This is a genomic window from Noviherbaspirillum sp. (assembly GCF_035654295.1).
In the GTDB taxonomy this organism is placed as follows: Bacteria; Pseudomonadota; Gammaproteobacteria; order Burkholderiales; family Burkholderiaceae_D; genus Noviherbaspirillum.
The window spans coordinates 1-57,671 of the sequence record NZ_DASRXF010000125.1; the positions used below are offsets into that span (position 1 = coordinate 1).

Genomic DNA, 57,671 nt, shown 5'->3' on the forward strand with positions numbered 1-57,671 from the left:
TGCGGCGGATACATCCGCCCCGGCGTCGTGTGGTTCGGCGAATCGCTCCCTGCGGCCGCATGGACACGCGCCGCCGAGGTGCTTGAAACGTCCGACGTGTTTTTCTGCATCGGTACCTCGAGCCTGGTCGAGCCTGCCGCCAGCCTGCCGCGGTATGCGCGCTCGTGCGGACGCACTGTGATTCAAATCAATCCGGAAGCCACCGGTCATGATGAGATTGCGCATTATGTATTGCGCGGGAAGTCGGGCGAGGTGCTGCCCGCGCTGCTGAAGGCCGCGTGGCCGCGGGCCGGCCGAGCGCGTCTTCCTTCTTAAGGGGATTCTTCCATGCAAAACGATGAACAGGCGATCAGGGCGCTGGTCGATGAATGGCAGACCGCTTCAGCGGAAGGCAACCTGCAGCGTCTCGGCGAGCTTATGGCCGAGGATGTCGTCTTCCTCGCCCCGGGCCAGGCGCCGATACGCGGCCGGCAAGCTTTCATGGATGCATTTCGCGAAGGCATGAAGCATTACCGCATCGAGTCGCAAGGAGAGATCAAGGAATTGCAGATCACCGACGACCTCGCCTATTGCTGGACCCACCTCACCGTCACCGTCACCCCGCATCGCGAAGGCCTGCCGATGCGCCGTTCGGGCAATGCACTGTCCATCCTGCGCAAGCGGCCCGAGGCAGGCTGGGTCATCGTGCGTGACGCCAACATGCTTTCACCCGAACCTGTCTCCATGCCCGCCTGAGCTGCGGAACTTTCCCGCATCCCGTTCCTCACTCCTGCTGTCATCTCCCAATTGATACAGGAGGCATCATGGACGTGCAGGAACAGGCTTTCGGCGAGCTGAAACAAGTCGCCGATCTCGTCGATGAAATCAAGTTCGCCATGCTGACCACGGAGGAGCCGGACGGCACCCTTCGCAGCCGGCCCATGGCCACCATGCAGATGGACGCCGCGGGCTGCCTGTGGTTCTTCACTGCATTCTCTTCGCCCAAGGTTGAAGAAACGGAACAGCACCACCAGGTCAACCTCAGCTATGCGCGCACCGACAAGCAGGATTACCTGTCGATTTCCGGCACCTGCGAGGTCGTGCGCGACAAGGACAAGATGCGCGCCCTGTGGTCGCCGTGGATCAAGCCCTGGTTCCCGCAGGGGCTGGACGATCCCGATCTTGTGCTCCTGAAAGTCACCGTCACCGAAGCGGAATACTGGCTTGCACCCGGCAGCGCCGCCGTCCGCCTGTACGGCCTCGCCAAGGGCATGTTGACCGGGAATACCGACGCGCTCGGCGAGCATCGGAAGATCGTCATGTGAGCTTGCGGACTGTAAGGCTTACCGTGGCAGTGTAAGAAAGTCCCGCCGGGCCGTGCAGGAGACATCCTCGCCTCCTGCTTGAGGTCGGCACGGAAGTTGCGACGCCTGCCCATTCTGTCCATTCGCGCGTTCCGCGAAGATCACGAAAGGAGTAAAGCATGTCCCTTAATCTATTTAGTGCAAAAGGATGTCCGCTCGAACAGCAGCGATTTACCTGGCGCGACATGGTAGGCAAGCCGATCAGCAAGCTCGATGACGACGCCTTCACGCGGGTCCGCATCATCCTCATGAACGGTATCGAACTCGAAGCCCTGCGCTTCCAGCACATGGCGGCGCGCATGAGCCGCGAATTGCGGCTGAAGCTGGCGCAAGTGCGCCGCACCGAACAGCACCAGGCCACCATGGTGAACTGGCTGCTCGGCCCCGATCATTCACCCTTGGAAACCACGATTGCCTATGAGCAGGTCGCCATTGAAGTGACCGCCTCCGTCGCACAGCGCGAGCCGGATCCTTATTTCGCACAGGCATACCGCTTCGGCCTGCTGGAGGATTTCGATCACCTGTATCGCTATTCCGCGCTGCTCGACCGCCTCGAAGGAAAGGATGCGAACAACATCCTGCAGAGCTACACGGACATCCTTCCCGGCCGTCCGACGGTCGACGAGCACCGGCACCCGCAGGACGATGTGCGCGATTCCTACGACCGCGCCACCGCGGCTCCGCTGACCAAGATCCACGCGCTGATGATCACGGCGGCCGAATTCCAGACCCATGACTACTACATGAACGTCGGTCCGCAGTTCGCCGATCCGGTGGCGCGCCAGCTGTATGCGGAGATCGCTTCCATCGAAGAGCAGCACGTGACGCAGTACGGCTCGCTGATCAGCCCCGACGAAACGCTGCTGGAGCAATGGCTGATGCACGAAGCGGTCGAGGTCTACAACTATTACAGCTGCGTGCAGCAGGAAACCAATCCGCGCATCAAGGCGATCTGGGAACGTTTCCTCGACTACGAGCTGGGTCACTTCAATACGGTGGCGGAACTCTTCAAGCAGCATGAAAAGCGCGACCCCGCCGAGCTGTTCCCGACCGATCTTCCCGAGCCGGTGCAGTTCGCCAGCCAGCGCGACTTCGTGCGGCAGGTGCTGGCGCAGGAAGTCGACATGCGCGCCCTGGGCACCCAGTTCGTCAACAAGTCGCAGGAAAGCCAGGCATCGATCGATTACCGCAACCACATCAACTCCGACGGCTCGCCGAGCGAATCCGTCGCCGGTGGCTACATCTGGTCGCCGGGCACCGAGCTGAACCGCAAGGTCGCGGTCGCCGTGTAACCCACGCATGAACACAAGGAGCAGCGATGAAAGAGCAAACCCCGATGGGCATGAACCGCACCGGCATGCAGATGTCTCCGTTGGATGCCAGTGCAATGACAGGCGCGCCGGCGTCGATGACGCCGGCCACGCCGGGTGACGACAGCGCGCTGGCCGAAATGCGTAGCGCCTATATCGCCGAGTCCGATCCGATCGGCTCGGTGCCCCTGCCAGGTACGGTGAAGGGCGCGATGACGACCGGTATCTCCATGCTGACCGGCGACCAGCCCCAGCTATTGCTGGACAAGCTGGGCGAGCGCCTCGCCTTCGAGCGCACCGGCACGCGGTTGTACGACGCCCTGATCACGAAGTTTGAAACCATGCAGGACCAGTCCACCAGCATGACCCTGGCCGACCTGCAGAAGATCCGGCAGGACGAGGCGCGCCACTTCGCCATCGTGGCCGGCGCGATCGAATCGCTGGGCGGCGATCCGACCTCGCAGACGCCGTGCGCCGACCTCGTGGGCGTGGAATCGATGGGCCTGATGCAGGTGGTAACCGATCCGCGCACGACGATCGCGCAGTGCCTGCACGCCGTCCTCGTAGCGGAGATGACGGACAACGCGGGCTGGGAATTGCTGATCGCCCTGGCCGAAGACCAGAACCAGAATTCGCTCATCAGCGACTTCTCGGTTGCGCTCGACGAAGAGCGCGTTCACTTGCAACAGGTGAACAGCTGGTTCCAGGAGGCGACGATAGGCGAGGTCATCTCCAGCGGTGCGCTGGTCGACGATGTCGGCGACGCCAGCACTTCGCAGCAATTGCACTGAGGGCAGTCACGCGCCCGTGAGGTAGGCCACCAGCTGCCTGCCTTGCGAGGAGAGCCCTTCCAGGCTGCGCACGCAGAGCCGCAGCTCGCGCGTTGCCCAACCGTCGTCGAGCGTCACGATGGCGGCGGGCAGCGTGCTGCTGTGGCGCTGCGCCGCCGCTTCCGGCAGCACCGCCACGCCGACGTTCTCGGCCACCAGCTGCGCAATGGCAAAGAAGCTCGGCGCGCGCACGCGCACCGTGAGCGGCTTGCCGAGCAGGGTGGCCATCTCTTCCACGAAGCGCTGCATCGCCCGTTCTTCCTGCATTCCGACGAAAGGAAAGCCGAGCGCGTCGCGAAACAGGCAATGGCCGCGGCCGGCGAGGACGTGGTCCCTGGGTACGAAAAGCACGAGCCGGTCCTGGCGGAACGGCAGCGATACCACGCCGTGCATCGGGATGTTGCCGTCCAGGACACCGATGTCGGCATCGCCCGCCTGCACCGCGTGCAATACCTCCTGGCTGGGCCGTTCCTCGACATGCAGGTCGACTTCCGGAAAGTCCTTGAGGAAGGGGCCGAGCGCCGGCGGCAGGAAAGTGCTGTTGGCCACCGTGTTCGCCGCCAGCCGCACGCTCACCCGCCGTCGTCCGGCCAGCCCCTCCAGCGCCTGCGCCAGGTGCTGCGCCTCGGCCAGCACCCGCCGCGCATGGTCGAGCGCGATGCGGCCGGCCGGGGTGGCCGCCATCCCGTCGGCTTGCCGCTCGAACAGCCGCATGCCCAGGCGTTGTTCGAGCAGGCGCAGCCGGTTGCTCGCGGCCGAGAGCGCAATCGGAAAGGCGGCGGCGGCGCGGCTCAGGCTGCCGGCGTCCGCAATGGCAACAATCAGGCGCAGGTCGGTCAGGTCGAAATGCAAGGTTTCTCCAGACGCGAAGGCTGAGTTCAGAAAATACGCATTTTAGCGGTTTTGACTACACGGCAGAATAAGGGGAGGCGCAGATTTCATTCACCCCATGACCCAGACCATCTCCCTCCATTTCAGCCGCTGGCTCCACGACGGCCGCCTGTTCGCGGTGCTTGCCGCCGCCGGCTTCTCCATGAAGGCGGTGTTCGTCAAGCTCGCCTATGCCGCCGCGCCGGTGGATGCCGTGACCCTGCTGGCGATGCGGATGGGATTTGCGCTACCGCTGTTCCTCTGGCTGATTCTGCGCACCAGCGAGGGGGCGTCGCGCCTAAGCGCGGGCGACAGCGTGCGGGTGCTGATGCTGGGCTGCGTCGGCTACTACCTGTCCAGCCTGTTCGATTTCTACGGCCTGACCTACATCACCGCCGGCCTGGAGCGCATGATCCTGTATCTCTACCCGACCCTGGTGCTGCTGTTGCAAGCCTGGATGTCGCGTCAGCCGCCCGGCAAGCAGGCCTGGCAGGCAATGGCAATCTGCTATGCCGGCCTGGCCATCGCCTTCGCCCACGACCTGCGGCAAAGCGGGCAGGGCGTCGACGTGATCACCGGCGCAGCCTGGGTGTTTGCCAGCGCGGTGACCTATGCCTTCTATTACCACGGCACCGGCAGCATGGTCGGGCGCATCGGATCCACCCGGCTGGCCGGCCTCGCCGGGAGCGCATCTTGCCTGCTCGTGCTCGGGCATTTCTTCCTGTTCGGACAGCCGCAGGCGCTGGCAACCCTGCCGGCCGCGGTGTGGGGGCATGCGCTGATGATGGCGGTGTTCTCGACCGTCCTCCCCGTCTGGTGGCTATCCCTGGCCATCCAGCGCCTGGGCGCCGGCCAGGCGGCGGCCATCGGCACGATGGGGCCGGTGATGACGGTGTTCGCCGCATGGCTGCTGCTTGGCGAATCGATGTCCCTGCTCCAGCTGGCGGGCCTCGCGCTGGTCATGTTCGGCATCACGCGCCTGAAGGCCAAACCGGCAGCCGGCCGGTAGCACCCGGCGTGCTGCTGCCAGAGTGTCTACTCTCTTTGCCAAGCGCGCCGTGCAACGGTTGCACCGGCGCGGCGGGCACGCAACACCTCGTCTAAAATAGATGATTCCATTCATTGTCGTACGGCAACTTATCCTCAACACTCCCTCTCATGATTTACGCGAAGTACACGCTTGACGATGTCGAGAAGCGGGCCCTGCTCGGCGTTGCCGAAAGTGGTTTCAGCGTTTCCACACTCGCCGATTTCAAGCAATGGATCTCCGGCCCGGTCAAGGCCTATTTCCCGCATGAGCGCATGGTTTGCGCCATCGGCCAGCTGTTCGGCGAGCAGATCCGTATCCAGCACCTGCTCGGCGTCAATTGTCCCGACGCCTGCATCGAGCGCTTCGACAGGATCACGAACTGCCGCGAGCGCAGCATCGTGCAGCGCTGGCTGACGCAATACCGGGCGCAGATCATCAACTCCGCCGACATGCAAAAGTGCCTGTCGCCGCAGGAGCGGGAGAATGCGCTGGCGGCCGGGGTGAGCAATCTCGCTGCTTTCGGCTGCCTCGACCTTGGCGGGCAGGGCGGCAGCTACTTCAGCTTCGGGCAGATGCCAGAACAACTCACCGCGCGGCACGCATTCAAGCTCGAACTGCTCATGCCCTACCTGCACCTGACGCTCTCGCGCGTCGTGCATCAGGGCGGCGCCGGGTTGCGCGAGGATGCGCATCGCGTGCAGGCCCTGACCCGGCGCGAGCAGGAAATCCTTGCCCTCATGTCCACCGGCATGTCCAACCGCGCGATCGCGGAAAAGCTGTCGCGCAGCGAACTGACGGTGCAGAACCACGTTCATGCGATTTTCAAGAAACTCGGCGTGCGCAACCGCGTCGCCGCGGTCGCGAATTATCGCGGCCATGTCCCTTCCGTTGCCGGCAGCCGAGGTACTTAAACAGTTTCATCACCACTACGGCGCAACAAACCAATAAATACCGCCGGTATTCACTCACGGGGAGACATTCGTGCTTAGCAATCTGACGATCAAAACGCGGCTGGTTTTCGTGATCGGCTTTCTATCGCTGCAACTGATCATCGGCGGCATCCTTGGCATATCGAACCTCGGCTTCGCCAACGGCGCGATGAAGTCGCTGTACGACGACCGGCTGGTCGCGCTCGGCCAGCTCGACGAGATCGTTCGGCTGCTCGACGCCAACCAGCTGCTGGTGGCCAAGGCGGTCACCGGCAAGGTGGACCAGATTCCGAAGTACGTCGGCGAGGTGGAGGCCAACATCCAGAAGGTCGGCAAGGTGTGGGATACCTATATGGCGACCAAGCTGACGACGGAAGAAAAGCAGCTCGCGGACCAGTTCGCCCAAAGCCGCGGCAAATTCGTGGCCGAGGGCCTGCAGCCCGCACTCGCCGCACTGCGCGGCCAGGACACGGGACAGGCGACCGAACTCCTGCATGGGCCGATGAACGACTTGTACCAGCCGGTGAAGCAGGGCATCGACAAGCTCATCGTCCTGCAGCTGGACGTGAGCAAGCGCGAGTATGAAAACTCGCAGGCGACCTATGCGATGGTGCGCAATATCGCCGTTGCCGGCGTGCTGCTCGGCCTTGTCCTGGCCATGCTTGTCGGCACCTGGCTGGTGCGCTCGATCACCCGTCCGCTCGAAAAAGCGGTCCGCATCGCCGGTGCCATTGCCGCCGGCGACCTGACGCAGCGCATCGAAGTGCAATCCAGGGATGAAACCGGCCGCCTGATGCAGGCGCTCAAGGAGATGAACGAAAGCCTGGAAAAGATCGTCGCCGAAGTGCGCAATGGCACGGAAACGATCGCAACCGCCTCCGGCGAGATCGCGGCTGGCAACCAGGACCTGTCCTCGCGTACCGAGCAGCAGGCCAGCTCGCTGGAGGAAACCGCTTCGTCGATGGAAGAGCTGACCTCCACCGTGAAGCAGAACGCCGACAATGCACGCCAGGCCAACCAGCTCGCCGCATCCGCATCGGAAGTGGCGGTGCGCGGCGGCACGGTGGTCGCGGAGGTGGTGGACACGATGAGCGCCATCAATGCGTCGTCGAGCAAGATTGTCGACATCATCGGCGTGATCGACGGCATCGCCTTCCAGACCAACATCCTTGCCTTGAATGCCGCCGTTGAGGCAGCGCGTGCCGGCGAGCAGGGCAAAGGCTTCGCGGTCGTCGCCGCCGAAGTGCGCAACCTCGCCCAGCGCTCCGCTGCCGCGGCCAAGGAGATCAAGTCGCTGATCGACGATTCCGTCGAAAAGGTGCACACCGGCGCCGAGCTCGTCAACCGTGCCGGTGCGACGATGGATGAGATCGTCGAGAGCGTCAAGCGCGTGACCGACATCATGGCCGAGATCTCCGCCGCCAGCGGCGAGCAGACCGCCGGCATCGAACAGATCAACCAGGCCATCGCGCAGATGGACCAGGTGACCCAGCAGAACGCCTCGCTGGTCGAGCAGGCGGCCGCCGCCTCCGAGGCGATGCAGGACCAGGCCGCCAAGCTGGCCGGTATGGTCGGGGTCTTCAAGATCGCCGGCACGCATGCCGTCGCGGCGCCCGCCAGGCCGGCTGCGAGGGCAGCCAAGACGAAGGTGGTCAGTGCACCTGCCGTACGCCGCGTGCCGCAAGTGCACGCTGCGGCGGGCAGCGAGTGGGAAGAGTTCTGATCTAGCCCGCCTAATAGGAGCGCCGGCCAGTCCGCGCCGGCGCCTCCAGCTTCAACTTGTTCCCGATCAAAGGCATTGCCAACCACGCCCCCTGATGCGGGCGTGGTGTTTGCTTATGAACAAGAACTCACCCATCCGCATCGGGGCGGGCTGCAAAAACAAGAGGTTATATTGCAGCGCACAGTAGAAAAAGCACGGTCAGACTATAAAATGGAGCTTGTTGCGCAAGTGTACAAATGAGCGATTCCGTCCGTATCGACAAATGGCTGTGGGCCGCCCGATTTTTCAAGACCCGTTCGATGGCGACCGACGCTGTGGATGGCGGAAAGGTGCGCCTGAACGGCGAGCGCACCAAACCGGCGCGCGGCGTGAAAACAGGCGACTTGCTGGAAATCGACAACGGCTCGACCGAGTGGGAAGTGGTGGTCGAGGGACTGTCCGACACGCGGGGCTCGGCCGCCGTCGCGCAGACGCTCTACACGGAGACTGAACGCAGCATTGCGGAGCGGCAGAAGAAGGCAGAACAACGAAAGCTGTTCCGGGAACCAGGCGAAGCGATCAAGGGGCGACCAACCAAACGCGACAGGCGGCAACTGGACAAGCTCTAGAGCGCATCATCCCCGTTTTCACAGGGGCAGAATCACTCTCCAGCCATTTCCAAAAGGCGACGTTTCCCTGCCGATTTTTACCGTAGAGGCCACTAGAATCGACCCTCTAAGTTCCCGTTTGACATTTATACTGCGGTAGATAATAGTACGAGCGTTCGCTTCAGTTCGACCGCGTTGTTTTTTTGATTCTTTGATAGGGCATTACCGTGGCAACTACCATGACTGATTCGACACCCAAATTGATGCGTAAAGGCGAACTCACCCGTGCCGCGATTCTTGACGTGGCACTCGACATCGCCAGCCGTAACGGGCTGGAGGGGCTCACCATCGGTCTGCTCGCAGACAAGATGAACATGAGCAAGTCGGGGGTGTTCGCACATTTCGGTTCACGCGAAGATTTGCAGATCGAAGTCGTCAAGTTGTACCACCATCACTTCGAACAGGAAGTGTTCTATCCGAGCATGAAAGAACCGCGCGGCTTGCCCCGCCTGCAGGCGATGTTCGCCCGCTGGGTCAAGCGCGTGTCGGTTGAAATTGCGTCCGGCTGCATTTACATCAGCGGTGCCGTCGAATACGACGACCGCCCCGGCGCCATCCGCGAGGAGCTCGCCGGCATGGTCCGCGCCTGGAAGAATGCGCTGCGCCGTTGCGTGGTACAGACAATCGAGATGGGACACCTTTCTTCCGAAACCGATCCCGACCAGCTCGTATTCGAAATGTACGGCCTGATCCTCGCCCTGCACCACGACGCACGTTTCCTGAAGTTGCCCGGCAGCGTGAACCGCGCCGAAGTCGGGTTCGAACGCCTCATCAAGAGTTATACGAATCCGCAGTCGGCCGACAAGCCGGCTGCAAAAACGAACCCCAAAACCGCTGTCAAGAAATCAGCCTAATCCGTTTTAGCCGTCAGGAGAAATAACATGGGTCAATACGTCGCTCCCTTGCGTGACATGCAGTTCGTGCTGCACGAGCTGCTCAAGGTTGAAGAAGAGTTCAAGCAATTGCCCGCGCATGCGGAAATTGACAAGGACACGATCAACCAGGTGCTGGAGGAGGGCGGCAAGTTTGCGTCCGAAGTCCTGTTCCCGCTGAATCATTCCGGCGACCGCGAAGGCTGCCACCTGGACAAGGAAACGCACACGGTCAAGACCCCGGCCGGCTTCAAGGAAGCCTACAAGCAGTACGTCGAAGCCGGCTGGCCCTCGCTCGCCGCCGACCCCGAGTACGGCGGCCAGGGCCTGCCGATCGTGGTCAACAACTGCTTCTACGAGATGCTGAACTCGTCCAACCAGGCATGGACGATGTACCCCGGCCTGTCGCACGGCGCCTACGAGTGCATCCACGAGCACGGCACTCCGGAACAGAAGGCGCTGTACCTGCCCAAGCTGGTCTCCGGCGAATGGACCGGCACCATGTGCCTGACCGAGCCGCATTGCGGCACCGACCTCGGCCTGCTGCGCACCAAGGCTGAACCGCAGGTCGACGGCACCTACAAGATCAGCGGCGGCAAGATCTTCATCTCCGCCGGCGAACACGAAATGTCCGACAACATCGTCCACCTGGTGCTGGCACGCCTGCCGGACGCACCGTCGGGCACCAAGGGCATCTCCCTGTTCATCGTGCCGAAGTTCATCCCGAACGCCGACGGCTCGCTGGGCAAGCGCAACCCGATCTTCTGCGGCGCCATCGAAGAGAAGATGGGCATTCACGGCAACTCCACCTGCCAGATGAACCTGGACGGCGCGATCGGCTGGCTGATCGGCGAACCGAACAAGGGCTTGAACGCGATGTTCGTGATGATGAACGCGGCCCGCCTCGGCGTCGGCATGCAGTCGCTCGGCCTGACCGAAGTCGCCTACCAGAACGCACTGGTGTACGCGAAGGACCGCCTGCAGATGCGCAGCCTGTCCGGCCCGAAGGCACCGGACAAGCCGGCCGACCCGATCATCGTGCACCCCGACGTGCGCCGCATGCTGCTGACCGCCAAGGCCTTTGCCGAAGCCGGCCGCGCGTTCAGCTCCTACGTCGCGCTGCAGATCGACCGCGAACTGAACCACCCGGACGAGCAGGTACGCAAGGACGCCGCCGACGAAGTCGCGCTGCTGACCCCGATCATCAAGGCCTTCCTGACCGACAACGGCTGGATCGCCACCTCCGAAGCGATGCAGGTGTACGGCGGCCACGGCTTCATCTCCGAGTGGGGCATGGAGCAGTATGTGCGCGACGCCCGCATCAACATGATCTACGAAGGCACCAACACCATCCAGTCGCTCGACCTGCTGGGCCGCAAGATCCTGATGGACAACGGTGCCAAGCTGCGCAAGTTCGGCGACAAGGTGAAGGCCTTCGTGGAAGCCAACGGCACCGATGAAAAGATGTCCGAGTTCATCACGCCGCTGGGCGACATCGGCGACAAGGTCGGCAAACTGACGATGGAAATCGGCATGAAGGCCTTCCAGAACCAGGACGAAGTCGGCGCCGCCGCCGTGCCGTACCTGCGCGTGGTCGGCCACATGGTGTTCGCCTACTTCTTCGCGCAGATGGCGAAGATCGCGCTGGAAAAGGAAAATTCCGGCGACAACTTCTACAAGGCAAAGCTGGCGACGGCACGCTTCTACTTCGCGCGCCTGCTGCCGGAAACCGCCATGCTGATCCGTCAGGCACGCTCCGGTGCATCCAACCTGATGGCGCTCGACGCAGACCTGTTCTAAGGATTCACCGCAGTTACTCCTCCCCCTTCAAGGGGGAGGTCGGGTGGGGGATGGGTTTCGACAGCACATCTTCGGAACCAAACCCCATCCCCACCCTAACCCTCCCCTTGAAGGGGAGGGAACTTCCGATACGAATTTTAAGGAACCCCCATGTCCAACTTCATCGTCAAGAAAGTCGCCGTTCTCGGCGCAGGCGTGATGGGCGCGCAGATCGCGGCCCACTGCGTCAATGCAAAAGTGCCCGTCGTGCTGTTCGACCTGCCGGCCAAGGAAGGCCCGAAGAACGGCATCGTGCTGCGCGCCATCGAAAACCTGAAGAAGCTGAGCCCGGCGCCGCTGGGCAACAAGGAAGACGCCGCGCTGATCCAGGCCGCCAACTATGAAGACAACCTCGACCTGCTCAAGGGCTGCGACCTGATCATCGAAGCCATCGCCGAGCGCATGGACTGGAAGCATGACCTGTACAAGAAGGTCGCTCCGCACATCGGCGCCAACGCCATCTTCGCCTCCAACACCTCCGGCCTGTCGATCACGGCGCTGTCCGAAGGTTTCGACGCCGAGCTGAAGGCGCGCTTCTGCGGCGTGCACTTCTTCAACCCGCCGCGCTACATGCACCTGGTGGAGCTGATTCCGACCGTCGCCACCCGTCCGGAAATCCTCGACCAGCTCGAAGGCTTCCTGACCACCACCCTGGGCAAGGGCGTGGTGCGTGCGAAGGACACGCCGAACTTCATCGCCAACCGCGTCGGCATCTTCGGCATGCTGGCCACCATCCATGAAGCCGAGCAGTTCGGCCTCGGCTTCGACGTGGTCGACGACCTGACCGGTTCCAAGCTGGGCCGCGCCAAGTCCGGCACCTTCCGCACCGCGGACGTGGTCGGCCTGGACACCATGGGCCACGTGATCAAGACCATGCAGGACAACCTGAAGGACGATCCCTTCGCCGCCGTGTACAAGACTCCGGCGGTGCTGGAGAAGCTGGTCGGCGCAGGCGCGCTCGGCCAGAAGACCGGCGGCGGCTTCTACAAGAAGGCAGGCAAGGAAATCCTGCGCTTCGATGCGGCCAAGGGCGACTACGTCCCCTCCGGCGCCAAGGCAGACGACCTGGTCGCCCGCATCCTCAAGGAAAAGGACCCTGCCAAGAAGATGAAGGCGCTGCGCGAGTCCACCCATCCGCAGGCGCAGTTCCTGTGGGCGATTTTCCGCGACACCTTCCATTACATCGCCGTGCACCTCGAATCCATCGCCGACAACGCGCGCGACGTCGACTTCGCGATGCGCTGGGGCTTCGGCCAGAAGAACGGCCCGTTCGAGACCTGGCAGGCCGCCGGCTGGCAGCAGATTGCCGAGTGGGTCAAGGAAGACATCGAAGCCGGCAAGGCGCTGTGCAATACGCCGCTGCCGCAGTGGGTGTTCGACGGCCGCAACGGCGTGCATACCGCCGAGGGTTCCTGGTCGCCGGCGAAGAAAACCTATGTGCCGCGTTCCAGCCTGCCGGTCTACCAGCGCCAGGCATTCCGCGCGACGCTCGCCGGTGAAGGCGTGCCCGACGGCAGCAACGGCGGCACTACTTTCTTCGAAGACGATTCCGTCCGCATCTGGCACCAGAACGACGATGTGCTGATCCTGTCGCTGAAGACCAAGATGCACGTCATCGGCCCCGGCGTCATCACCGGCCTGGCCAAGGCGATCGAAGAAGCAGAGAAGAACTTCAAGGGCCTCGTGATCTGGAACGCCGATGCGGCCGAAGGCGGTGCCTTCTCCGCCGGCGCTGACCTGCAGGCCATGCTGCCGGCATTCATGGCAGGCGGCGCCGCAGCCATCGGCCCGGAAGTCTCGAAGCTCCAGAACGCCCTGATGAACCTGAAATACGCCAATGTCCCGGTGGTGGCGGCAGTCGCCGGCCTGGCACTGGGCGGCGGTTGCGAACTGATGCTGCACGCCGCCAAGCGCGTGGCCTCGATCGAGTCCTACATCGGCCTGGTCGAAGTGGGCGTGGGCCTGGTGCCGGCAGGCGGCGGCCTGAAGGAAGCCGCGCTGCGCGCCGCCAACGACGCCAAGGGCAACGACATCCTGCAATTCCTGAAGGTGTATTTCACCAACGCGGCCACCGCCAACGTGTCGAAGTCCGCACTCGAGGCGCAGCAGATGGGTTACCTGAAGCAGACCGACACCATCGTGTTCAACCCGTATGAACTGCTGCACGTGGCGAAGGTGGAAGCGCGCGCGATGTTCGACGCAGGCTACCGCGCACCGGCGCAGAAGCTGGTCCCGGTCACCGGCCGCTACGGCATGAACACGATCAAGGCACAGCTGGTCAACATGCGTGACGGCGGTTTCATCTCCGCACACGACTTCAAGATCGGCTCGATGATCGCCGAGATCGTGTCCGGCGGCGACGTCGAGCAAGGCAGCCTGGTCAGCGAACAGTGGCTGCTTGACCTCGAGCGCAAGGCATTCGTGGAACTGCTGAACAATCCGAAGACGCAGGAACGCATCATGGGCATGATGCAGACCGGCAAACCCGTCCGCAACTAACCGGATCTGGAGTACAGAAAATGACGAAACAACTTCAAGACGCATACATTGTCGCCGCCACCCGCACGCCGATCGGCAAGGCGCCGCGCGGCATGTTCAAGAACGTCCGTCCGGACGACCTGCTGGTGCGCGCCATTCAGAACGCGGTTGCGCAAGTGCCGAACCTCGATCCGAAGCTGATCGAAGACGCCATCATCGGCTGCTCCTTCCCGGAAGCCGAGCAGGGCATGAACATGGCGCGTAACGCCGTCATCCTGGCCGGCCTGCCGAACACCATCGGCGGCGTGACCATCAACCGTTACTGCGCATCCGGCATCACCGCCGTGGCGATGGCCGCCGACCGCATCCGCGTCGGCGAAGCCGATGTGATGATCGCCGGCGGCGCCGAGTCGATGTCGATGGTGCCGATGATGGGTCACCATCCCTCGATCAACGGCGCGGTCTTCAAGGACGAGAACGTCGGCCTCGCCTACGGCATGGGCCTGACCGCCGAGAAGGTGGCTGCGCAGTGGAAGGTCACTCGCGAAGAGCAGGACGCCTTCTCGCTCGAATCGCACCGCCGCGCGATCGCCGCGCAGCAGGCCGGCGAATTCAGCGATGAAATGACTTCGGTCGAGATCATCGAGCGTTTCCCGAACCTGGCGACCGGCGAGATCGACGTCAAGACCCGCACCGTCAGCCTCGACGAAGGTCCGCGTCTCGACACCAGCATCGAAGGCCTGGCCAAGCTGAAGCCGGTGTTCGCCGCCAAGGGCTCGGTCACCGCGGGCAACAGCTCGCAGACCTCCGACGGCGCAGGCGCCCTGATCATCGTCAGCGAAAAGATCCTGAAGCAATTCAACCTGACCCCGCTGGCCCGCTTCGTGTCCTTCTCGGTGCGCGGCGTGCCGCCGGAAATCATGGGCATCGGTCCGAAGGAAGCGATCCCGGCCGCCTGCCGCGCCGCAGGCATCACCCAGGACCAGATCGATTGGTTCGAGCTGAACGAAGCGTTTGCCGCGCAATCGCTGGCCGTGGTGAAGGATCTCGGCCTGGATCCGGCCAAGGTCAACCCGATGGGCGGCGCGATCGCCCTCGGCCACCCGCTGGGTGCGACCGGTGCGATCCGCTCTGCCACCGTCATCCACGCACTGCGCCGCAAGAACCTGAAGTACGGCATGGTGACCATGTGCGTCGGCGCCGGCATGGGCGCGGCGGGCATCTTCGAACGCGTATAAGGTTCGCATCGAGCAGTGACTGACAGGCCGCGCAGCCAAAAGCTGTGCGGCTTTTTTTCATCGAACAAAGCATTACCTGGAGACTCCATGGATATTCTCACCAGCAAGGCAAACGGCATCCTGACGATCGAGTTCAATCGCCCGGAAAAGAAGAACGCGATCACCTCGGCCATGTACCAGTCGATGGCGGATGCGCTCAAGGACGCGGAAGGCGATAGCGCCGTGCGGGCCATCGTCATCCAGGGCAAGCCGGAAGTGTTCACTGCGGGCAATGACCTTGAGGACTTCCTGAAGCATTCGTCGGCCGAAGTGGGCGACCGCCCGGTCGCGCAATTCATGCGCGCGCTCAGCGGCGCGACCAAGCCGGTGATCGCGGGCGTGGCCGGCAACGCGGTCGGCATCGGCACCACGATGCTGATGCACTGCGACCTCGTGTACGCGGCCGACAACGCCAGGTTCACGATGCCCTTCACACAGCTTGGCTTGTGCCCGGAATTTGCATCCAGCATGCTGTTCCCGGCGATGGTCGGCTATCCCCGCGCTGCCGAAAAGCTGCTGCTGGGCGAGGCTTTCGGCGCGGAAGAGGCCTATGACATGGGGCTGATCAGCAAGGTCGTGCCGGTGGCCGAACTGGCGGACCTCGTGCACCTCCAGGCGGCCAAGCTGGTTGCCCTGCCGGCATCGTCGTTGCGCGTCACCAAGCGACTGATGAAGGGCGCGCAGGCCGAAGCGATCAACGCACGCATGATGGAAGAGAACAAGCATTTCGGTGAAATGCTGATGGCCAAGGAAGCGAAAGAAGCCTTCACCGCCTTCTTCGAGAAGCGCCGTCCCGACTTCACCAAGTTTTCCTGATCGAAAAAAAACGGAAGGGCGGGGAGCCCTTCCGCTTCATTCCGGCCGGAGCGCCCGGTGCACTCAGCGCATTCAGTGCGGACGTGCGCCCGTGCTGGTGTGCTGGGATGCCTTTTCCGTGATCGACGACAAGGCCTCGCCGGCGATGCCGGTATCGGCCGTATGGGTGATGTCGCCAAGCGACACAATGCCGACTAGCCGTTTGTCCTTGCTCAGGACCGGCAGGCGGCGGATCTGCAGATCGCCCATATTGTGCGCGACATCGTCGATGTCGTCGTCTTCAAAGCAGTATTTGATGTCCTGGCTCATGACATCGCGGATCGTGCAATCCGTCCTGCCCTGGGCAAGGGCGCGAATGACGATATCCCGATCCGTCACCATGCCTACCAGGCGATCGTTCTCTCCCACCGGCAGCGAACCGCAATCGCCGTCGGCCATCATCTTTGCCGCCTCGATGATGCTCTGGTCTGGACTGGCCAATTGGACATCGCGTGTCATCGCATCGGCTACTCGCATGATGTGCTCCTTTCAAGTCATTGAACGAGATTCCCCACGCTGCATGGGACAGTTTTTGGAGGAACGGGACGTGTTGAAGTTCCTGCATCGTGCGCCGTGGAGTGAGAGTGATGTCGACGCTCGACTGGAAGCTTGCCGCGGAACGAGGATTTACTTGCGCGAGGGTGTTTTCTTCCGCTTTTCGATGATCGCCTTCCACCAGCGCTGTTTCGGCCTCGCAGAAGAGGGCTCGCGCAAGGCGCTTTCCGGGGGCAGCTCGGCGTCCCCGGGATGTTCCTCCAACTGCTTGTCGTATTCGAGAAACAATACCTTGCTCTCGAGCACCTTGATCACGTTTTCCTTGTCCGCGATACGGGCGCGCAATTCGTTGGTGACCTGGTCCTTTACCTTGCGCAACTCGGCTTCGAGCTGCAGCGCGCGTTCCAGCGAACGGTTGCGCTCCTCGAGCAATGCGATCTTCAGCTTGTCGCGCGACTGTTCGTCCAGCGCATCGCCTTCCTCCGCCGTGTACAAGTTGCCGTAGGCGCGCAGCAATTCCGACGTATCGATCTGCGTCTCGCCGTCGGGCGTCACGGTCTTGCTGAGACGGCCTTTCTCGATGTCGCGGTAAATCGTCGAACGATTCCGGCGTACAAGTTTCGCAGCCTCGGTGATGGAGACGAGTGCCATAGGTCGTGGAGGAAATGTCGAGGTGGCGCCTCGGATGCTGCCATCGCATCCGATGTCCTGTTCTTGACATTCACGAAACGAAAAAATTCTATGCGTGAATCGAAATGTGGAATCGGCGCAAAGAATTTTCCTCGCCTAAACGGTTCGCGCCTTCTGTGCCGCCTCGCGTATCGATTGCAGCGTGGCATTTGGCGTGATGAGGTCCGAGTCGTAGCGCAATTCAATGAGCGCAGGCAAGCCGGTCTGCTCGAGATGGGCCTGTGCCTTTTTCAGGCTCTGGGCAAAGCCCTCGGTGTCGTCCACGCTTTCGCCGAAGGCGCCGAAGGCCCGTGCCAGCGCGCCGAAGTCGGGGTTCTGCAGGGAGGTACCGGAAACGCGGCCGGGATAATTCCGTTCCTGATGCATGCGGATCGTGCCGTAGGCGCCGTTGTTGAAGACGATGAACAGTACCGGGGCGCGGTACTGCACAGCCGTCGCCAGTTCCTGCCCGGTCATCAGGAAATCGCCGTCGCCGGCGACATTGAGCACGCTGCGCTTGCGCCCGCCATGCTGTTCGATGATGCTGGCCGCGACCGCCGCGGGAACGCCGCAGCCCATCGCGCCCGAGGTCGGCGCGAGCTGCGTGCGGAAGCCGCCATAGGGCCAGAAGCGGTGCGCCCAGGTGGCGAAATTGCCGGCGCCGTTGGTGACGATGGTGTCCGCCGGCAGCGACTGCTTCAGGATCTGCACGACCTGCCACAGGTTCAGCCGCGCCTCGCCGTTCCTGAACACCGGCGGTTCCGCCTGCCATGCATCAAGGTCCGCCCGGGCCTCGACGGCCGAGTGCTGCCACGCGGCAGGATCGACCGCCGGCATGGCTTGCAGCATCGCGGCGATCTGCGGCATGCCGCTGTTGATCATGAGGTCGGCCTGGTACACGCGCCCCAGTTCTTCCGCCGCGCTGTGCACATGCACCAGTTTCTGTTTCGGGCAGGGGGCCTCGAGCAGGGTATAGCCGCCCGTGGTCATCTCGCCCAGGCGCGGGCCGATGGCGATGAGCAGGTCCGCGTCGCGGATGCGCGCCGCCAGTTTCGGGTTGATGCCGATGCCGACGTCGCCGGCATAGTTCGGATGGCGATTGTCGAGCAAGTCCTGGAAGCGGAAGGCGCAGGCGACCGGCAGGGCATTCGCTTCGGCAAAGCCGCGGATGTCGTCGCATGCGGCTTGGTTCCAGCCGGCACCGCCGAGCAGGACCATCGGCTTTTTCGCTGCCGCAAGCATGTCGCGCAACCGGTCGATCTGTTCCTGCGCGGGCGCTGCCTGCACCGGGCAGTAGGGGCGCGCATCGGGGACGTCGGCGCTTGCCGTCAGCATGTCTTCCGGCAGCGCAAGCACGACCGGGCCGGGGCGTCCGCTGGTGGCGGTCTGGAAGGCGCGTGCGACAAACTCGGGGATGCGGTCGGCGCGGTCGATCTGCGCCACCCACTTGGTCATGGTGCCGAACATGCGGCGGTAGTCGACTTCCTGGAAGGCTTCGCGCTCGACGAAGTCGTTGCCCACCTGCCCGATGAAAAGAATCATCGGCGTCGAATCCTGGTGCGCGGTATGCACGCCGATCGCCGCGTTGGTCGCGCCCGGTCCGCGCGTGACGAAGCAGATGCCGGGGCGGCCGGTCAGCTTGCCGTAGGCCTCCGCCATGAATGCCGCGCCGCCTTCCTGGCGGTTGACGATGAAGCGGACCGGACCGTCATGCAGCGCATCGAGCACCGGCAGGTAGCTTTCACCCGGGACGCCGAAGACGATATCGGCGCCGTGGGTCTTGAGCGCATCGACCAGAATTTGTCCGCCGGTTCGTGTTGTCATGGTGGTCTCATGGAAAAATGATCACACCGCGTAGGATACCGCAGGCGCCCGGGTGGGCTACAATGGCGGCTGAAGCAAGCCAGACAGCCGCTGGCCGCCGCAAGGCGGCGGGAGGAAGGTCCGGACTCCATAGAGCAGGGTGACGGCTAACGGCCGTCCGCCGCGAGGCGCGGAATAGGGCCACAGAGACGAGTCTTTGCGACGTTCACGTCACAAAGGGTGAAACGCGGTAACCTCCACCCGGAGCAATTCCAAATAGGCACGCATTGATGCTGCTCGCGGAGCGTGCGGGTAGGAAGCTTGAGCCGTGGAGCAATTCACGGCCTAGAGGAATGGCTGTCATAGCGGACGGGTTCACGCCTGTCCGCCGTAACAGAATCCGGCCTATCGGCTTGCTTCATTCAGACACTTGCGGCGCCCGGTCAGTCGACCGGGCGCCGTTTTTTCTTATAGCGTGACCTGGTCTGTTCCCGTCGTGACGGAGGTGACGCCGATCAGCACGATGCCCGAGGTGCCGTTGCCCGACGTGGGGTCGTTGTCGTACAGGACGAGCGTGTCTGCGCCCGTCGTGCCATTGACAGTGAACGTACCGGCCGCCCACGTGCCACGCACGGTCATGTACTCGCCGTTACCCACCGAACTGGCGGCGGTCGCCTGGTGTGCCAGCGATTGCGCGCCGGTGAAGCCCAGGATATCGCCCGCGTTCATGCCGACAGTGGCGAGATTGATCGTTGCGCTTGCGGCAATGGCAAAGGTGTCGCCGTTGTTCAAGCTTCCATCGGTATTCACATCCGCATATCCAACGCCATTGGCCACTGCGCTGTCGCCGATCTCGACCGTGACCGTGGCGGCCGCGGCAATCGCCGTTGTCGCGCGCAGGTTTGCGAAACTGTCCGTCACTGCCGCATAGGTCAGGGTGCCAGCGCCGTTGGCCGTGTCGATCGCGGCAAGCGCGGCGAGGGTGGCAGCGGTGGTGACCGAGACATTCTTGCCTGCGCTGACATAGGCGTTCACCGTCCCCGTGTACAGGTTCGCGGCGGTATCCGACACACTGGTGTAACTCAGCGTCCCGGTCGTGTTGGCAGCATCGATCGCTGTCAGTTCAGCCACTGTGGCGGCGGTCGTTACCGTTACATTGGTCGCTGCCTTGACGTATGCGCCCGCATTGGCGGCGAGATTTGCCGCGGTGTCGGAAATGCCGGCCGTGTAGGTCAGGGTGCCTGTCGTATTGGCGGAGTCGATGGCTGTCAACTGCGCGATGCTGGCCGCATCGGTCACCGTCACATTGATGCCGGCCTTCACATATCCGCCGGTACTGGCGAAGAGGTTGGCCGCAGTATCCCTGACGGCGGTGTAGACGAGCGTTTCCGTGGTTGCCGTGTCGATGGCGGTGAGCTGTGCGATGGTCGCGGCGTCGGTGATGGTGACACCGTGGCCCGCGATGTAAGGCCGTCCGGCCGCGACACTGGTGGCGTCGGCATACACGTTGTCTGCCGTATCCTCGATGCCCAGAGCGTAGGTTATCGTCCCGGTGGTAGCGGCATCGACCGCACTTAACTGGGCGATCGTCGCGGCCGTCGTGAATTCCACGTTGTGCCCGGTGACATACCTCCCGGCGCCACCGTTGAGCATCGCGTCGGTGCGAAGGTTGGCGCCGGTGTCGGTGACGGTGCCCGCGTAGGTGAGCGTGCCGGTGGTGTTGGCGTTGTCGATCGCGGTCAGTTGCGCGATGCTTGGCGCGCCGGTCACCGTCACATTGGTTGCGGCCTTGACGTAACCGCCGCTGTTCGTCTGCAGGTTGGCAGCCGTGTCAGTCACGCCCGCGGAATAGGTGAGGGAACCGGTGGTGTTGGCAAGATCGATCGCCGCCAGTTGTGCAATGCTTGCCGCATCGGTCACGGTGACATTGATGCCGGCCTTGACGTAAGCACCGGTGTTGGTCGCGAGGTTCGCAGCCGTGTCGGTGACGGCCGTGTAGGTCAGCGTGCCGGTGGTGGCGGCGTCCACTGCAGTCAGTTGCGCGATGGTCGGCGTCGTGGTGAACACCACGGCGCGGTTCGTCGTGTAAGTCCCGGCGCCGCTGTTGGTTGCCGCGTCGGCGGCGAGGTTGGCGGCCGTATCGCTGAGCACGAACAGGGCGCCCGGATCGGCGGCCACGGCCGTTGCGGCCTGGGCCACGGTATAGCTCGGCAGTGCCGAGGTAGTGAAATTCAAGGCCGTGGCAGTGCTGATCCCCGCATAAGGATTGCCCGCGGTATCGGTGATCACGCCGCTCGCCATCTGGATGTTGTATCCCGTGCTGGCGAGCAGTTTGAGCGTCGGCTGGATGGTGACCGTCTTGCCTGCGATCGTGACCTGCGTGGTGTCGGTCACGGGGATGGTGCGCGTATCGCCCGCGCCATTGCTGATGACGATGTTGCCGCTGCCCGCCGCAACATTCTCGTTGAAGGTCAACACGATGCTCGCGGCGAGCGGGGCATTGGCCGAGTTGTCGGCAGGCGAGGCGCTGGCGAGCGTGGGCGCCGCCGAGTCGAGGGCGATGGTAAGCGCGCCGCCGGCGGTGCCGGCATTGCCGGCGGCGTCGGTCAGCCGTGCAGTCAGCGTCTTGCTGCCGTCGCTGCCCCACGCAGCCGCACCAGGGATGGTCACGGTGACCGAGCCGGCTGCGACGTCGGCCGCCGTCAGTACACGTGTGACCGGCGTGGTGAAGGATGCTCCGCCCAGCAGGATCTGGACCGTGTCGCCCGCCGCGGCATTCGTGCCCGACAGGTTGACCACGACGCCCACCCCGGCTGCCTTCTGCGCCGCGCCGATACCGTTGGTCGCCTGGGAGGCGATGGCCGTCGTCATGGCCTGGGCCGGGGCGTTCGGCGCGGTGGCGTCCACGATCAGCGTGACATGCCCGCCGGAGCCGCTGATTTTCCCGTTCGGGACATCGGCGACTTTCACGCTCAGAACCTTGGTGCCGTCGATACCCCAGTTGGCGGTGGCCGGCAGCTTGACCGTGACCTTGTTCGCCTTGACGTCGGCGGCCGTCAGTACATAGGTGATCGACGTGGGGAAGAGGGCGTCGTTCACGAGGAACAGCAAGGTATTGCCCGTCACCGCATTCGTTCCCGTCAGGTCGACCACCGCGGACAGGCCGGCTGCCTTGGCGGCAGCATTGACATACCCATTCGACGATCCCGTCACCGCGATCGGATTCAGCGGTCCGTCGAGTCCGCCGGTATTGATCGCGTCGACGATCCGGTTGGCGACCTGGATCGACGCGACGTCCGCGTTCACGTTCGACATCGCGGACTTCAGGGTATTGACGTTGTACGACGCATTCTGCTCGAGTTGCACATTCACCGCGTACTGCGCGGCAGTGAAGCGGTTGGCGATGAATGCCTTGCCCGGCGTCCCGTCCGGCACGCCGAGGCCGGCGTTGATCATGTCCATGACCAGCTGCGCGCGCTGCGCCCCAAGCGCCAGCTTGCCCATCCAGTAGGCGAGTCCGTCATCGTCGGGCAGCTTGTTGAAGATATTGATATAGATCTGCGTCAGGAAAGCATCGTCTGGCAGCACGTCCGGATAGATCGCCTTCACCACATCCAGGCTGAATACCGTGGAAACGATGCTCGAAAAGGATTTTCCGGACGCGAGCTGGGTCGACCAGTAATCGAGTCCGTTCTTTTCGGGCGCGCGGTTGAAACTCGCCAGATACAGCTTGATCAGGGCAAGTTGATTGTTGTTGAGAGCCATGCAGCTACCTGTCTAACACATTGAATTTCAGCGAACCCGCGCGAGGGCGCGGAGCCCAGCTTCCCTCCTAGGTTATCGGCACCGGGGACGGGATATTTAGCCATTGCTTATTCTGCATGCCGCTTCGACAAGATAAACCGCGGATAAGGCCGCGGAAGCGCCCGGAGTTCGCGGTTTCGCTGCGTCCATGCGCGCTTCGGTGCAACTTGAGCAAGGTCAACGCGGTATGGGGCTGCTCAGGTAAAGTCGATTCATCAACAGAGCCTGCCGGCCGTGGGACGGATAACCGGAACAGTGGAGGTACGCGATGCCGGATGCGCTCCAACATGGCGGCCGCCAAGCAGTATCAAAGCGCATCCCGGATCGCCGACCCGCTTCCGAACCTCCCTCCCACGACCAGCAGGCTTTCCTTCGCAGGCCATATAACTTCAATAACGAATAACTGCATGCGTACCTGGCTGGCCGCGCTGTCGTCGCTTTGCATCGCCGTGTTGTCCCCCTCGTCGCACGCGGCGCCTGTCGCTCTGCAAAACTACAATGCCGATCTCACGGAGACTTCCGTCTCCGGCCTGTCTTCGGGCGGCTTCATGGCGGTCCAGTTCGCCGTCGCCTTTTCCGCGCTGGTGAAGGGGGCGGGCATCGTCGCCGGCGGGCCTTACTATTGCGCGCAGGGTGATGCCGACATCGCGACCCGCAAGTGCAGTTGTACCGGCCTGCCTGTGATCTCGCGCTGCGAGGTCGCCCCGGGTTCCACGAATGTCGAGCAGCTGGTCGAGATCACTAATCAGCGCGCGCGCAACGGCGCCGTCGACCCGACCGCGAACATGGGCCGGCAGCGCATCTGGATGTTCTCCGGGACGCTCGACACCGTCGTGCCGCAGCCGGTGATGAACGACTTGTACACGTACTACCGCCACTACATCGGCGACGACAATATCCGCTTCCGCAAGGATGTCGCGGCCGAGCACACGATGCCGACCGACGGCGCCGGGAACGCTTGCGCAGAGCTGGGCAAGCCCTACATCGGGAACTGCGGTGTGGACGCGGCGGGCGAGATGCTGAAATGGATCTACGGCGACGGCCTGCGTCCGAAGAATACCAATGGCCTGGGCGGACGGCTGGTGGAATTCGACCAGTCCGAATTCTTCGACGACCGCTCGCCTGCGCGGCATGGCATGGCCGATCGCGGCTACGCCTACATTCCCGCCAACTGCGACAAGAACATCAATGGTTCCTGCCGCGTGCACGTGGCCTTCCACGGCTGCCGCCAGAACGCCGAAGAGGTGGATGACAAATTCATCCGGCAAGCGGGATACAACCAGTGGGCCGATACCAACAACATCATCGTGCTCTATCCGCAGACCACGTCGAACTTCATGCGCAACCCGAAGGCGTGCTGGAACTGGTTCGACTTCAACCGCGAGGATCCCGACTACGCCAGCAAGAACGGCCGGCAGATCCAGGCGGTGCGCGCCATGCTCGATCGCGTCGCCGGCGCGACCCTGCCGCCGGACCCGGCGCCGCGCTGCTTCACGGCGACCAATGCCGAACACGTCTTTGCCGGCCGCGCGCACGACTGGTTCTTCCTCGCGATGGCCAACGGCTCCAACAAGCTCATCGGCCTGAACAATTTCTTTTCTGTCACGACGCTCAAGCAGGTCGGGCCGAACCACTACGTCGTCGGCAAGTGCCTCTGATGCGCCGCTAACAGGCGCAACTTTTATTCCGTCCGGCAATCAAAAGAGCGCCTTGCCGGCGCGATCTGTTACTTCCCCGCCACCTTTTTCGCCGCTTTCCCAGCATCCATGCGGCTTTGCGCCGCGTCCGTCAGCACGCACCAAACACATGTGTAAAGCTGAGATGTCACATTCAGTGTCATCTATAAGTGCTTCATTTTTTTGAAGATTCACTCAACGGGTTGCTTGAATGAAACGCGCTAAGTCATTGACTTCATTGATAAAAATCGCATTTTGGAACCCGAATATTACTTGACCGCAAATAAAGCATCCTCTAAAGTGGGCAGCAGTGTGAAAAAGTGTATTTTTGTGGGGCGTTTTTCTGAAAATGCCCGCAGGACACCGATCACCGCCAAGTTCAAACAACGACAATCACGAGGGCAATCAGGGTGTTTCAAGGCGCGTCAGCGTTGAATCTCGATGCGAAAGGGCGGATGACGATCCCGTCCAAGCATCGCGACGCCTTGTCGCTTCAGTGCGAGGGACGCATCACGCTCACCCGTCACCCCCACGGTTGCCTGCTGCTCTTTCCGCGCCCGGTGTGGGAAAACCACCGCGAGCAGATCGCCGCCTGGCCGATGTCTGCGCGTGCCTGGCAGCGCGTCTTCCTCGGCAATGCCTCCGATGTCGAAATGGATACCGCCGGCCGCATCCTGATTGCGCCGGAACTGCGTTCGGCCGTCGGCATGACGCGTGACGTCATGTTGCTCGGCATGGGTAGTCATTTCGAGATCTGGGACGCTGAAAAGCTCGCCCAGGACGAGGCGCAGGCCGTGGCCAACGGCATGCCCGATGTACTGAGTAATTTTTCCTTCTGACGGCCCGTGATGATTGATCAAACGGTGCCCGGATTGCAGCACCGCACGGTGTTGCTGGAAGAAGCGGTCGATTCGCTGCAGATCGACGGCGATCGCGCCAATGGCGTGTACGTCGATGGCACCTTCGGCCGCGGCGGCCACAGCCGCCGGATCCTTGAGCGTCTCGGCCCCAGCGGCCGCCTGATCGCTTTCGACAAGGATCCGCAGGCGATTGCAGCCGCGCAGGCGGTTTCGGACAAGCGGTTCGAGATCGTGCATGACAGTTTTGCGACGATGGGGCAGGCGCTCACTTCGCGCGGTGTCATGCAGGTGGATGGAATTTTGCTGGACCTCGGAATCTCGTCGCCGCAAGTGGATGAAGCGGCGCGCGGTTTCAGTTTTCGACTGGACGGTCCGCTCGACATGCGCATGGACACCACGCGCGGGATGTCGGCGGCAGAGTGGCTCGCAACCGAGTCAGAACAGACGATAGGAAAGGTGATCAAAGATTATGGGGAAGAACGGTTTGCTTTTCAGATTGCAAAGGCGATTGTTGCTCGCCGGGCAATCCAGCCAATTTCAGGCACACGACAGCTTGCCGAGATCGTGGCACACGCCGTCAAAACCCGCGAGAAGGGTAAGGACCCGGCCACTCGGACATTTCAGGCTATCCGGATTTACATCAATCAAGAGCTTGAAGAACTTGAAGTAGGACTGAACGCCGCATTCGACAAACTGGCCCCGCGCGGGAGAATGGCTGTGATCAGCTTTCATTCATTGGAAGATCGCATCGTCAAGCGGTTCCTGGCCTCCAAGGCCAAGGTGCCGCAGCCCGACCGCCGCCTTCCGATCCGCGCCGCCGACCTCCCGCAGCCCGAACTCAAGCTGCTGGCCAAGATGAAGCCCTCCGATGCCGAAGTCGCCGCCAACCCGCGCGCGCGTTCGGCCATCATGCGCGTCGCCGAGCGGATTCCCGCGGGAGGCGCGGCATGAGCGGCAAGGTCAACGTACTCCTCACCGCGGCGCTGGTCATCTGCGCCCTTCTCGTCGTGAATTCGCAATACCAGTCCCGGCGCCTCTTCATCGAGCTCGAGCGCGCGCAGGCCGCCGCCAAGCAGCTCGAGATCGAATGGGCGCAGCTGCAGCTCGACCAGTCCACGCTGGCCAAGCACGCACGCATCGAAGCCAACGCCCGGCGCGACCTCGGCATGGTCCCCGTCACCCCTGACCGCACCCAGTACCTGACGCAGGGAGGCCAGTGATGCGCGCCGCCTCACGCACAGCGGCCGGCAAGGGTGTCCAGTTCAGCGCCAGCCCGGTGCTCGCGCTCAAGCTGCCGGTATGGCGCTCGCGCGTCGTGCTGTTTGCGCTGTTTGCCGGCTTCGCCGCGCTCGCCGGCCGCGCGCTTTGGCTGCAGGGTATCTCCACCGAATTCCTGCAGAAGCAGGGCGCCTCGCGCTATGCCCGAACACTGGAGCTGCCCGCCACCCGCGGCAAGATCACCGACCGCAATGGCCAGGTGCTGGCATCGTCCATGCCGGTCAAGGCGGTATGGGCGATCCCGGAAGACGTGCTCGAAGCGCCCGCCGACAAGATCCGCGAGCTCGCCAGGCTGCTCGACATGAGCGAGAAGGATTTGCGCAAGAAGCTCGATTCCGACCGCACCTTCGTCTACCTGAAGCGCCAGGTCGAGCAGGATGTTACCGACAAGGTCTCCGCGCTCAACGTTCCCGGCATCGGTATGCGCCGCGAGTACAAGCGCTACTACCCGGACGGCGACGTGATGGCGCACGTGGTCGGCTTCACCAATGTCGAGGACATCGGCCAGGAAGGCATGGAGCTCGCGTTCCAGAAGACGCTGGCCGGCGTCAACGGCAGCCGCCGCGTGATCAAGGACAGGCTGGGGCGCATCGTCGAGGACATCGAATCGGTGCGCCTGCCGCACGACGGCAAGGACCTCGCGCTGTCGATCGACCGCAAGCTGCAGTACATCGCCTATTCGCACCTGAAGGAAGCGGTCGAGAAGCACAAGGCCAAGGCCGCCGCGATGGTCATCCTCGACGTGAAAACCGGCGAGGTGCTGGCTCTGGTCAACCTGCCGACCTATAACCCGAACGACCGCGCCAAGCTCACCGGCGCCCAGCTGCGCAACCGGGTGATGACGGATACCTTCGAGCCGGGTTCGACGCTCAAGCCCTTCCCGATCGCACTGGCGCTGGAAAACCGGCTCGTCACACCGTTCTCCAATATCCAGACCGCGCCGGGCAAGCTCACGATCGGCAGGGCTACCATCGGCGACGCGCACCCTCACGGCGTGCTGACGGTGCAGGGCGTGCTGCAGAAATCGTCCAACGTCGGCACCGCCAAACTGGCGCTGCAGCTGCAGCCGCAGCAGATGTGGGACATGTTCACCACGGTCGGATTCGGCCAGCAGCCGAAGCTCGGCTTCCCCGGCGCCGTTGCCGGCCGCGTGCGCCCGCACAAGTCCTGGAAGCCGATCGAGCAGGCGACCATGAGCTATGGCCACGGCATTTCGACCTCGCTGATCCAGGTCGCGCACTCGTACATGATTTTTGCGCGCGACGGCGACATCATTCCGCTGACGCTGCAGAAGGCGGGCGACCAGCCGATCGGCCAGCGCGTGATTTCCGAGAAGACCGCGCGCGAACTGCGCATCATGCTCGAGATGGCCGCCGGTCCCGAAGGCACCGCGCCGAAGGCCCAGGTGCCTGGCTACCGAGTGGCCGGCAAGACCGGCACCGCGCACAAGCTGGTGGGCGGGCAGTACGCCAACAAATATGTGTCCTCCTTCGTCGGATTCGCCCCTGTTTCGGACCCGCGCATCGTCGTGGCGGTCATGGTCGACGAGCCGTCCAACGGCTTCCACTACGGCGGACAGGTCGCCGCGCCGGTGTTCTCCGCCGTGACCGCGAGCGCACTGCGCGCCCTGAACGTTCCGCCCGACTCCACCGTGACCGACATCATCGTGCCGGCCAATCCTGTCGAGGAGAGCATGTGATGAGTGCAACGCCGACCACTGCCATGGCCGATATCCTCTCCTGGCTGCATGCCAATGCGCCCAAGGCGCAGCTGACCTCGGATTCCAGGAACATCTCGCCGGGCGATGTCTTTTTTGCCTATCCCGGCGATGCCGCCGACGGCCGCGATTACATCGAGCGCGCCGTCGAGGCCGGTGCGCGCGCAGTGGTCTACGAGGCAAAGGATTTCACCTGGGACGACAAGCTGGCGCTTCCGCACCTCGCGGTGGAAAACCTGAAGGAGCAGGCCGGCGAAATCGCGAACGCGTATTACGACCAGCCCGACGCCGCCATGTTTACCGTGGCCGTCACGGGGACGAACGGCAAGACATCCTGCACGCAGTGGCTGGGCAGGGCGCTGTCGCGCCTGGGCCAACCGACGGCAGTGGTCGGTACGCTCGGCGCGGCGCTCTATCGCAACGGGCAGCACGGCGGCTTCAACGTGACCGGCTACACCACGCCCGACGCCGTCCAGCTGCAGCGCCGGATGGCGCAGTTGCGCACCGCCGGCGCGCAGGCGCTTGCCATCGAGGCATCCTCGATCGGCCTCGACCAGGGGCGGTTGAACGGCATGCATTTCAATGTCGCGCTGTTCACCAATTTCACGCGCGACCATCTCGATTACCACGGCACGATGGACGCCTACGAGGCATCCAAGCGCGCGCTGTTCGATTGGCCCGGCCTGGAGCATGCGGTCATCAACCTCGACGACGACATGGGGCTGCGGCTGGTGGCGCACTTGCAGAAAACACGTCCGGCGGTGCAGATCACCGGCTATACCACCGTGGGCAGGAACGCGGGCAGCGTGCCTGTGCTGCGCGCGAGCGATATCCGTACCAGCCACGGCGGCACCGTGTTCCGTCTCGAAGCTCCCGGCGCATCGGCTCAGGTCAAGACGCAGCTGGTGGGGCAATTCAATGTGAGCAACGTGCTCGGCGTGACCGGTGCGCTGCTGGCGCGGGGCATCGACATCCGCGCAGCACTCGAGGCCGTGGAGGCCCTGACCCCGGTGCCCGGGCGCATGGAACAGCTCGGCGGACAGGATGCGCCGCTGATCGTCATCGACTACGCGCATACCCCGGACGCGCTCGAAAAGACCCTGTCCACCCTGCGCGAGGTGGCGCGCCAGCGCAACGGCCGCCTGTGGTGCGTGTTCGGCTGCGGCGGCGACCGCGACCCGGGCAAGCGCCCGCAGATGGGCAAGGTGGCGCAGGCGGCGGACCATATCGTGGCCACCAGCGACAACCCGCGCAGCGAAGACCCGGGCAAGATTCTTGAACAGGTCGTCGCCGGAATCGATACCGCGCGCCTCGCCAAGGATGCGCTGCATGTGATCGAAGACCGTGCCTCCGCCATCCTGTGGGCGGTGCGGCATGCCGCGAAAAGCGACGTCGTCCTCCTTGCCGGCAAGGGGCACGAGTCCTACCAGGAAATCAAAGGCAAGAAATTGCCGTTTTTGGATGCAGACCATGCCGCGCTTGCGCTGGCTGCACGGGCAACAATGAAGGGAACAAACTGATGAAATCGTCATTGGCTCAACTGCAGCCGTGGATTTCACAAGCCGCGATTGTGAACAATCCTGCGGCAGATGCAGCATTCGACGGCGTCTCGACCGACAGCCGTCAGGTAGCACCTGGCAATCTGTTCGTCGCCCTGCGCGGCGAACGTTTCGATGCGCATGATTTTCTGAATGATGTGGCGGCCAAGGGCGTAGCCGCCGTGGTCGTGGAACGCGTGCCGGACGGCCTGACTGTCCCCGCGCTGGTAGTGCCGGATACGCGCCTCGCGCTCAATGAAATCGGCGCGTACTGGCGCCGGCAGTTCAAGATCCCCGTCATCGGCGTCACCGGCAGCAACGGCAAGACGACCGTGAAGGAAATGGTCGCCTCCATCCTGGCGGCCGCTTACGGCCCCGACAACATCCTTGCCACCCGCGGCAACCTGAACAACGATATCGGCGTTCCGCTCACCGTGTTCCGGCTCGACGCCGGCTGCAAGGCGGCAGTGGTGGAACTCGGCATGAACCATCCTGGCGAAATTGCCACGATCACGGCGACCGCCCAACCCACGGTCGGCCTGGTGAACAATGCCCAACGCGAACACCAGGAATTCATGGAAAGCGTGGAAGCCGTCGCCAGGGAGAACGGCAACGTCATCCTCGGGCTGGCCGACGACGGCGTGGCGGTCTTCCCCGCCGATGATACTTACACAAGCCTGTGGCGCAGCTATGCAGGCCAGCGCAGGGTCATGAGCTTCGGTTTGTCGCCGGACGCCGACGTGACTTGCACATTCAGGGTGAACGATTTCGGCAGTGACCTGTCCATTACTGCCGGTGGGAAACAGTTCCAGGCATCACTTTCTGCCGCGGGCGTGCACAACGTCCGCAATGCACTCGCAGCGACCGCATGTGCGCTGGCGATCGGGCTCCCCCAGGAAGCGGTCATCCGCGGACTGGAGGCGTTCGCGCCGGTGAACGGCCGCCTGCAGCGCAAGACGGCAAAGAGTGGCGCCCTGGTGATCGACGATACCTACAACGCCAATCCGGATTCGGTGCGCGCCGCCATCGACGTACTGTCGCATGCCGCCGCGCCCCGCGTGCTGGTATTGGGCGACATGGGCGAAGTGGGCGACGAAGGCCCGCAGTTCCATGTCGAGGTTGGCAACTATGCACGCGACAAGGGCATCGAGCACCTGCTCACGCTGGGCCAGCTGGCACGGCATGCAAGCAGCGCGTTCGGGGCCGGCGCGACGCATTTCGAGGACATCGCAACGATCAACCAGGCAGCCGAAGCACTGGTCACCGCCGGCACGACGGCGTTGGTGAAGGGATCGCGCTTCATGAAGATGGAGCGCGTGGTCCAGCACCTCGTCAATACAACAGAACAAGGACAGGGATCTCACTGACATGCTGCTCTGGCTAGCACAATACTTCCAACAAGACCTCGGCCCGCTTCGGGTATTCAACTTCATCACTTTCCGCGCCGTCTTCGCCACGCTGACGGCGCTGGTGATCGGCCTGCTCGCCGGTCCGGCCATGATCCGCATGCTGACGCGTCTGAAGGTCGGCCAGGCAGTGCGCACCGACGGCCCGCAGACCCACCTCATCAAGACCGGCACGCCGACCATGGGCGGCGCCCTGATCCTGCTCGCCATCGGCATCTCGACCCTGCTGTGGTCTGACTGGAGCAACCGCTTCGTGTGGGTGGTGCTGGTCGTGACTCTCGGCTATGGCGCAATCGGTTGGGTCGACGACTACCGCAAGGTGGTCTACAAGAACCCGGAGGGCATGTCCTCACGCGAAAAATACTTCTGGCAGTCGCTGATCGGCATCGCCGCCGCGCTCTATCTCGCGTTCTCCGTCTCGGCGCCGACCAATACCCAGGTGCTGGAGCTGTTCATCGCCTGGGTGAAGTCCGGTTTCAACCTGGACCTGCCGCCCAAGGCCGACCTGATCGTCCCCTTCTTCAAGACCATCAGCTACCCGCTGGGCGTGTGGGGCTTCATCGCGCTGACCTACTTTGTCATCGTCGGCACCAGCAATGCGGTGAACCTCACCGACGGCCTCGACGGCCTCGCCATCATGCCGACCGTGATGGTGGGATCGGCCCTCGGCCTCATCGCCTACCTCACAGGCAGCGTGGTGTACGCGAAATACCTCTTTATTCCTCACATACCCGGCGCGGCGGAACTGCTAATCTTCTGCGGGGCCATGGCAGGAGCCGGTCTCGCGTTCTTGTGGTTCAACGCGCATCCGGCCCAGGTATTCATGGGCGACGTCGGCGCGCTGGCCCTCGGCGGTGCACTCGGAACCATCGCAGTCATCGTCCGCCAGGAGATCGTCCTGTTCATCATGGGCGGTATCTTCGTGGTCGAGACGCTGTCGGTGATGCTCCAGGTGAGCTACTTCAAGTACACGAAGAAGCGTTTCGGCGTCGGCCGGCGCATCCTGCTGATGGCGCCGCTGCACCACCACTTCGAACAGAAGGGGTGGAAGGAAACCAAGGTGGTGGTCCGCTTCTGGATCATCACGATGATGCTGGTGCTGTTCGGACTGTCGACACTGAAGCTGCGTTAAATAGGGAATTTGGGGAAACACTGCGTGGATAACAACGTGAACGAAGAGCAGGGAGACAACGCGGAAGACGTGGCCGTTGGCGACGTCGACGAGCGCGTTGCCGACGCCGCTGCCGGCGTTGACCCACTAATGGACGAGCCGGCTGCCGAAGAAGAAGCGACGGCAGCCGACGCCGTCATTGAAGAGACGCCGCCCGCACCGTCGGTGACCCTGGAAGAGAGCCTGGCCTACGAAGGCAAGCGCGTGCTCGTGCTCGGCCTGGGCGAATCCGGCCTGGCGATGGCGCGCTGGCTCGCCCGATTCGGCGTCGCCGTGCGCGTCGCCGATACGCGCACCGAGCCGGAGCGCCTGCCTGCGTTGCGCGAAGCGATTCCGGGCGCGGAGTTCATCGGCGGCGCATTCACCGCCGTCCTGCTGGACGCCATCGATTTCATCGCCGTCAGCCCCGGGCTTGCGCCCAACCGCGAGCTGGCGGAAATCATCCCGGCCGCCGCCGAAAAGAATATTCCGTTGTGGGGCGAGATCGAACTGTTCGCACAGGCGCTCGCTGCCCTGCGCGTCGCACGCGCCTACACACCGAAAGTCGTTGCCATCACCGGCACCAACGGCAAGACCACGGTCACCAGCCTGACCGGCCTGCTGTGCCGCCGTGCCGGTTTGAAGACCGTCGTGGCCGGCAATATCAGCCCGGCGGCGCTGGACGTGCTGCGCAATGCGCTCGACAACGACGAGCTGCCGCAGGCCTGGGTGCTCGAACTGTCGAGCTTCCAGCTGCATACCACGTTCAGCCTGCAGGCCGATGCCGCAACCGTGCTCAACGTCACCCAGGATCATCTCGACTGGCACGGCAGCATGGACGACTACGCCGCCGACAAGGCGCGTATCTTCGGTGCACGGACGGTTCGCCTGCTGAACCGGGATGACGTCCGCGTAATGCAGATGGCATCGCCGCTGGCCCAGTGCATCAGCTTCGGCGTCGACGAACCGTCGCAGCCGGATTGCTTCGGCCTGGTCAATGAAAACGGCATCCACTGGCTCAGCACCGCGATCGCCCTCGACGAAGGGGAAAAGCCGCGCCGCAAGAAAGACACCGCGCCCGTGCCGGTCATGGTCAAGCACCTGATGCCGGTCGACGCCCTCAAGATCCGCGGCCTGCACAATGCCGTGAACTCCCTGGCCGCGCTGGCGCTGTGCCGCGCGATCGGCCTGCCGCTGGCGCCGCTGCTGCACGCCCTGCGCGAATACCGCGGCGAGCCGCATCGCGTCGAGCTGGTGGCCAACATCGGCGGTGTCGACTACTACGATGACAGCAAGGGCACGAATGTCGGCGCGACCGTGGCCGCACTCAACGGCCTCGGCCCGGAGATCGGCAGCGCGGGCAGCACCGGCCGCCTCGTGCTGATCGCCGGCGGCGACGGCAAGCGGCAGGATTTCGCTCCGCTGGCCGAGCCGGTTGCCAAGTATGCCCGTTCAGTACTCCTGATCGGCAAGGACGCGGCTGCCATCCGCGCTGCGCTTGCGAACACCGGAGTCGAACTGACCGATTGCTCCTCGCTGGAAGAAGCCGTGCAGAAGGCGGCCGACCTCGCGCAAACGGGCGACGCCGTGCTGCTGTCGCCCGCCTGCGCCAGCCTCGACATGTTCAGGAACTACGCCCATCGCGCGCAAGTCTTCGTCGACGCCGTGCGCGAGGTGGCCCTGTCCCGCGGCGAGGTGATCGCATGAAATTTGCGCTGCCATCCTTCTCGTCTTCGTCGTCAAGCGCGCCGCTGCCCGGCGTCGTGCAGCGTTCGAAGATGATGGAGTATGACCAGCCCCTGGTGTGGGTGGTCGTGCTCCTGATGCTGTTCGGGATGGTGATGGTGTACTCCGCATCGATCGCGCTGCCGGATTCGCCGAAGTACGCGAACTACAAGAATACGCACTTCCTGGTGCGGCAGGCCGTCTACATCGGCGCCGCCCTGGTGGCCGGCCTGCTCGCCTTCCGCGTGCGCATCGAAACCTGGCAGAAGCTCGCGCCTTACCTCTTCGTTGCCACGCTGGTCCTGCTCGCCCTGGTCCTGGTTCCGGGCATCGGCAAGGGTGTCAACGGCGCACGCCGCTGGCTATCGTTCAAGGTATTCAACCTGCAGCCTTCGGAATTGATGAAGCTGTTCGTCGTGCTGTACGCCGCCGACTACACGGTGCGCAAGCAGGAAGTGATGCACAAGCTGACCAAGGGCTTCCTGCCCATGACCGCCGCCATCGGCTTCGTCGGCCTGCTGCTCCTGCTCGAACCGGACCTCGGCGCCTTCGGCGTAATCGTCTGTATCGCCATGGGCATCCTGTTCCTGGGCGGCATCAACGGCATTTGGTTCGGCGGCATCGGCGCCACGCTGGTCGGCATCTTCAGCATGGTGATCCTGCTCTCGCCCTGGCGGCGCGAGCGCATCTTCGCCTATCTCAATCCGTGGGAAGAAGAGAACGCGCTCGGCAAGGCATACCAGCTCTCGCATTCCCTGATCGCCTTCGGGCGCGGCGAACTGTTCGGCGTCGGCCTCGGCGGCAGCGTCGAGAAGCTGCACTACCTGCCGGAAGCGCACACCGACTTCCTGCTGGCGGTGATCGGAGAGGAACTCGGCTTTGCCGGCGTGCTGGTCGTCGTCGCCATGTTCTACTGGATCGTCAAGCGTTCCTTCGAAATCGGCCGCCAGGCGATCGCGATGGACCTGACCTTCGCCGGACTCGCGGCCAAGGGCATCGGCATCTGGATCGGCGTGCAGGCATTCATCAACATGGGTGTGAACCTCGGTTTGCTGCCGACCAAAGGACTGACCTTGCCGCTGATGAGTTATGGCGGCTCGGGTGTACTGATCAACTGTGTGGGGCTCGCCATTCTTCTGCGTATTGATTATGAGAATCGCGTTCTCATGAGGGGAGGCCGCATATGAAGCGCCTCCTGATCATGGCGGCCGGTACCGGCGGTCACATCTTCCCCGGCCTCGCCATCGCCCAGACGATGCAGGCGCGCGGCTGGCAGGTTTCCTGGCTCGGCACCATGCACGGCATGGAGCGCGACATCGTGCCAAAGCATAGGATCGAGATGGATTCGATCGACTTCGCCGGTGTGCGCGGCAAGGGCTTGATGCATACCGCGCGCGGCATATTGAAGATGGCCCGCGCGTTTGTCTCCTGTTTCAGCATCATCGGCCGACGCAAGCCGGACGTGGTGCTCGGCATGGGCGGCTACGTGACCGTGCCCGGCGGCATGATGGCCAAGGCGCGCGGCGTGCCGCTGGTGCTCGTCAACGCCGATGCGGCACTGCTGCTGTCGAACAAGACGCTGGCGCCGGTGGCGCAGCGCGTGCTGTTCGGCTTCCCGGCGGATTTCGGCAGCGCGGCGTCGAAGGCGCTGGTCACCGGCAATCCCGTGCGCAAGGAAATCATCGAGGTCGCCCCGCCGGCCCAGCGTTATGCGGCGCGAACCGGCCCGCTGCGCCTGCTGATCGTCGGCGGCAGCCTCGGCGCGAAAGTATTGAACGAGTGCATGCCCGCGGCGCTCGCGCGGATTCCCGCGAACATTCGCCCGGTCGTCACGCACCAGTCCGGCAAGCAGCACATCGATGTCCTGCGCAAGGCCTATGCCGATGCGCAGGTACAGGCGGAAGTCGTGGATTTCATCGACGACATGCCGCGCCGATACGCGGAAGCCGACCTCGTGATCTGCCGTGCCGGCGCGATCACCGTGTCGGAGCTGACGGCCGCCGGCGTGGCCAGCGTGCTCGTGCCGCTGGTGGCGTCGACCACTTCCCATCAGCGCGACAACGCGCAGTGGATGGCGAAGCAGAAGGCGGCAGTGCATCTGCCGCAGGGAGAATTGAAACCGGAACGGGTGGCGCAACTGCTGCAGTCGCTCACCCGCGAGGAATGCAGGACGATGGCAGAGGCGGCGCATGGTATCGGAAGACGCCAGGCGAACGAAACGATTGCGAACGTACTGGAAGAATTAGCGAAATAGAATGAAACACAAAGTCAAGAACATCCACTTCGTCGGCATCGGCGGTTCGGGCATGAGCGGCATCGCGGAGGTGCTGCTCAACCTCGGCTACACGATCTCCGGTTCCGACCTGTCCAGCAACGCTGCGACCCAGCGTCTGGCCGAGCGCGGCGCCAAGATCACCTTCGGCCACGCGGCGGAGAATATCCAGGGAGCGGATGCCATCGTCACCTCGACCGCGGTCAAGGGCGACAATCCCGAAGTGATCGCCGCGCGCGCCAAGCACATTCCGATCGTGCCGCGCGCCATCATGCTGGCCGAACTGATGCGCCTCAAGCAGGGCATCGCGATCGCCGGCACCCACGGCAAGACCACCACCACCAGCCTCGTCGCCAGCGTGCTGGCCGAGGGCGGGCTGGACCCCACCTTCGTCATCGGCGGCCGCCTCAACAGCGCCGGCGCCAATGCGAAACTCGGCGCGGGCGATTTCATCGTCGCCGAAGCCGACGAGTCGGACGCCTCCTTCCTCAACCTGTCGCCGTGCATCGAAGTCATCACCAACATCGATGCCGACCACATGGAGACCTATGACCACAGCTTCGCCAAGCTGAAGCAGGCCTTCGTCGAGTTCACGCAGCGCCTTCCGTTCTACGGCGTCGTCATGGTCTGCATCGACGACCCGAACGTGCGCGAGATCATGCCCTTCATCTCCAAGCCCATCCTCACCTACGGCTTCCACGAAGAAGCCCAGGTGCGCGCGGTCGATGCGAAGGCAGTGGACGGCCACATGGAGTTCACCGTGCTGCAGGAAGAATATCCGCCGCTGCACGTACACCTGAACCAGCCCGGCATGCACAACGTGCAGAACGCCTGCGCCGCGATTGCCATCGCGCGCGAACTGGGCGTGGACGACGCCGCGACGCAGAAAGCGCTGCGCGAGTTCAACGGCGTGGGCCGCCGCTTCACCCGTTACGGCGACATCAAGCTGCCGGCCGGCGGCAGCTTTGCGCTGGTCGACGATTACGGCCACCACCCGGTGGAAATGGCGGCGACGCTATCCGCCGCGCGCGGCGCCTATCCGGGCCGGCGCATCGTGCTGGCCTTCCAGCCGCACCGTTACACCCGTACCCGCGACCTGTTCGAGGACTTCGTGAAAGTCATGTCCTCGGTGGACGCACTGGTGCTGGCCGAGGTCTACCCGGCCGGCGAACAACCGATCGTGGCCGCCGACGGCCGCGCGCTCGCTCATGCGCTGCGCGTGCTCGGCAAGGTGGAACCGATCTTCGTGGAAGACATTGCCGATATGCCGTCGACGATCATGGACATGGCCAAGGATGGGGATGTCGTCATCACCATGGGCGCCGGTTCGATCAGCGGCGTGCCGGGAAAACTGGCTCAAACGAGCTGAAGCAGGATTCAACATGAGCAACACGGATTTGAAAAAAGAGTTTGGAAAAGTCGGCGTGCTGTACGGCGGGCGCTCCGCCGAGCGCGAGGTTTCGCTGATGTCGGGCGGCGGCGTGCTGAAGGCACTGCAGAGCAAGGGCGTCGACGCGCACGGTTTCGACCCGGCGCAGCGCAGCCTCGCCGAGCTGGCCGCGGAAAAGTTCGACCGCGTATTCATCGCGCTGCACGGCCGCTTCGGCGAAGACGGCACGCTGCAAGGCGTGCTGGAACAGCTCGGCATTCCGTACACCGGTTCCGGCGTGATGGCCTCGTCCATCGGCATGGACAAGGTGATGACCAAGCGCATCTGGCTGAACCACGGCCTGCCGACGCCGCGCTTCATCGTGCTCGACTCGGTCGAGGCGACGCCGGAAGAGCTGCGCAAGGTGCCGGACGAGCTCGGCCTGCCGGTGATGCTGAAGGCGCCGCATGAAGGCTCGACCATCGGCATCAGCAAGGTCATCGACGGCGCCGCGCTGCAGGCCGGCTTCGAGCACTGCGCGAAGTACGACGACGTGGTACTGGCCGAGGAATTCATCACCGGACGCGAGCTGACGGTGCCGGTGCTGGGCAAGGGCCGCACGGCGCGCGCGCTGCCGATTGTGGAGATCTGCGCGCCGCAGGGCAACTACGACTACGAGCACAAGTATTTCAGCGACGACACGCAGTACCTCTGCCCGGCGCCGCTGGACGAAGAACTGACCAAGCGCATCCAGTCGCTGGCGGTGCGCGCGTACAACGCCGTGGGATCGTCCGGCTGGGCGCGCGTGGACTTCATGCTGCGCGCTGCCGACAACGAGCCCTTCCTGCTGGAGATCAACACTTCTCCGGGCATGACCGGCCATTCGCTGGTGCCGATGTCGGCGAAGGCCTCCGGCGTCAGCTATGAAGACTTGTGCGTGGAAATTTTGCGTTCCGCCGACCTTGACCTGAAGCCGGGCAAGGACTGGACGCCGACGTAAGGGAAGAGCGAACGACGATGTGGCACGACGTACGCATGCTCAATGCAACCACCAACGCCCTGCTCGGCGTGCTGGTGCTGAGCCTGCTTGCGTCCGGCCTGTGGTGGGTGGCGCAGCGGCCGATGTTCACGCTCAAGACAATTCGTGTCGAGGGCGTCAGCGAAACCGCGCTGCGACACGTTAATGCATCCACGGTGCGTACCGCAGCGCTGCCGCGCATCAAGGGCAACTTCTTCACCGCGAACCTCGATACGGTTCGCGTGGCCTTCGAAGCGGTGCCCTGGGTGCGCAAGGCGTCGGTGCGGCGCGAATGGCCGAACAAGCTGATCGTGACAGTGGAAGAGCACCAGCCGCTGGGCACCTGGGGCGAGGACGGCAGGCTGCTGTCGGTGAAAGGGGATGTGTTCACCGCCAACCTCGCCGAGGCCGAGGAAGACGGCGAGCTGGCCGCGTTCGACGGACCGGAAGGCAGCGCGAAGGAAGTCGTCGCGCGCTACCGCGAGCTGCAGGACTGGTTCAAGCCGGTCAGTCTGGCGCCCGAGGCAGTGCGGCTATCCAGCCGCTACGCCTGGAGCGTCCGGCTGGACAACGGCATGACGGTCGAACTGGGGCGGGAGGCCAACAGCGCCACCCTGAAAGACCGCGTCGACAGGCTGGTGAAGATTTATCCGCAACTGGTCACGCGGTTGCAGGACAGGATTGAAAGTGTGGATATGCGTTACCCGAATGGATTGGCGTTGAAGGCAACAGGATTGAAGTTCGGTATCGAAGGCAAAAAAAAGTAAGCGAAACGACATGACAAAAGACGCGAAAAACCTGATCGTCGGCCTCGACATCGGCACCTCCAAGGTGGTTGCTGTGGTGGCCGAAGTGATGCCGAACGGCAGGCACGAGGTCATCGGGCTGGGCCAGCACGAGTCCAAGGGGCTGAAAAAGGGCGTGGTGGTCAACATCGAGGCGACGGTCGAATCGATCCAGCGCGCGCTCGAAGAAGCCGAGCTGATGGCCGACTGCAAGATCAAGAACGTCTATACCGGGATCGCAGGCAGCCATATCCGCAGCTTCAATTCCAGCGGCATGGTCGCGATCAAGGACAAGGAAGTGACGGCCACCGACGTCGCGCGCGTGATCGAGACCGCCAAGGCGGTGAACATCCCGACCGACCAGCAGCTGCTGCACACGGTCCCGCAGGAATTCATCGTCGACAGCCAGGAAGACGTGCGCGAGCCGATCGGCATGAGCGGCATCCGCCTCGAAGTGAAGGTGCATATCGTTACCGGCGCGGTCTCGGCGGTGCAGAACATCGTCAAGTGCGTGCGCCGCTGCGGCCTTGAAGTATCCGACCTGATCCTCCAGCCGATGGCATCGGCCGATGCCGTGCTGACCGCCGACGAAAAGGAACTCGGCGTGGTGCTGGTCGACATCGGCGGCGGCACGACCGATGTGGCGATCTTCACCGAAGGCGCGATCCGCCACACCGCAGTGATCCCCATCGCCGGCGACCAGATCACCAACGACATCGCGATGGCGCTGCGCACGCCGACCGCGGAAGCGGAAGAGATCAAGCTGCGTTACGGCGTCGCCAAGCAGGTGCTGGCCGATCCGGGCGAGACGCTGGAAGTGCCCGGCCTCGGCGATCGCGGCCCGCGCACCCTGTCGCGCCAGGCGCTGGCGGCGGTGATCGAACCGCGCGTCGAAGAATTGTTCGCCCTCGTGCACCAGGTGGTGCGCGAGTCGGGCTACGAAGAGGTGCTGTCGTCCGGCATCGTCATCACCGGCGGCACCGCAATGATGCCGGGGATGGTGGAGCTGGCCGAAGACATCTTCCTCAAGCCCACACGCCTCGGCGTGCCGGAGTACAGCGGGCAGCTGGCGGACGTGGTGCGCAGCCCGCGCTATTCGACTGTGTTGGGCTTGTTGCTGGAAGCGAAGAAGCAGTACCTGCGCGGCCACATCGTCACTCGCCAGGATGGTTCGGTGAAGGCGGTATGGCAGCGGATGAAAGAGTGGTTCCTGGGCAATTTCTAAGCAGTAAAAATTTTAATAATCGTGTATCAACCGCAGTTTGCAGTTGCTAGTCGCCCCATAGCGTGGTGACTATCGACTGAAAACTGCTTCATCTAAGGGAGTAAAACTGTCATGGAAATCGATATGATCGATAACGCGAATCTCGGCACCGTGATCAAGGTTGTCGGCGTGGGCGGTGCAGGGGGCAATGCAGTGCAGCACATGATCAACAAGGGCGTGGCCGGCGTGGAGTTCATCGCCGCCAATACCGATGCCCAGGCACTGCAGCAGTCCAAGGCCAACAATATCATCCAGATCGGCGACTCCGGCCTGGGCGCCGGCATGAAGCCTGACGTGGGCCGCCAGCTGGCCGAGGAATCCCGCCAGCGCATCGAAGACGCGCTGCGCGGCGCGCACATGGTATTCATCGCTGCCGGCATGGGCGGCGGCACGGGTACCGGCGCCGCACCTGTCGTCGCGGAAGTGGCCAAGCAGCTCGGCGCGCTGACCGTCGCCGTGGTGTCCAAGCCCTTCTCCTACGAGGGCGCGAAGTGCATGGAAATCGCCGAGCGCGGCCTGGAAGAACTGTCGCAGCACGTCGATTCCCTGATCGTGATCCTCAACGAGAAGCTGGAAGACATCTACGAAGACGACAGCATGATGGAATGGCTGCAGCACGCCGATGACGTGCTGAACAACGCCGTGGCCGGCATCGCCGAGATCATCAACGTCCCGGGCCACATCAACGTCGACTTCAACGACGTCAAGACCATCATGGGCGAGCAGGGCAAGGCCATGATGGGCACCGCGACCGCTTCCGGCGTCGACCGCGCACGCATCGCCGCCGAGCAGGCAGTGGCTTCCCCGCTGCTGGACGGCATCGACCTCTCCGGCGCGCGCGGCGTGCTGGTCAACGTCACTGCCAGCCGCAGCCTCAAGGGCAAGGAAATCAAGGAAGTCATGGCAACCGTGCGCGCCTTCGCCGCACCCGACGCCTCGATCGCGCAAGGCATCGCGTATGACGAGAACATGGGCGACGAGATCCGCGTCACTGTCGTGACAACCGGTCTCGGCCGCGGCTGCAAGAACGTGCAGCTGGTGCAGACCCCGGTCCTGCGCACCGGCACGCACAACGAGCCGATCATGCAGCACACCGGCATGCACCAGGGCGCAGCCCAGCCGGCGGCCTCCTTCGACGGCCTGAAGGCGCCGGCGGTATGGCGCCGCGAGTCGGCATCCGAGACCGTGCGCGCGCTCGAAAAGAACGGCATGGAAACCTACGACATCCCGGCCTTCCTGCGCAAACAGGCAGACTGATTCGGACAAGACTGCAAGAAAAGCAAGAAAAAGGCATACTGCGGTCTCGACGCCGCGCCCCGCGTGACAGCGGCGCGCGGCGTTTTTTCGCACTCAAGAAAAGAGAGGACACACCATGACCATCAAGATCGGCGACCGCCTGCCGGAAGGCACCCTGTCGGAATTCATCGAAGTCGAATCGGAAGGCTGCTCCCTGGGCCCCAACACCTTCAAGGTCAGCGACTTGACCAAGGGCAAGAAGATTGCCGTATTTGGTCTCCCCGGCGCCTACACGCCGACCTGCTCGGCCAAGCATGTGCCCGGCTACATCGCCCTCGCAGACCAGCTCAAGGCAAAGGGCGTGGACGAGATCTGGTGCATCTCGGTCAACGACGCCTTCGTCATGGGTGCATGGGGTCGCGACCAGAAGGCCACCGGCATCGTGCGCATGATGGCCGACGGCAGCGCCGAATTCACCAAGGCGCTCGGCCTGGAATTCGACCTCACGGCGCGCGGCATGGGGGTTCGCTCGCAGCGCTACTCGATGCTGGTGGAAGACGGCGTCGTCAAGCAGCTCAACATCGAGCAGCCGGGCAAGTTTGAAGTCTCCAACGCAGAAACCATGCTTGGCCAGCTTGGCTAAGTAGTCGAGGTTTCCGGTGGGTTTCGCTTCGCTCTACCCACCCTACGGTTCTTTATAGAGGACGGTAGGGTGGGTAGAGCGAAGCGAAACCCACCATGCGCTCGACGTTCATCAACTTTGCGCACCTAACCCACCACCACCACCTCCACCCGCGCCTCCCGCAACACCCTCCCCAGCGCCTCTGGTGGCCTGGCATCCGTAAACAGCATGTCAATCTGCGACACATGGGCCATGCGCACCAGCGCCTGCCGGCCGAACTTGTCGTGATCGGCGACCAGCCATACCTCGCGCGACTGCTCGATGATCGCCTGCGCAACCTTGACCTCGCGCGGGTCGTAGTCGCGCAGCGTGCCGTCCGGCTCGATGCTGGAAATGCCGATGATCCCGATGTCGACCTTGAACTGACGGATGAAGTCGATCGTCGCTTCGCCGACGATGCCGCGGTCACGCCCCCGCACCACGCCCCCGGCAAGAATCACTTCGCAATGCGGATTGTCGGAGAGGATGGAGGCCACGTTGAGGTTGTTGGTGACCACGTGCAGCGCCTGGTGGTGCATCAGTGCCCGGGCGACTTCTTCGGTGGTGGTGCCGATGTTGATCAGCAGGGAGCAGCCCGACGGCACCTGCCGCGCGACTTCGCAGGCAATGCGCCGCTTGGCGTCGCTGTTCATCCCTTGGCGCAGGCTGTAGTCGATGTTCTCGACCGAGGAGGGCAGCCCGACCCCGCCGTGGTAGCGCGCCAGCAGGTTCGCTTCTTCCATCATCTTGACGTCGCGCCGCACGGTCTGCGGCGTCACGCCCAGCTCCTGGGCCAGCTCCTCGACAGACATGGTGACGCGTTGCCGCACGGTATCCAGCAGCCGCCTTTGACGTGGATTAAGGGTCAAAGCCGTTCCCCTTCATGCTGTGCAAAGCCATCAATATAATTGAAAACGAAAACAAACGAACATAAAAGAGCGAAAAAATTGTTGCATTAGTTTCGAGTATTGTCGTATCTTAAGCGCCTGACGCACCGTACTAACACTTACTCCTTGGGCGAGAGCGGATGGAAAACGGCAAGCACACCCTCGAATGCGACCTGCTCGTTGTCGGCGGGGGCATCAATGGCGCCGGCATTGCGCGCGACGCCGCCGGACGCGGTCTGTCCGTCGTCCTGTGTGAAAAGGATGACCTTGCCTCGCACACCTCTTCGTCCTCGTCCAAGCTCATCCACGGCGGCCTGCGTTACCTGGAGTATTACGAGTTCAACCTCGTGCGCAAGGCGCTGATCGAACGCGAAGTCTTGCTGCGCTCGGCGCCGCACATCATGTGGCCGCTGCGTTTCGTGCTGCCGCACGACAAGGGTCAGCGCCCTAAATGGATGATCCGGGCCGGCCTGTTCATGTACGACGCGCTGGCAAGGCGCGAGCTGCTGCCCGGGTCGCGCGGGGTGGACCTGCGCGCGCACGCAGCAGGCAAGCCCCTGAAGCCGGAGTTCACGCGCGGATTCGTCTATTCCGACGGCTGGGTGGATGACGCGCGGCTGGTTGTCCTCAATGCCGTCGATGCGGCCGAGAAGGGCGCGCGCATCCTGACGCGGACACGCTGCACCGAAGCGAAGCGGGAAGGCGGCGCGTGGGTGGCCGAACTGCTTGATGCGCAGGGCCGGCGCAAGCTTGTTCGCGCCCGCGCGCTGGTGAACGCCGCGGGTCCGTGGACCGCGCAATTCCTGCAGACCGCCGCGCAGCGCCCGTCGGAAAAGGCACTGCGTCTGATCAAGGGCAGCCATATTGTCGTGCCGCGCCTGTTCGACCATCCCTACGCCTATATCTTCCAGCACCCCGACGGCCGCATCGTGTTCGCGATTCCGTACGAGCAGGACTTCACGCTGATTGGCACCACGGACATCGAATATCACGGCGATGCCAACAAGGTCGCCATCGACCGGGAAGAGGTCGTCTACCTGTGCGACCTCGCCAGCCGCTACTTCCGGAAGCGGATCGCGCCCGGCGATGTGGTCTGGAGCTATTCCGGTGTCCGTCCGCTGGTGGAGGACGAGGCATCGAGTGCTTCCGCCGTCACCCGCGATTACCGTCTCGAACTCGATGCGGGCGGGGCGCCGCTGGTGTCCGTCTTCGGCGGCAAGATCACCACCTTCCGCAAGCTGGCGGAAGAGGCGGTCGACATGCTGGCGCCGCTGCTGTCATCGCACCGCGGTGCATGGACGGAAGACGCCTGCCTGCCCGGCGGCGACCTGTTCGGCGCAAAGCCGTCCAATCGCTCGGTGCTGGATTACGAGAAATTCGTGCTCGAGATGCAAAAGCGCTATGCCTTCCTGCCGCCCGCCCTCGTCACGCGCTATGCACGCGCCTACGGCACGCGCATCGACAAGTTGCTGGCGGGGCGCAAACGCGAGGCGGACATGGGAGAGCAGATCGCGCCCGGCCTGTACGAAGCGGAGGCCGATTACCTGATGCGGCATGAATGGGCCGTGGATGCGGCCGACATCCTCTGGCGCCGAAGCAAACTCGGCCTGCACCTGCCGGGGGATGCACAGGACAAGCTTGATGCCTGGATCCGGACAAGAAACCGGATCGAAAAAAGCTGCAGCGCCTGAACAAACAACAAGGGCGCACAAGAAGAATTTTTAGGAGGAAGACAGCGTGCTTCTAGCATTGGAAAACGTCAGCAAGAAAGTTGGCGCGGAAGATCACATCTACCCGCTATCGATCTCGCTGGTACCGGGGACAATCAACGTATTGCTGGGAACGACCAAGGCCGGCAAGACGACCCTGATGCGCCTGATGGCCGGCCTCGACAAGCCGACCGAAGGACGCGTCGTGGCCGGCGGCCAGGACGTGACAGGGGTGTCGGTGCGCGAGCGCGATCTCGCCATGGTGTACCAGCAATTCATCAACTACCCGTCGTTCACGGTGTTCGACAACATCGCTTCCCCGTTGCGCATCAAGGGCGTGCCCGAGAGCGAGATCAAGAAGCGCGTGACCGAGATGGCCGAGCGCCTGCATATCACACCTTACCTGCAACGCTTTCCGGCCGAGCTGTCCGGCGGACAGCAGCAGCGCACGGCGATGGCGCGCGCCCTCATCAAGGAAGCCGGCCTGCTGCTGCTGGATGAACCGCTGGTCAACCTGGACTACAAGCTGCGCGAGGAACTGCGCAACGAGCTGACGGAACTGTTCTCGGAAGGGAAGACGACGGTCGTTTATGCCACGACGGAACCGCTCGAAGCCCTGCAGCTAGGCGGGCAGGTCGCGGTACTGCACGAAGGACGGCTGCTGCAGAGCGGGCCGACGCTGGATGTCTTCAATGCCCCCGGTTCCATCCAGGCGGCGCGCACCTTCAGCGATCCGCCCATCAACCTGATGCACGCCACGCTCGACGCGAACGGGATGGCGCAGCTCGGAGGCGGCCTGGTGCTGCAACTCAGTCCCGAGCAGATGCAAAAGGCGGCCGGCCACAAGGAAGTCGAACTCGGCCTGCGGGCGCACAGCCTGCGGCTCGCCGCGCGCTATCCGGACGACGTAGCGATCGAGGCCGAAGTGGAACTGGCCGAAATCAGCGGCTCCGAAACCTATGTGCATGTGCACCGCGGCCGCATCGCGCTGGTGGCGCAGCTGCCGGGCGTGCACGATCTCGCGCTCGGTTCCCGCTGCAGCCTGTACTGCAGGCCCGGCGACCTGTTCCTGTACGCACCCGACGGCAAACTCTTGTTTGCACCGACACTGACTCAGGCTGGAGTGTAAGCATGGCGCGCATTGAACTCGTTGATCTGGCTCATGCCTACCGGCCGAACCCGACGCAGCCGTCGGACTACGCGCTGCGCCCGATGAACATGCAGTGGGACGACGGCGGAGCCTATGCGCTGCTCGGCCCTTCCGGGTGCGGCAAGACGACGCTGCTCAACATCATTTCCGGCTTGCTGCGCCCCTCCCACGGCCGCGTCCTCTTCGACGGCAAGGACGTGACCGAGCTGCCGCCCGAGGCGCGCAACATCGCGCAGGTGTTCCAGTTCCCCGTCATCTACGACACGATGACCGTATTCGACAACCTCGCCTTCCCGCTGCGTAACCGCGGCTGGAAGACGGCCGACATCAACAAGCGCGTGCAGCAGGTCGCCGAGATGCTGGAACTGAGCAGCGACCTGAAGCACCGCGCCAGCGGCCTGTCCGTCGATGCCAAGCAAAAGATTTCGCTGGGCCGCGGACTGGTGCGTCCGGACGTCGCGGCGGTGCTGTTCGACGAACCGCTGACCGTGATCGATCCGCACCTGAAATGGCTGCTGCGCCGCAAGCTCAAGGAGATCCACCACGAGCTCAAGCTGTCGCTGATCTACGTCACTCATGACCAGGTGGAAGCGCTGACCTTCGCCGACAAGGTGGTGGTGATGACCCAGGGCGAAGTGGTGCAGGCGGGCACGGCGCAGGAATTGTTCGAGCAGCCGGCGCATACCTTCGTCGGCTACTTCATCGGCAATCCGGGCATGAACCTCCTGCCCTGCAAGATCAACGGCGGCGCGGTGCACATCGAGGGCAGCACGATCCCGTTGCCGCCCAAGGTGAGCGCCGCGCTGGACGGCGCCGACGGCAAGACCACGCTGGGCATCCGTCCGGAATTCGTCGAATGCGAGGTCGAACCGCAGCCGGACACGACGCCGGCGACCGTCACGTCGGTACGCAACCTCGGTACGCACTACCTCGCCGAATTCCGCGTGGGCGAGCACACCATCGCCGCCAAGCTGCGGCAGCTCAGCGCGGCCGCGGGTGACAAGGTATGGCTGCGCCTGCCGGCCGAGCGGACCCTTTACTACGTCAACGACAAGCGGGTGGCATGACATGAAAACCCATAACAACCGTGCCTGGTTCCTGATCCTTCCGGTGATCCTGTGCGTCGCCTTTTCGGCCATCCTGCCGCTGATGACCATCGTGAACTACTCGGTGCAGGACATCCTCGGCCCGACGCAGCACGTCTTCGTCGGCACGGAATGGTTCCGCATGGTGATGCGCGACAGCGAACTGCATGGCGCGCTGTACCGCCAGATGATTTTCTCGTTGTCGGTGCTGGCGATCGAAATCCCGCTCGGCATCCTGGTTGCGCTGACCATGCCCGCGCAGGGCTGGAAGGCATCGATGTCGCTGGTGCTGATCGCCTTGCCGCTGCTGATTCCCTGGAACGTGGTCGGCACCATCTGGCAGATCTTCGGCCGCGGCGACATCGGCCTGCTCGGCTATGCGGTGAACCATGCCGGCATCAGCTACAACTACACCGGCGACTCGATCGATGCCTGGGTGACCGTACTGGTGATGGACATCTGGCACTGGACGCCGCTGGTGGTGCTGCTGTGCTACGCCGGCCTGCGCGCGATTCCCGATGCCTACTACCAGGCGGCGAAGATCGACGGCGCCTCGCGCTGGGCGGTGTTCCGCTTCATCCAGCTACCCAAGCTGCGCAATGTGCTGATGATCGCCGTGCTGCTGCGCTTCATGGACAGCTTCATGATCTATACCGAACCCTTCGTGCTGACCGGCGGCGGGCCTGGCAATGCGACCACCTTCCTCTCGCAATACCTGACGCAGAAGGCAGTCGGCCAGTTCGACCTCGGGCCGGCGGCCGCATTCTCGCTGATCTACTTCCTCATCATCCTGCTGTTCTGCTTCGTGCTCTACAACTGGATGCAACGTGTCGGAACGGGAGACAAGAAATGATGAGCAAAACCCTGACGCGGCCCATCCTCGCGCTTTACCTGCTGCTGTCGCTGCTGCCGATCTACTGGATGCTCAACATGTCGCTCAAGACCAACGAGGAAATCGTTGGCGCGCTGACCATGTGGCCGAGCAACCTCACCTTCGACAACTTCAAGACGATCTTCACCGATCCGTCCTGGTATGACGGCTATATCAACTCGATCCTCTACGTCGTCATCAACATGGTCCTGTCTGTGGCGGTGGCCTTGCCGGCGGCGTATGCGTTCTCGCGCTACTCCTTCCTCGGCGACAAGCACCTGTTCTTCTGGCTGCTGACCAACCGCATGACGCCGCCGGCGGTGTTCCTGCTGCCCTTCTTCCAGCTGTACTCGACGGTCGGCCTGATGGATACCCACCTCGCGGTGGCGCTGGCGCATATGGTGTTCAACGTGCCGCTCGCGGTCTGGATCCTGGAAGGCTTCATGTCCGGCATCCCGAAGGAGATCGACGAGACGGCCTACATCGACGGCTACAGCTTCCCGAAGTTTTTCGTGAAGATCTTCCTGCCGATGATCAAGTCCGGCGTGGGTGTGACGATGTTCTTCTGCTTCATGTTCAGCTGGGTGGAGTTGCTGCTGGCGCGCACGCTCACCTCGGTCAATGCCAAACCGATCGCGGCGACGATGACGCGCACCGTCTCCGCCGCCGGCATGGACTGGGGCGTGCTGTCGGCCGCCGGCGTGCTGACCATCGTGCCGGGCGCGCTGGTGATCTGGTTCGTGCGGCACTACATCGCCAAGGGCTTTGCAATGGGGAGGGTGTGACATGGGAGAACTGCTTGGATGGATGGCATGGACGCCTCCCGTGGCCATCTTCTTTACCGTGATCGTGCTGATGCTGATCGGCATGACCATCTGGGAAATGAAATCGCCGACGCTGGAACGGCAGGGCTTCCTGCCGATCAGCACCACGCGCGGTGACCGCTTGTTCATCGGATTGCTGGCCGCTGCCTACCTGAACCTCGCGTGGGCCGGCCTGACGGAGATGCACCAGGCCATCGGCGCGGTGGTCGGCTTCCTGGTGCTGCTGATTGTGATGCGTTGGGGTTAAACCCGCGTTTCGATGCCCGGCGCAACCCTTCCCCGCGCCGGGCATTCCTGCTGGGGGAAGACATTAAAACAGGTGGAGATATGAGACTGAAACTGACGGCGTTGGCAGCGGCGGCAATGCTGGCTTCAGGGGCTTCCTGGGCTGACATGAAAGCTGCGGAAAAGTGGGTTACCCAGGAATTTCAACCGTCCAGCCTGAGCAAGCAGCAACAGCTCGACGAACTGAAATGGTTCATCGATGCCGCCGCCAAGCTCAAGGCGAAGGGCGTGACCGAGATCAATGTCGTGTCCGAAACCATCGACACGCACGTCTACGAATCGAAGACGCTGGCCAAGGCCTTCGAGGAGATCACCGGCATCAAGGTCAAGCACGACATCATCCAGGAAGGAGACGTGGTCGAGAAGCTGCAGACCTCGATGCAGTCCGGCAAGAGCATCTACGACGGCTGGATTTCCGACTCCGACCTGATCGGCACGCACTATCGTTATGGCGCGATCATTCCGCTGTCCGATTACATGGCCGGCGAAGGCAAGGAATTCACCAACCCCGGCCTCGACCTGAAGGATTTCATCGGCATCAGCTTCACCACCGCGCCGGACGGCAAGGTATACCAGCTGCCCGACCAGCAGTTCGCCAACCTCTACTGGTTCCGCGCCGACTGGTTCGAGCGCAAGGACCTGAAGGAAAAGTTCAAGGCCAAGTACGGCTATGAACTGGGCGTGCCGCTCAACTGGTCCGCCTACGAAGACATCGCCGAGTTCTTCACCAACGACGTCAAGAACATCGACGGCAAGCGCGTCTACGGCCACATGGATTACGGCAAGAAAGACCCGTCGCTGGGCTGGCGCTTCACCGACGCCTGGCTGTCGATGGCCGGGACCGCCGACAAGGGCATTCCCAACGGCGTGCCGGTCGACGAGTGGGGCATTCGCGTATCGGCGGACAAGTGCAACCCGGCCGGCGCATCGGTATCCCGCGGCGGCGCCACCAATTCACCGCCGGCCGTCTATGCGCTCACCAAGTACATCGACTGGATGAAGAAGTACGCGCCGCAGCAGTCCATGGGCATGACCTTCTCCGAGGCAGGCCCGGTGCCGGCGCAGGGCGAAGTGGCGCAGCAGATCTTCTGGTACACCGCCTTCACCGCGTCCTACATCAAGCCGGGGCTGCCCGTGGTGCATGCGGACGGCAAGCCGAAGTGGCGCATGGCGCCGTCTCCGCACGGTCCGTACTGGAAGACCGGCATGCAGAACGGCTACCAGGACGTGGGCGCATGGACCTTCTTCAAGTCCACGCCGCCGGAGCGCCGCGCCGGTGCCTGGCTGTATGCGCAGTTCGTGACGTCCAAGACGGTGTCGCTGAAGAAGTCAATCACCGGACTGACCTTCATCCGCGAGTCGGACATCAAGCATGACTACTTCACCAAGCATGCCGACCAGCTCGGCGGCCTGATCGAGTTCTACCGCAGCCCGGCGCGCGTGGCATGGACGCCGACCGGAACCAACGTGCCGGATTATCCGAAGCTGGCGCAGCTGTGGTGGAAGAACGTCGCTACTGCAGTCACCGGCGAAAAGACACCGCAAGCCGCGATGGACAACCTGGCCGAGGAAATGGACCAGGTGATGGCCCGCCTCGAACGCGCCGGCATGAAGGCTTGTCCGCCCAAGCTGAACGCCAAGGGCGATCCGAACAAGTGGCTGTCCGACAAGGGCGCGCCCTGGAAGAAGCTGGACAACGAAAAGCCGAAGGGCGAGACAATTGCCTACGAAAAGCTGCTGCAGGCCTGGAAGGAGGGCCGCGCTTACTGATCCGGCAAATCGTCGATAAACTAGATGTATAGGTGGGTTTCGCTTCGCTCTACCCACCCTACCGTCCTTTATATAGAACCGTAGGGTGGGCAGAGCGGAGCGAAACCCACCAGCCAATAAAGAATCACAGGGCAGGTGGCGCGTCAGCGAAACCCATCCTTGGAGACGATCCAGTGACCAAATACATCCTCGCCCTGGACCAGGGCACGACCAGTTCGCGCGCCATCCTGTTCGACCGCGAAGGCCGCATGCAGGGCATTGCGCAGCAGGAGTTCCGGCAGATTTTCCCGCAGTCCGGCTGGGTGGAGCACGACGCCGGCGAGATCTGGCAGAGCCAATTGAGCGTCGCGCGACAGGTACTCGCGCAGCACAACGTGACAGCGGCCGACATCGCCGCCATCGGCATCACTAACCAGCGCGAAACGACAGTAGTGTGGGACCGCAAGACCGGCGAGCCGATCGCCAACGCCATCGTCTGGCAGGACCACCGTACCGCCAGCCTGTGCGACAGCCTGCGCGAGCAGGGCAAGTCCGGCCTGTTCCAGGAAAAGACCGGCCTGGTCATCGATGCATACTTTTCCGGCACCAAGCTCAAATGGCTGCTGGATAACGTCCCCGGCGCGCGAAGCCGTGCCGAGCGCGGCGAACTCGCGTTCGGCACCATCGATTGCTGGCTGATCTACAAACTGTGCGGCGCGCATGTGGTCGACACCAGCAATGCCTCGCGCACGCTGCTGTTCAATATCCACACCCTGCAGTGGGACGAGGAATTGCTTGCCGTCCTCGACATTCCGCGCAGCCTGCTGCCGGATGTCGTGTCCGGCAGCGGTGTGCTCGGCAGCACGCGCGCCGAACTGCTTGGCGGCGCGATCCCGATCGCTGGCATCGCCGGCGACCAGCAGGCGGCTACCTTCGGCCAGGCCTGCCACCGCCCGGGGATGGCGAAGAATACCTACGGCACCGGCTGCTTCATGCTGATGAACACCGGCAAACAGGCGATCACCTCCAAGAACAACCTGCTGACCACCGTTGGCTGGACCATCGACGGGCAGACCGATTACATGCTCGAGGGCAGCGTCTTCAACGCGGGCGCCGCCGTGCAGTGGCTGCGCGACGGCCTGGGCATCATCAAGGGTTCGGACGAAGTCGAGGCGCTGGCCTCCAGCGTTCCGGATACCGGAGGCGTGTTCGTCGTTCCGGCATTCGCCGGGCTCGGCGCGCCGTACTGGGACGCCTATGCGCGCGGGACCATCGTCGGCATCAGCCGGGGCACCACGAAGGCACATATCGCCCGGGCCACGCTGGCCAGCATCGCGTACCAGAGCGCCGACGTGCTCGAGGCGATGCAGAAGGATGCGGCGATCGGCCTGACGGAACTGCGCGTGGACGGCGGCGCTTCGCGCAACGACTTGCTGATGCAGTTCCAGGCCGATGTGCTGGGGGTGCCGGTGGTGCGGCCGGTGGTGACCGAAACCACCGCACTGGGCGCGGCCTATCTGGCCGGGCTGGCGGTGAAATTCTGGGGTTCGAAGGAAGAGATCGCTGCGCAGTGGCAGGTGCAGAAGCGCTTTGAACCGGTCATGTCCGCTGATGAACGCGAGCAACGCCTCTCGACATGGCGGCGCGCGGTGCAGCGCGCCCGGGATTGGGCCGAACCACACTAAGCCGGCGGGTTCGAAGCAGATTCGATGCAGATCGGTGCGAGAAGCGTGGTGTAAGTCCAACAAGATTACAAGGCCTTACAACTGACTGGCGGGTTAGTTGCTATAATTCACCGATGCTTAAACAACGCACCGTCAAACAGCTCGTCAAGACCGTTGGCGTCGGACTGCACTCCGGCACCAAGGTCGAACTCACGCTCCGCCCGGCCGCGCCCGATACCGGCATCGTGTTTCGTCGTGTCGACGTCAATCCGCCGGTCGACCTGCCCGCCACCGCCACCGGCGTGGGCGATACCCGCATGGCATCCGTGCTGGAAAAGCAGGGCGTGCGCGTCTCCACCGTCGAGCACCTGATGTCGGCCTGCGCCGGCCTCGGCATCGACAACCTGTACGTGGACGTCACCGCGGAAGAAATCCCGATCATGGACGGCTCCGCCGCCTCCTTCGTTTTCCTGCTGCAGCAGGCCGGGCTGCAGGAACAGAATGCGCCGAAGAAGTTCATCCGTGTCAAGAAGCCGGTCGAAGTGCGGGAAGGCAAGGGCGCACAGGAAAAGTGGGCGCGCCTTGAGCCTTACAACGGTTTCAAGCTCCGGTTCTTCATTGAATTCAACCACCCGGCGGTGGACGCGACCGGGCAGATCGCCGAAGTCGATTTCGGCGTCGATTCCTACGTCAAGGAAATCGCCCGCGCCCGCACCTTCGGCTTCATGCAGGATGTGGAAACCCTGCGCGGCATGGGTCTCGCCCGCGGCGGCTCGCTGGAAAACGCGATCGTGATGGATGAATACCGCATCCTGAACCCGGACGGCCTGCGCTACGAAAACGAGTTCGTGCGCCACAAGATCCTCGATGCCATCGGCGACCTCTACCTCGTCGGCCATCCGCTGCTGGCCGGTTACGTCGCGCACAAGGCGGGGCACATGATGAACAACCTGCTGCTGCGCGCGCTGCTGGAGCAGCCGGATGCTTATGAGATCGTGAGCTTCGATTCGCTCACCGCCGCGCCCGAGGCATATGCCCGCCAGACCCGGCAGGAATGGGCGTTCAGCTAAGCTAGAGCTTCCCGTGGCGCTTGAGCATGGTGCTCAGCGCCTCCTTCAAGGCCTGGTTCCCAGGCGACTTGTCCAGTGAATCCCGCAGGTTCTCGAACGCCGCCAAGGCCTTGTTCGGCATCTCGATTTCCTTCCTGCGTGTTGTCGTTTCGCCAATCTTTCTAACTTGCACTCTGATACGTATTGCGTTAACCTGCCATCCGCGTTGCAACAAGGAATCTTGCAATTTCGGCAATTGTTGCTTGAGCTTTGCGGCAAGTGCGGCATTCGGCGCACCGATCGTTAACTGATCGGCATCGAACCGCATGACGGAACAAGCGTCAAAAAGCGCGGGGAGTACAGCTGAACACTCCGCCTGCAAAGCACCCAGGCGCCTCACGGCCGGCAAGAGCGCGGCCATCCTGTCGTTTGCGCGCAAAAAGTCGGTAACAGCTGTAACAGTGCTCGCGCCCTTGCGGGACGCGCGAGTAGACTGAGGATGTTGCTGAGAAGAAAGAAATAAGGACGGGCGACGCATGTTCGAACCTTATCACATCACACCTGCGATGGACGAGTCGGAGGAGTAGTCATGCAAATTATTGTGCTGCACCCGCGCTTGAGCGCCAAGACCCTGACGCTGACGCGATGGCACCTGACGCTGCTGTTCCTTGTGTTTTTGTCATCTGTCATTTTCGTCGCCTTCTTCCTGTACTACCTCACCTTCCGCCACGCCGCCGACCTCAACATCCCCTTCGTCCGCGAGGTGCTGGCTACCGCCACCCAGGACGACGCCAGCAAGAAAGACAAGTACGTGAAGGAAAACCTCGCCGCAATGGCGATGAAGCTGGGCGAAATGCAGGCCCAGCTCATGCGCCTGGACGCGCTGGGCGAACGCGTGCAGGGCCTGGCCGGCGTGAAGCCGCAGGAGTTCAATTTCCGCGAGCTGCCGGGGCGCGGCGGCGCCGAACCGTCGAGCCCGCAAGGCAAACCACTGAGCATGAGCGAATTCCAGCAACTGCTGGATGCAATGGCGCGCGACGTCGAACATCGCGCCGACTACATGAACGTGGTCGAATCCGCGCTGATGAGTCACAAGATCAAGTCCAAGCTGCTGCCCACCATCCCGCCCGTCAACGTCAGCTACAACGCCTCCGGCTTCGGTTGGCGCTTCGACCCGTTCACAGGACGGCAGGCGTTCCATGAAGGTATTGATTTCGCGGCGGCGTCCGGTACGCCTATTGTTGCCGCCGCCGGCGGCGTGGTGATTGCATCCGAGTATCATCCGCAATTCGGCAACATGGTCGAAGTCGACCACGGCAACGATATCGTGACGCGTTACGCGCATTGCTCGCGCCTCGGCGTCAAGGTGGGCGACATCGTCCGGCGGGGCCAGCACATCGCGGACATCGGCTCCACCGGGCGTTCCACCGGCTCGCACCTGCATTTCGAAGTGCTGGTGAAGGGCGTCCAGCAGGATCCGCACAAATTCCTGGCCGCTGGCGCCGATCAGGCAAAGATGGCCGCGCTTGCTTCCAAGTAATTCTTTCCGTTGACTTTACAGCGCCAGGGGGATTGTTTCTGCCGGGACCGCCCCCATCTCCCGCTTGTTCGGCCTCCTGGAGGCTGCATGATAAAATCAACAATTTCGCCAAATCGTGTCTCTGCGAGACTGTGGAAGGGCTGGTTTCGCGGCGTCTTAAACAACATTAGAGCATGTCCCTACTGACCCAGATTTTCGGCAGCCGCAACCAGCGGCTGATCAAGCAATACCAGAAGACAGTACGCGAAATCAACGCGCTCGAACCGGCAATGGAGAAGCTCTCCGACGCCGAGCTTCAGGCCAAGACGCCTGAGTTCAAGCAGCGCATCGCCCAGGGTACGACCCTGGACGAGATTCTGCCGGAGGCCTTCGCAGTGTGCCGCGAGGCGAGCCGTCGCGTGCTGAAAATGCGCCATTTCGACGTGCAACTCATCGGCGGCATGGTCCTCCACTACGGCAAGATCGCCGAAATGGGAACGGGCGAGGGCAAGACCCTGATGGCGACCCTGGCGGCTTATCTCAATGCGCTCGCCGGCAAGGGTGTGCACGTGGTGACGGTAAACGACTACCTCGCCCAGCGCGATGCCGAATGGATGGGCAGGCTGTACAGCTGGCTCGGCCTGACGACCGGCGTGAACCTGTCGCAGATGCCGCACGATACCAAGCAGGCCGCTTACGCCGCCGATATCACCTACGGCACCAACAACGAGTTCGGTTTCGACTATCTGCGCGACAACATGGTGTACGACACCGGCGACCGCGTGCAGCGCAGCCTCAATTTCGCCATCGTCGACGAAGTGGACTCGATCCTGATCGACGAAGCGCGCACGCCGCTGATCATCTCCGGCCAGGCGGAAGATCACACCGACATGTACGTCAAGATGAACGCCGTCCCGCCGCTGCTGACGCTGCAGGTCGGCGAGGAAACGCCGGACGGCAAGGGCAAGATCGAGGTGCCCGGCGACTACACCAAGGACGAGAAGTCGCACCAGGTCCTGCTGACCGAGGCAGGGCATGAAAAGGCCGAGCAGATCCTGACAAGCATGGGCCTGCTGCCGGAAGGCGCCTCGCTTTACGATGCTGCCAACATCACGCTGATCCACCACCTGTATGCCGCCCTGCGCGCCCACGTGCTGTTCCACAAGGACCAGCATTACGTGGTGCAGAACGGCGAGGTCATCATCGTCGACGAATTCACCGGCCGCCTGATGGTGGGCCGCCGCTGGTCCGACGGCCTGCACCAGGCGGTCGAGGCCAAGGAACGCGTGAAGATCCAGAACGAAAACCAGACGCTGGCATCGATCACCTTCCAGAATTACTTCCGCATGTACGGCAAGCTGGCCGGCATGACCGGCACGGCAGACACCGAAGCCTACGAATTCCAGGAAATCTACGGCCTGGAAACCGTCGTCATTCCGCCCAACCGTCCGAGCCAGCGCAAGGACCGCCAGGACCAGGTGTACAAGACGGCGCAGGAGCGTTACAACGCGGTCGTCAACGACATCAAGGATTGCTACGAGCGCGGCCAGCCGGTACTGGTCGGCACTACCTCGATCGAGAACTCTGAGCTGATCTCGAACATCCTCACCAAGCACAAGCTCCCGCACAACGTGCTCAACGCCAAGCAGCACGCGCGCGAGGCGGAAATCGTTGCGCAGGCGGGGCGTCCGAAGATGATCACCATCGCCACCAACATGGCCGGGCGCGGTACCGACATCGTCCTCGGCGGCAACGTCGAGAAGCAGATCCAGCTCATCGAAGCCGACAGCAACCTGAGCGACGCCGAGAAGCAGCAGAAGGCCCAGGTACTGCGCGACGAATGGCAGTCCCTGCATGACCATGTGGTGTCGGTGGGCGGGCTGCACATCATCGGTACCGAGCGGCACGAATCGCGCCGCATCGACAACCAGCTGCGCGGCCGCTCCGGCCGGCAGGGCGACCCGGGCTCCTCCCGCTTCTACCTGTCGCTCGACGACCCGCTCCTGCGTATCTTCGCCGGCGACCGCGTGCGCGCGATCATGGACCGCCTGAAGATGCCGGAAGGCGAACCGATCGAAGCGGGCATCGTCAGCCGTTCCATCGAATCCGCGCAACGCAAGGTCGAGGCGCGCAACTTCGACATCCGCAAG

49 protein-coding genes and 1 other RNA gene (1 of these 50 running past the window's edge) are annotated in these 57,671 nt (G+C 63.3%); 43 read left to right on the plus strand and 7 right to left on the minus strand.

Annotated features, from left to right (window positions below; genetic code table 11):
* The 5 genes from VFF99_RS12730 to VFF99_RS12750 all read left to right on the plus strand — a co-directional run.
* On the plus strand, positions 1-315 hold a 315-nt coding region (locus VFF99_RS12730; RefSeq protein WP_325018429.1), incomplete at its 5' end, for an SIR2 family NAD-dependent protein deacylase.
* Positions 316-327: 12 nt separating this feature from the next.
* Positions 328-735, plus strand: coding sequence for an SgcJ/EcaC family oxidoreductase (locus tag VFF99_RS12735; protein ID WP_325018431.1), 408 nt, complete (start codon positions 328-330; stop codon positions 733-735).
* 68 nt (positions 736-803) lie between these two features.
* Positions 804-1,304, plus strand: coding sequence for a pyridoxamine 5'-phosphate oxidase family protein (locus VFF99_RS12740; protein ID WP_325018433.1), 501 nt, complete (start codon positions 804-806; stop codon positions 1,302-1,304).
* Between the two features lie 158 nt (positions 1,305-1,462).
* Positions 1,463-2,635, plus strand: coding sequence for a hypothetical protein (locus tag VFF99_RS12745; protein ID WP_325018435.1), 1,173 nt, complete (start codon positions 1,463-1,465; stop codon positions 2,633-2,635).
* 26 nt (positions 2,636-2,661) lie between these two features.
* Positions 2,662-3,444: a ferritin-like domain-containing protein gene (locus VFF99_RS12750; RefSeq protein WP_325018436.1), complete on the plus strand. Its 783-nt coding sequence runs from the start codon at positions 2,662-2,664 to the stop codon at positions 3,442-3,444.
* 6 nt (positions 3,445-3,450) lie between these two features.
* On the opposite strand, the gene VFF99_RS12755 is transcribed toward VFF99_RS12750, so the two are convergent.
* Entirely contained in the window at positions 3,451-4,335 is an 885-nt protein-coding gene (locus VFF99_RS12755) for a LysR substrate-binding domain-containing protein (protein WP_325018438.1), read from the minus strand.
* 97 nt (positions 4,336-4,432) lie between these two features.
* On the opposite strand from VFF99_RS12755, the gene VFF99_RS12760 reads away from it, so the two are divergent.
* The 9 genes from VFF99_RS12760 to VFF99_RS12800 all read left to right on the plus strand — a co-directional run bounded on the left by VFF99_RS12760 (position 4,433) and on the right by VFF99_RS12800 (position 15,964).
* Positions 4,433-5,362 (plus strand): DMT family transporter, encoded by a 930-nt coding sequence (locus VFF99_RS12760; protein ID WP_325018440.1) that lies wholly within the window; start codon positions 4,433-4,435, stop codon positions 5,360-5,362.
* Between the two features lie 149 nt (positions 5,363-5,511).
* Complete coding sequence (locus tag VFF99_RS12765) at positions 5,512-6,294, plus strand: response regulator transcription factor (protein WP_325018442.1); 783 nt, start codon at positions 5,512-5,514, stop codon at positions 6,292-6,294.
* A gap of 70 nt (positions 6,295-6,364) precedes the next feature.
* Positions 6,365-8,035: a methyl-accepting chemotaxis protein gene (locus VFF99_RS12770; RefSeq protein WP_325018444.1), complete on the plus strand. Its 1,671-nt coding sequence runs from the start codon at positions 6,365-6,367 to the stop codon at positions 8,033-8,035.
* A 236-nt stretch (positions 8,036-8,271) separates the two neighbouring features.
* On the plus strand, positions 8,272-8,643 hold the full coding sequence (locus VFF99_RS12775; RefSeq protein ID WP_325018446.1) for an RNA-binding S4 domain-containing protein: 372 nt from the start codon (positions 8,272-8,274) through the stop codon (positions 8,641-8,643).
* A gap of 242 nt (positions 8,644-8,885) precedes the next feature.
* Entirely contained in the window at positions 8,886-9,536 is a 651-nt protein-coding gene (locus VFF99_RS12780) for a TetR/AcrR family transcriptional regulator (protein ID WP_325018525.1), read from the plus strand.
* A gap of 27 nt (positions 9,537-9,563) precedes the next feature.
* The gene (locus tag VFF99_RS12785) at positions 9,564-11,354 is read left to right on the plus strand and encodes an acyl-CoA dehydrogenase C-terminal domain-containing protein (protein ID WP_325018447.1); all 1,791 of its coding nucleotides are present in this window, start codon (positions 9,564-9,566) and stop codon (positions 11,352-11,354) included.
* 150 nt (positions 11,355-11,504) lie between these two features.
* A complete protein-coding gene (locus tag VFF99_RS12790; RefSeq protein WP_325018449.1) occupies positions 11,505-13,892 on the plus strand; it encodes a 3-hydroxyacyl-CoA dehydrogenase/enoyl-CoA hydratase family protein in 2,388 nt (795 codons plus the stop codon).
* A 20-nt stretch (positions 13,893-13,912) separates the two neighbouring features.
* Positions 13,913-15,109: an acetyl-CoA C-acyltransferase gene (locus VFF99_RS12795; protein ID WP_325018451.1), complete on the plus strand. Its 1,197-nt coding sequence runs from the start codon at positions 13,913-13,915 to the stop codon at positions 15,107-15,109.
* A gap of 87 nt (positions 15,110-15,196) precedes the next feature.
* The gene (locus VFF99_RS12800; RefSeq protein ID WP_325018453.1) at positions 15,197-15,964 is read left to right on the plus strand and encodes an enoyl-CoA hydratase; all 768 of its coding nucleotides are present in this window, start codon (positions 15,197-15,199) and stop codon (positions 15,962-15,964) included.
* 72 nt (positions 15,965-16,036) lie between these two features.
* Here the strand turns inward: VFF99_RS12800 and VFF99_RS12805 are convergent, their stop codons facing one another.
* The 3 genes from VFF99_RS12805 to VFF99_RS12815 all read right to left on the minus strand — a co-directional run bounded on the left by VFF99_RS12805 (position 16,037) and on the right by VFF99_RS12815 (position 18,991).
* Positions 16,037-16,480 carry a CBS domain-containing protein gene (locus VFF99_RS12805; protein ID WP_325018455.1) on the minus strand — a complete coding sequence of 148 codons (444 nt, stop codon included), beginning with the start codon at positions 16,478-16,480 and terminating at the stop codon, positions 16,037-16,039.
* 150 nt (positions 16,481-16,630) lie between these two features.
* On the minus strand, positions 16,631-17,149 hold the full coding sequence (locus VFF99_RS12810) for a hypothetical protein (protein WP_325018457.1): 519 nt from the start codon (positions 17,147-17,149) through the stop codon (positions 16,631-16,633).
* 135 nt (positions 17,150-17,284) lie between these two features.
* Entirely contained in the window at positions 17,285-18,991 is a 1,707-nt protein-coding gene (locus VFF99_RS12815) for a thiamine pyrophosphate-binding protein (protein ID WP_325018459.1), read from the minus strand.
* 71 nt (positions 18,992-19,062) lie between these two features.
* Between VFF99_RS12815 and rnpB the strand changes: the two genes are divergently transcribed.
* An RNA gene (gene rnpB / locus VFF99_RS12820) (RNase P RNA component class A) lies at positions 19,063-19,394 on the plus strand.
* A gap of 44 nt (positions 19,395-19,438) precedes the next feature.
* Here rnpB and VFF99_RS12825 read toward each other — a convergent pair.
* A complete protein-coding gene (locus tag VFF99_RS12825) occupies positions 19,439-22,735 on the minus strand; it encodes an Ig-like domain-containing protein (protein ID WP_325018461.1) in 3,297 nt (1,098 codons plus the stop codon).
* Between the two features lie 446 nt (positions 22,736-23,181).
* On the opposite strand from VFF99_RS12825, the gene VFF99_RS12830 reads away from it, so the two are divergent.
* The 17 genes from VFF99_RS12830 to VFF99_RS12910 all read left to right on the plus strand — a co-directional run bounded on the left by VFF99_RS12830 (position 23,182) and on the right by VFF99_RS12910 (position 42,711).
* The gene (locus VFF99_RS12830; protein ID WP_325018463.1) at positions 23,182-24,432 is read left to right on the plus strand and encodes a PHB depolymerase family esterase; all 1,251 of its coding nucleotides are present in this window, start codon (positions 23,182-23,184) and stop codon (positions 24,430-24,432) included.
* 428 nt (positions 24,433-24,860) lie between these two features.
* A complete protein-coding gene (gene mraZ / locus VFF99_RS12835; RefSeq protein WP_325018464.1) occupies positions 24,861-25,289 on the plus strand; it encodes a division/cell wall cluster transcriptional repressor MraZ in 429 nt (142 codons plus the stop codon).
* 9 nt (positions 25,290-25,298) lie between these two features.
* On the plus strand, positions 25,299-26,261 hold the full coding sequence (gene rsmH, locus VFF99_RS12840) for a 16S rRNA (cytosine(1402)-N(4))-methyltransferase RsmH (RefSeq protein WP_325018526.1): 963 nt from the start codon (positions 25,299-25,301) through the stop codon (positions 26,259-26,261).
* Positions 26,258-26,530 carry a cell division protein FtsL gene (ftsL, locus tag VFF99_RS12845; protein WP_325018467.1) on the plus strand — a complete coding sequence of 91 codons (273 nt, stop codon included), beginning with the start codon at positions 26,258-26,260 and terminating at the stop codon, positions 26,528-26,530. The genes rsmH and ftsL overlap by 4 nt, the downstream gene beginning before the upstream one ends.
* Positions 26,530-28,287: a penicillin-binding protein 2 gene (locus tag VFF99_RS12850; protein ID WP_325018469.1), complete on the plus strand. Its 1,758-nt coding sequence runs from the start codon at positions 26,530-26,532 to the stop codon at positions 28,285-28,287. The genes ftsL and VFF99_RS12850 overlap by 1 nt, the downstream gene beginning before the upstream one ends.
* A complete protein-coding gene (locus VFF99_RS12855; protein WP_325018470.1) occupies positions 28,287-29,825 on the plus strand; it encodes a UDP-N-acetylmuramoyl-L-alanyl-D-glutamate--2,6-diaminopimelate ligase in 1,539 nt (512 codons plus the stop codon). Before VFF99_RS12850 ends, VFF99_RS12855 begins: the two co-directional genes overlap by 1 nt.
* A complete protein-coding gene (locus tag VFF99_RS12860) occupies positions 29,825-31,210 on the plus strand; it encodes a UDP-N-acetylmuramoyl-tripeptide--D-alanyl-D-alanine ligase (RefSeq protein WP_325018472.1) in 1,386 nt (461 codons plus the stop codon). The genes VFF99_RS12855 and VFF99_RS12860 overlap by 1 nt, the downstream gene beginning before the upstream one ends.
* Position 31,211: 1 nt before the next feature.
* Positions 31,212-32,381 (plus strand): phospho-N-acetylmuramoyl-pentapeptide-transferase, encoded by a 1,170-nt coding sequence (gene mraY, locus VFF99_RS12865; RefSeq protein ID WP_325018474.1) that lies wholly within the window; start codon positions 31,212-31,214, stop codon positions 32,379-32,381.
* Positions 32,382-32,603: 222 nt separating this feature from the next.
* Positions 32,604-34,106, plus strand: a complete 1,503-nt coding sequence (gene murD, locus VFF99_RS12870) for a UDP-N-acetylmuramoyl-L-alanine--D-glutamate ligase (RefSeq protein WP_325018528.1) — start codon at positions 32,604-32,606, stop codon at positions 34,104-34,106.
* A complete protein-coding gene (gene ftsW / locus VFF99_RS12875; protein ID WP_325018476.1) occupies positions 34,103-35,311 on the plus strand; it encodes a putative lipid II flippase FtsW in 1,209 nt (402 codons plus the stop codon). Before murD ends, ftsW begins: the two co-directional genes overlap by 4 nt.
* Positions 35,308-36,378, plus strand: coding sequence for an undecaprenyldiphospho-muramoylpentapeptide beta-N-acetylglucosaminyltransferase (gene murG, locus VFF99_RS12880; RefSeq protein ID WP_325018478.1), 1,071 nt, complete (start codon positions 35,308-35,310; stop codon positions 36,376-36,378). The genes ftsW and murG overlap by 4 nt, the downstream gene beginning before the upstream one ends.
* A 1-nt stretch (position 36,379) precedes the next feature.
* The gene (murC, locus tag VFF99_RS12885) at positions 36,380-37,765 is read left to right on the plus strand and encodes a UDP-N-acetylmuramate--L-alanine ligase (protein ID WP_325018480.1); all 1,386 of its coding nucleotides are present in this window, start codon (positions 36,380-36,382) and stop codon (positions 37,763-37,765) included.
* A 13-nt stretch (positions 37,766-37,778) separates the two neighbouring features.
* A complete protein-coding gene (locus VFF99_RS12890; protein ID WP_325018482.1) occupies positions 37,779-38,765 on the plus strand; it encodes a D-alanine--D-alanine ligase in 987 nt (328 codons plus the stop codon).
* 17 nt (positions 38,766-38,782) lie between these two features.
* A complete protein-coding gene (locus VFF99_RS12895; protein WP_325018484.1) occupies positions 38,783-39,550 on the plus strand; it encodes a cell division protein FtsQ/DivIB in 768 nt (255 codons plus the stop codon).
* A 10-nt stretch (positions 39,551-39,560) separates the two neighbouring features.
* The gene (ftsA, locus tag VFF99_RS12900; RefSeq protein ID WP_325018485.1) at positions 39,561-40,793 is read left to right on the plus strand and encodes a cell division protein FtsA; all 1,233 of its coding nucleotides are present in this window, start codon (positions 39,561-39,563) and stop codon (positions 40,791-40,793) included.
* Between the two features lie 111 nt (positions 40,794-40,904).
* Entirely contained in the window at positions 40,905-42,089 is a 1,185-nt protein-coding gene (ftsZ, locus tag VFF99_RS12905) for a cell division protein FtsZ (protein WP_325018488.1), read from the plus strand.
* Between the two features lie 115 nt (positions 42,090-42,204).
* Entirely contained in the window at positions 42,205-42,711 is a 507-nt protein-coding gene (locus VFF99_RS12910; RefSeq protein WP_325018490.1) for a peroxiredoxin, read from the plus strand.
* Positions 42,712-42,836: 125 nt separating this feature from the next.
* Here the strand turns inward: VFF99_RS12910 and VFF99_RS12915 are convergent, their stop codons facing one another.
* Positions 42,837-43,598, minus strand: coding sequence for a DeoR/GlpR family DNA-binding transcription regulator (locus VFF99_RS12915; protein WP_325018492.1), 762 nt, complete (start codon positions 43,596-43,598; stop codon positions 42,837-42,839).
* A 158-nt stretch (positions 43,599-43,756) separates the two neighbouring features.
* Between VFF99_RS12915 and glpD the strand changes: the two genes are divergently transcribed.
* From glpD to lpxC, 9 genes are all read left to right on the plus strand, one after another.
* Positions 43,757-45,307: a glycerol-3-phosphate dehydrogenase gene (gene glpD / locus VFF99_RS12920; RefSeq protein WP_325018493.1), complete on the plus strand. Its 1,551-nt coding sequence runs from the start codon at positions 43,757-43,759 to the stop codon at positions 45,305-45,307.
* 46 nt (positions 45,308-45,353) lie between these two features.
* Positions 45,354-46,454, plus strand: a complete 1,101-nt coding sequence (locus VFF99_RS12925; protein WP_325018495.1) for an ABC transporter ATP-binding protein — start codon at positions 45,354-45,356, stop codon at positions 46,452-46,454.
* 2 nt (positions 46,455-46,456) lie between these two features.
* Positions 46,457-47,542, plus strand: a complete 1,086-nt coding sequence (locus tag VFF99_RS12930; RefSeq protein WP_325018497.1) for an ABC transporter ATP-binding protein — start codon at positions 46,457-46,459, stop codon at positions 47,540-47,542.
* Between the two features lies 1 nt (position 47,543).
* Entirely contained in the window at positions 47,544-48,413 is an 870-nt protein-coding gene (locus VFF99_RS12935) for a sugar ABC transporter permease (RefSeq protein WP_325018499.1), read from the plus strand.
* Positions 48,410-49,216, plus strand: coding sequence for a carbohydrate ABC transporter permease (locus VFF99_RS12940; RefSeq protein ID WP_325018501.1), 807 nt, complete (start codon positions 48,410-48,412; stop codon positions 49,214-49,216). Before VFF99_RS12935 ends, VFF99_RS12940 begins: the two co-directional genes overlap by 4 nt.
* Before the next feature lies 1 nt (position 49,217).
* Complete coding sequence (locus VFF99_RS12945; protein WP_325018502.1) at positions 49,218-49,502, plus strand: DUF2160 domain-containing protein; 285 nt, start codon at positions 49,218-49,220, stop codon at positions 49,500-49,502.
* Positions 49,503-49,582: 80 nt separating this feature from the next.
* The gene (locus tag VFF99_RS12950; protein WP_325018503.1) at positions 49,583-51,310 is read left to right on the plus strand and encodes an ABC transporter substrate-binding protein; all 1,728 of its coding nucleotides are present in this window, start codon (positions 49,583-49,585) and stop codon (positions 51,308-51,310) included.
* Positions 51,311-51,483: 173 nt separating this feature from the next.
* Positions 51,484-52,974, plus strand: a complete 1,491-nt coding sequence (glpK, locus tag VFF99_RS12955) for a glycerol kinase GlpK (RefSeq protein WP_325018504.1) — start codon at positions 51,484-51,486, stop codon at positions 52,972-52,974.
* Positions 52,975-53,087: 113 nt separating this feature from the next.
* Positions 53,088-54,023, plus strand: coding sequence for a UDP-3-O-acyl-N-acetylglucosamine deacetylase (lpxC, locus tag VFF99_RS12960; protein WP_325018506.1), 936 nt, complete (start codon positions 53,088-53,090; stop codon positions 54,021-54,023).
* Between the two features lies 1 nt (position 54,024).
* Here the strand turns inward: lpxC and VFF99_RS12965 are convergent, their stop codons facing one another.
* Positions 54,025-54,423, minus strand: a complete 399-nt coding sequence (locus tag VFF99_RS12965) for a DciA family protein (protein WP_325018507.1) — start codon at positions 54,421-54,423, stop codon at positions 54,025-54,027.
* 168 nt (positions 54,424-54,591) lie between these two features.
* Here VFF99_RS12965 and VFF99_RS12970 point away from each other — a divergent pair, with 168 nt between their 5' ends.
* Both VFF99_RS12970 and secA read left to right on the plus strand, forming a co-directional pair.
* Positions 54,592-55,542, plus strand: coding sequence for a M23 family metallopeptidase (locus tag VFF99_RS12970; protein ID WP_325018509.1), 951 nt, complete (start codon positions 54,592-54,594; stop codon positions 55,540-55,542).
* Between the two features lie 173 nt (positions 55,543-55,715).
* On the plus strand, positions 55,716-57,671 hold the 5' portion of the coding sequence (gene secA / locus VFF99_RS12975) for a preprotein translocase subunit SecA (protein WP_325018511.1). The gene runs 807 nt beyond the window's last position; the window shows 1,956 of its 2,763 coding nt (coding positions 1-1,956); the start codon lies at positions 55,716-55,718; its stop codon lies off the right edge, out of view.

Bases quoted from the DNA above. Each gene is read 5' to 3' on its own strand.
- VFF99_RS12735 (WP_325018431.1), top strand. From the start codon at position 328: ATGCAAAACGATGAACAGGCGATCAGGGCGCTGGTCGATGAATGGCAG.
- VFF99_RS12740 (WP_325018433.1), top strand. From the start codon at position 804: ATGGACGTGCAGGAACAGGCTTTCGGCGAGCTGAAACAAGTCGCCGAT.
- VFF99_RS12745 (WP_325018435.1), top strand. From the start codon at position 1,463: ATGTCCCTTAATCTATTTAGTGCAAAAGGATGTCCGCTCGAACAGCAG.
- VFF99_RS12750 (WP_325018436.1), top strand. From the start codon at position 2,662: ATGAAAGAGCAAACCCCGATGGGCATGAACCGCACCGGCATGCAGATG.
- VFF99_RS12760 (WP_325018440.1), top strand. From the start codon at position 4,433: ATGACCCAGACCATCTCCCTCCATTTCAGCCGCTGGCTCCACGACGGC.
- VFF99_RS12765 (WP_325018442.1), top strand. From the start codon at position 5,512: ATGATTTACGCGAAGTACACGCTTGACGATGTCGAGAAGCGGGCCCTG.
- VFF99_RS12775 (WP_325018446.1), top strand. From the start codon at position 8,272: ATGAGCGATTCCGTCCGTATCGACAAATGGCTGTGGGCCGCCCGATTT.
- VFF99_RS12780 (WP_325018525.1), top strand. From the start codon at position 8,886: ATGCGTAAAGGCGAACTCACCCGTGCCGCGATTCTTGACGTGGCACTC.
- VFF99_RS12785 (WP_325018447.1), top strand. From the start codon at position 9,564: ATGGGTCAATACGTCGCTCCCTTGCGTGACATGCAGTTCGTGCTGCAC.
- VFF99_RS12790 (WP_325018449.1), top strand. From the start codon at position 11,505: ATGTCCAACTTCATCGTCAAGAAAGTCGCCGTTCTCGGCGCAGGCGTG.
- VFF99_RS12795 (WP_325018451.1), top strand. From the start codon at position 13,913: ATGACGAAACAACTTCAAGACGCATACATTGTCGCCGCCACCCGCACG.
- VFF99_RS12800 (WP_325018453.1), top strand. From the start codon at position 15,197: ATGGATATTCTCACCAGCAAGGCAAACGGCATCCTGACGATCGAGTTC.
- VFF99_RS12805 (WP_325018455.1), bottom strand. From the start codon at position 16,480: ATGCGAGTAGCCGATGCGATGACACGCGATGTCCAATTGGCCAGTCCA.
- VFF99_RS12810 (WP_325018457.1), bottom strand. From the start codon at position 17,149: ATGGCACTCGTCTCCATCACCGAGGCTGCGAAACTTGTACGCCGGAAT.
- VFF99_RS12815 (WP_325018459.1), bottom strand. From the start codon at position 18,991: ATGACAACACGAACCGGCGGACAAATTCTGGTCGATGCGCTCAAGACC.
- VFF99_RS12825 (WP_325018461.1), bottom strand. From the start codon at position 22,735: ATGGCTCTCAACAACAATCAACTTGCCCTGATCAAGCTGTATCTGGCG.
- VFF99_RS12830 (WP_325018463.1), top strand. From the start codon at position 23,182: ATGCGTACCTGGCTGGCCGCGCTGTCGTCGCTTTGCATCGCCGTGTTG.
- rsmH (WP_325018526.1), top strand. From the start codon at position 25,299: ATGATTGATCAAACGGTGCCCGGATTGCAGCACCGCACGGTGTTGCTG.
- ftsL (WP_325018467.1), top strand. From the start codon at position 26,258: ATGAGCGGCAAGGTCAACGTACTCCTCACCGCGGCGCTGGTCATCTGC.
- VFF99_RS12850 (WP_325018469.1), top strand. From the start codon at position 26,530: ATGCGCGCCGCCTCACGCACAGCGGCCGGCAAGGGTGTCCAGTTCAGC.
- VFF99_RS12855 (WP_325018470.1), top strand. From the start codon at position 28,287: ATGAGTGCAACGCCGACCACTGCCATGGCCGATATCCTCTCCTGGCTG.
- VFF99_RS12860 (WP_325018472.1), top strand. From the start codon at position 29,825: ATGAAATCGTCATTGGCTCAACTGCAGCCGTGGATTTCACAAGCCGCG.
- mraY (WP_325018474.1), top strand. From the start codon at position 31,212: ATGCTGCTCTGGCTAGCACAATACTTCCAACAAGACCTCGGCCCGCTT.
- ftsW (WP_325018476.1), top strand. From the start codon at position 34,103: ATGAAATTTGCGCTGCCATCCTTCTCGTCTTCGTCGTCAAGCGCGCCG.
- murG (WP_325018478.1), top strand. From the start codon at position 35,308: ATGAAGCGCCTCCTGATCATGGCGGCCGGTACCGGCGGTCACATCTTC.
- murC (WP_325018480.1), top strand. From the start codon at position 36,380: ATGAAACACAAAGTCAAGAACATCCACTTCGTCGGCATCGGCGGTTCG.
- VFF99_RS12890 (WP_325018482.1), top strand. From the start codon at position 37,779: ATGAGCAACACGGATTTGAAAAAAGAGTTTGGAAAAGTCGGCGTGCTG.
- VFF99_RS12895 (WP_325018484.1), top strand. From the start codon at position 38,783: ATGTGGCACGACGTACGCATGCTCAATGCAACCACCAACGCCCTGCTC.
- ftsA (WP_325018485.1), top strand. From the start codon at position 39,561: ATGACAAAAGACGCGAAAAACCTGATCGTCGGCCTCGACATCGGCACC.
- ftsZ (WP_325018488.1), top strand. From the start codon at position 40,905: ATGGAAATCGATATGATCGATAACGCGAATCTCGGCACCGTGATCAAG.
- VFF99_RS12910 (WP_325018490.1), top strand. From the start codon at position 42,205: ATGACCATCAAGATCGGCGACCGCCTGCCGGAAGGCACCCTGTCGGAA.
- glpD (WP_325018493.1), top strand. From the start codon at position 43,757: ATGGAAAACGGCAAGCACACCCTCGAATGCGACCTGCTCGTTGTCGGC.
- VFF99_RS12930 (WP_325018497.1), top strand. From the start codon at position 46,457: ATGGCGCGCATTGAACTCGTTGATCTGGCTCATGCCTACCGGCCGAAC.
- VFF99_RS12935 (WP_325018499.1), top strand. From the start codon at position 47,544: ATGAAAACCCATAACAACCGTGCCTGGTTCCTGATCCTTCCGGTGATC.
- VFF99_RS12940 (WP_325018501.1), top strand. From the start codon at position 48,410: ATGATGAGCAAAACCCTGACGCGGCCCATCCTCGCGCTTTACCTGCTG.
- VFF99_RS12945 (WP_325018502.1), top strand. From the start codon at position 49,218: ATGGGAGAACTGCTTGGATGGATGGCATGGACGCCTCCCGTGGCCATC.
- VFF99_RS12950 (WP_325018503.1), top strand. From the start codon at position 49,583: ATGAGACTGAAACTGACGGCGTTGGCAGCGGCGGCAATGCTGGCTTCA.
- lpxC (WP_325018506.1), top strand. From the start codon at position 53,088: ATGCTTAAACAACGCACCGTCAAACAGCTCGTCAAGACCGTTGGCGTC.
- VFF99_RS12965 (WP_325018507.1), bottom strand. From the start codon at position 54,423: ATGGCCGCGCTCTTGCCGGCCGTGAGGCGCCTGGGTGCTTTGCAGGCG.
- VFF99_RS12970 (WP_325018509.1), top strand. From the start codon at position 54,592: ATGCAAATTATTGTGCTGCACCCGCGCTTGAGCGCCAAGACCCTGACG.